This window comes from Streptomyces sp. NPDC041968, assembly GCF_055589025.1.
Window position 1 is genome coordinate 114279 of the sequence record NZ_JBVJCB010000014.1, and the last position, 56307, is coordinate 170585.

Annotated in this window: 47 protein-coding genes and 7 pseudogenes (1 of these 54 cut by a window edge); 28 read left to right on the plus strand and 26 right to left on the minus strand. The window is 70.0% G+C overall.

Annotated elements, in window-relative coordinates:
- Both ACZ6EG_RS29525 and ACZ6EG_RS29530 read left to right on the plus strand, forming a co-directional pair.
- Positions 1-81: the 3' portion of a hypothetical protein gene (locus ACZ6EG_RS29525; protein WP_469609052.1), read on the plus strand. Its footprint begins 966 nt before the window's first position; only the last 81 of its 1047 coding nucleotides appear in the window; its start codon lies beyond the left edge, outside the window; it ends in the stop codon at positions 79-81.
- 75 nt (positions 82-156) lie between these two features.
- Positions 157-381: a hypothetical protein gene (locus ACZ6EG_RS29530; protein WP_391971513.1), complete on the plus strand. Its 225-nt coding sequence runs from the start codon at positions 157-159 to the stop codon at positions 379-381.
- A 7-nt stretch (positions 382-388) separates the two neighbouring features.
- On the opposite strand, the pseudogene ACZ6EG_RS29535 reads toward ACZ6EG_RS29530, so the two are convergent.
- Positions 389-628, minus strand: a pseudogene (locus ACZ6EG_RS29535) (transposase); the annotation flags it as partial.
- 392 nt (positions 629-1020) lie between these two features.
- Between ACZ6EG_RS29535 and ACZ6EG_RS29540 the strand changes: the two are divergent.
- From ACZ6EG_RS29540 to ACZ6EG_RS29550, 3 genes are all read left to right on the plus strand, one after another.
- Positions 1021-1959 (plus strand): aldo/keto reductase, encoded by a 939-nt coding sequence (locus ACZ6EG_RS29540; protein WP_469609055.1) that lies wholly within the window; start codon positions 1021-1023, stop codon positions 1957-1959.
- A gap of 22 nt (positions 1960-1981) precedes the next feature.
- On the plus strand, positions 1982-2329 hold the full coding sequence (locus ACZ6EG_RS29545) for a MerR family transcriptional regulator (RefSeq protein ID WP_391971511.1): 348 nt from the start codon (positions 1982-1984) through the stop codon (positions 2327-2329).
- Between the two features lie 85 nt (positions 2330-2414).
- Entirely contained in the window at positions 2415-2546 is a 132-nt protein-coding gene (locus ACZ6EG_RS29550; RefSeq protein WP_469609058.1) for a hypothetical protein, read from the plus strand.
- On the opposite strand, the pseudogene ACZ6EG_RS29555 reads toward ACZ6EG_RS29550, so the two are convergent.
- Positions 2501-2899, minus strand: a pseudogene (locus tag ACZ6EG_RS29555) (transposase family protein); the annotation flags it as partial. The gene ACZ6EG_RS29550 and the pseudogene ACZ6EG_RS29555 overlap by 46 nt on opposite strands.
- Here ACZ6EG_RS29555 and ACZ6EG_RS29560 point away from each other — a divergent pair.
- The gene (locus tag ACZ6EG_RS29560) at positions 2882-3316 is read left to right on the plus strand and encodes a DUF6892 domain-containing protein (RefSeq protein ID WP_469609060.1); all 435 of its coding nucleotides are present in this window, start codon (positions 2882-2884) and stop codon (positions 3314-3316) included. The pseudogene ACZ6EG_RS29555 and the gene ACZ6EG_RS29560 sit on opposite strands and share 18 nt — an antisense overlap.
- Positions 3317-4000: 684 nt before the next feature.
- On the plus strand, positions 4001-4300 hold the full coding sequence (locus ACZ6EG_RS29565) for a hypothetical protein (protein WP_469609063.1): 300 nt from the start codon (positions 4001-4003) through the stop codon (positions 4298-4300).
- 264 nt (positions 4301-4564) lie between these two features.
- Here the strand turns inward: ACZ6EG_RS29565 and ACZ6EG_RS29570 are convergent, their stop codons facing one another.
- Genes ACZ6EG_RS29570 through ACZ6EG_RS29585 form a run of 4 tightly spaced genes read right to left on the minus strand, consistent with a single transcriptional unit; the run spans position 4565 to position 9171 of the window.
- Positions 4565-5920 (minus strand): GH1 family beta-glucosidase, encoded by a 1356-nt coding sequence (locus ACZ6EG_RS29570; protein ID WP_469609065.1) that lies wholly within the window; start codon positions 5918-5920, stop codon positions 4565-4567.
- A gap of 56 nt (positions 5921-5976) precedes the next feature.
- The gene (locus ACZ6EG_RS29575) at positions 5977-6816 is read right to left on the minus strand and encodes a carbohydrate ABC transporter permease (RefSeq protein WP_391971608.1); all 840 of its coding nucleotides are present in this window, start codon (positions 6814-6816) and stop codon (positions 5977-5979) included.
- Positions 6817-6844: 28 nt separating this feature from the next.
- The gene (locus ACZ6EG_RS29580; protein WP_469609068.1) at positions 6845-7840 is read right to left on the minus strand and encodes a carbohydrate ABC transporter permease; all 996 of its coding nucleotides are present in this window, start codon (positions 7838-7840) and stop codon (positions 6845-6847) included.
- 14 nt (positions 7841-7854) lie between these two features.
- A complete protein-coding gene (locus tag ACZ6EG_RS29585) occupies positions 7855-9171 on the minus strand; it encodes an ABC transporter substrate-binding protein (protein WP_391971505.1) in 1317 nt (438 codons plus the stop codon).
- Positions 9172-9353: 182 nt separating this feature from the next.
- On the opposite strand from ACZ6EG_RS29585, the gene ACZ6EG_RS29590 reads away from it, so the two are divergent.
- Positions 9354-10676 (plus strand): ROK family protein, encoded by a 1323-nt coding sequence (locus tag ACZ6EG_RS29590; protein WP_469609070.1) that lies wholly within the window; start codon positions 9354-9356, stop codon positions 10674-10676.
- Positions 10677-10966: 290 nt separating this feature from the next.
- On the opposite strand, the gene ACZ6EG_RS29595 is transcribed toward ACZ6EG_RS29590, so the two are convergent.
- The 4 genes from ACZ6EG_RS29595 to ACZ6EG_RS29610 all read right to left on the minus strand — a co-directional run bounded on the left by ACZ6EG_RS29595 (position 10967) and on the right by ACZ6EG_RS29610 (position 19257).
- Positions 10967-13399 (minus strand): beta-glucosidase, encoded by a 2433-nt coding sequence (locus ACZ6EG_RS29595; RefSeq protein WP_391971503.1) that lies wholly within the window; start codon positions 13397-13399, stop codon positions 10967-10969.
- 177 nt (positions 13400-13576) lie between these two features.
- A complete protein-coding gene (locus ACZ6EG_RS29600; protein WP_391971502.1) occupies positions 13577-14656 on the minus strand; it encodes a DUF1996 domain-containing protein in 1080 nt (359 codons plus the stop codon).
- Positions 14657-14728: 72 nt separating this feature from the next.
- Positions 14729-16897 carry a discoidin domain-containing protein gene (locus ACZ6EG_RS29605; RefSeq protein WP_469609074.1) on the minus strand — a complete coding sequence of 723 codons (2169 nt, stop codon included), beginning with the start codon at positions 16895-16897 and terminating at the stop codon, positions 14729-14731.
- Between the two features lie 128 nt (positions 16898-17025).
- On the minus strand, positions 17026-19257 hold the full coding sequence (locus ACZ6EG_RS29610) for a discoidin domain-containing protein (protein WP_391971500.1): 2232 nt from the start codon (positions 19255-19257) through the stop codon (positions 17026-17028).
- Between the two features lie 461 nt (positions 19258-19718).
- Between ACZ6EG_RS29610 and ACZ6EG_RS29615 the strand changes: the two genes are divergently transcribed.
- Positions 19719-20780 carry a pentapeptide repeat-containing protein gene (locus ACZ6EG_RS29615; protein ID WP_469609165.1) on the plus strand — a complete coding sequence of 354 codons (1062 nt, stop codon included), beginning with the start codon at positions 19719-19721 and terminating at the stop codon, positions 20778-20780.
- Between the two features lie 173 nt (positions 20781-20953).
- Here the strand turns inward: ACZ6EG_RS29615 and ACZ6EG_RS29620 are convergent, their stop codons facing one another.
- Both ACZ6EG_RS29620 and ACZ6EG_RS29625 read right to left on the minus strand, forming a co-directional pair.
- A complete protein-coding gene (locus ACZ6EG_RS29620) occupies positions 20954-23290 on the minus strand; it encodes a ricin-type beta-trefoil lectin domain protein (protein WP_469609168.1) in 2337 nt (778 codons plus the stop codon).
- 835 nt (positions 23291-24125) lie between these two features.
- Positions 24126-24809, minus strand: a complete 684-nt coding sequence (locus tag ACZ6EG_RS29625; protein WP_469609078.1) for an NAD(P)H oxidoreductase — start codon at positions 24807-24809, stop codon at positions 24126-24128.
- A 110-nt stretch (positions 24810-24919) separates the two neighbouring features.
- Here ACZ6EG_RS29625 and ACZ6EG_RS29630 point away from each other — a divergent pair, with 110 nt between their 5' ends.
- Positions 24920-25849, plus strand: a complete 930-nt coding sequence (locus tag ACZ6EG_RS29630; protein ID WP_391971497.1) for an AraC family transcriptional regulator — start codon at positions 24920-24922, stop codon at positions 25847-25849.
- A 210-nt stretch (positions 25850-26059) separates the two neighbouring features.
- Here the strand turns inward: ACZ6EG_RS29630 and ACZ6EG_RS29635 are convergent, their stop codons facing one another.
- Complete coding sequence (locus ACZ6EG_RS29635) at positions 26060-26911, minus strand: SCO6745 family protein (RefSeq protein WP_469609081.1); 852 nt, start codon at positions 26909-26911, stop codon at positions 26060-26062.
- 68 nt (positions 26912-26979) lie between these two features.
- Here ACZ6EG_RS29635 and ACZ6EG_RS29640 point away from each other — a divergent pair.
- A pseudogene (locus ACZ6EG_RS29640) lies at positions 26980-27312 on the plus strand (hypothetical protein); the annotation flags it as partial.
- Positions 27313-27511: 199 nt separating this feature from the next.
- Here the strand turns inward: ACZ6EG_RS29640 and ACZ6EG_RS29645 are convergent.
- Together ACZ6EG_RS29645 and ACZ6EG_RS29650 are read right to left on the minus strand one after the other, a co-directional pair.
- Positions 27512-28129 carry a hypothetical protein gene (locus ACZ6EG_RS29645; protein WP_391971495.1) on the minus strand — a complete coding sequence of 206 codons (618 nt, stop codon included), beginning with the start codon at positions 28127-28129 and terminating at the stop codon, positions 27512-27514.
- A 631-nt stretch (positions 28130-28760) separates the two neighbouring features.
- Complete coding sequence (locus tag ACZ6EG_RS29650; protein ID WP_391971494.1) at positions 28761-29411, minus strand: TetR/AcrR family transcriptional regulator; 651 nt, start codon at positions 29409-29411, stop codon at positions 28761-28763.
- A 182-nt stretch (positions 29412-29593) separates the two neighbouring features.
- On the opposite strand from ACZ6EG_RS29650, the gene ACZ6EG_RS29655 reads away from it, so the two are divergent.
- The 3 genes and pseudogenes from ACZ6EG_RS29655 to ACZ6EG_RS29665 form a co-directional block, all read left to right on the plus strand.
- On the plus strand, positions 29594-30298 hold the full coding sequence (locus tag ACZ6EG_RS29655) for an SDR family oxidoreductase (RefSeq protein WP_469609085.1): 705 nt from the start codon (positions 29594-29596) through the stop codon (positions 30296-30298).
- Between the two features lie 30 nt (positions 30299-30328).
- A complete protein-coding gene (locus tag ACZ6EG_RS29660; protein WP_391971492.1) occupies positions 30329-30754 on the plus strand; it encodes a tautomerase family protein in 426 nt (141 codons plus the stop codon).
- A gap of 752 nt (positions 30755-31506) precedes the next feature.
- Positions 31507-32979: pseudogene (locus ACZ6EG_RS29665) on the plus strand (alpha-amylase family glycosyl hydrolase); the annotation flags it as partial.
- A gap of 95 nt (positions 32980-33074) precedes the next feature.
- Here the strand turns inward: ACZ6EG_RS29665 and ACZ6EG_RS29670 are convergent.
- Together ACZ6EG_RS29670 and ACZ6EG_RS29675 are read right to left on the minus strand one after the other, a co-directional pair.
- Positions 33075-33419 carry an SRPBCC family protein gene (locus ACZ6EG_RS29670; protein ID WP_469609088.1) on the minus strand — a complete coding sequence of 115 codons (345 nt, stop codon included), beginning with the start codon at positions 33417-33419 and terminating at the stop codon, positions 33075-33077.
- A gap of 89 nt (positions 33420-33508) precedes the next feature.
- Entirely contained in the window at positions 33509-34300 is a 792-nt protein-coding gene (locus tag ACZ6EG_RS29675; protein WP_391971489.1) for an MBL fold metallo-hydrolase, read from the minus strand.
- A 92-nt stretch (positions 34301-34392) separates the two neighbouring features.
- On the opposite strand from ACZ6EG_RS29675, the gene ACZ6EG_RS29680 reads away from it, so the two are divergent.
- Positions 34393-35001: an ABATE domain-containing protein gene (locus tag ACZ6EG_RS29680; protein WP_391971488.1), complete on the plus strand. Its 609-nt coding sequence runs from the start codon at positions 34393-34395 to the stop codon at positions 34999-35001.
- Between the two features lie 188 nt (positions 35002-35189).
- On the opposite strand, the gene ACZ6EG_RS29685 is transcribed toward ACZ6EG_RS29680, so the two are convergent.
- Complete coding sequence (locus tag ACZ6EG_RS29685; protein ID WP_356610432.1) at positions 35190-35501, minus strand: NIPSNAP family protein; 312 nt, start codon at positions 35499-35501, stop codon at positions 35190-35192.
- Positions 35502-35827: 326 nt separating this feature from the next.
- Between ACZ6EG_RS29685 and ACZ6EG_RS29690 the strand changes: the two genes are divergently transcribed.
- Together ACZ6EG_RS29690 and ACZ6EG_RS29695 are read left to right on the plus strand one after the other, a co-directional pair.
- The gene (locus ACZ6EG_RS29690) at positions 35828-36082 is read left to right on the plus strand and encodes an EF-hand domain-containing protein (protein WP_356610433.1); all 255 of its coding nucleotides are present in this window, start codon (positions 35828-35830) and stop codon (positions 36080-36082) included.
- Between the two features lie 321 nt (positions 36083-36403).
- A pseudogene (locus tag ACZ6EG_RS29695) lies at positions 36404-36622 on the plus strand (response regulator transcription factor); the annotation flags it as partial.
- Between the two features lie 39 nt (positions 36623-36661).
- On the opposite strand, the gene ACZ6EG_RS29700 reads toward ACZ6EG_RS29695, so the two are convergent.
- The gene (locus ACZ6EG_RS29700; RefSeq protein ID WP_391971487.1) at positions 36662-37027 is read right to left on the minus strand and encodes a hypothetical protein; all 366 of its coding nucleotides are present in this window, start codon (positions 37025-37027) and stop codon (positions 36662-36664) included.
- A gap of 199 nt (positions 37028-37226) precedes the next feature.
- Here ACZ6EG_RS29700 and ACZ6EG_RS29705 point away from each other — a divergent pair.
- Positions 37227-37292: pseudogene (locus ACZ6EG_RS29705) on the plus strand (MerR family DNA-binding transcriptional regulator); the annotation flags it as partial.
- Between the two features lie 129 nt (positions 37293-37421).
- Here ACZ6EG_RS29705 and ACZ6EG_RS29710 read toward each other — a convergent pair.
- Positions 37422-40292, minus strand: a complete 2871-nt coding sequence (locus ACZ6EG_RS29710; RefSeq protein WP_469609093.1) for an eCIS core domain-containing protein — start codon at positions 40290-40292, stop codon at positions 37422-37424.
- 268 nt (positions 40293-40560) lie between these two features.
- On the opposite strand from ACZ6EG_RS29710, the gene ACZ6EG_RS29715 reads away from it, so the two are divergent.
- Positions 40561-41217, plus strand: a complete 657-nt coding sequence (locus ACZ6EG_RS29715; RefSeq protein ID WP_391971485.1) for a class I SAM-dependent methyltransferase — start codon at positions 40561-40563, stop codon at positions 41215-41217.
- 265 nt (positions 41218-41482) lie between these two features.
- Here the strand turns inward: ACZ6EG_RS29715 and ACZ6EG_RS29720 are convergent, their stop codons facing one another.
- The 3 genes from ACZ6EG_RS29720 to ACZ6EG_RS29730 form a co-directional block, all read right to left on the minus strand.
- Positions 41483-42241 carry an SDR family NAD(P)-dependent oxidoreductase gene (locus ACZ6EG_RS29720; RefSeq protein WP_469609097.1) on the minus strand — a complete coding sequence of 253 codons (759 nt, stop codon included), beginning with the start codon at positions 42239-42241 and terminating at the stop codon, positions 41483-41485.
- 25 nt (positions 42242-42266) lie between these two features.
- Positions 42267-43613 carry an MFS transporter gene (locus ACZ6EG_RS29725; RefSeq protein WP_469609099.1) on the minus strand — a complete coding sequence of 449 codons (1347 nt, stop codon included), beginning with the start codon at positions 43611-43613 and terminating at the stop codon, positions 42267-42269.
- A gap of 78 nt (positions 43614-43691) precedes the next feature.
- Positions 43692-44276 carry a TetR/AcrR family transcriptional regulator gene (locus ACZ6EG_RS29730; protein WP_391971482.1) on the minus strand — a complete coding sequence of 195 codons (585 nt, stop codon included), beginning with the start codon at positions 44274-44276 and terminating at the stop codon, positions 43692-43694.
- Between the two features lie 732 nt (positions 44277-45008).
- On the opposite strand from ACZ6EG_RS29730, the gene ACZ6EG_RS29735 reads away from it, so the two are divergent.
- The 3 genes from ACZ6EG_RS29735 (at position 45009) to ACZ6EG_RS29745 (ending at position 47533) form a co-directional block, all read left to right on the plus strand.
- Positions 45009-45773 carry a GNAT family N-acetyltransferase gene (locus ACZ6EG_RS29735; protein ID WP_469609171.1) on the plus strand — a complete coding sequence of 255 codons (765 nt, stop codon included), beginning with the start codon at positions 45009-45011 and terminating at the stop codon, positions 45771-45773.
- A gap of 137 nt (positions 45774-45910) precedes the next feature.
- Entirely contained in the window at positions 45911-46897 is a 987-nt protein-coding gene (bla, locus tag ACZ6EG_RS29740; protein ID WP_469609102.1) for a class A beta-lactamase, read from the plus strand.
- A 243-nt stretch (positions 46898-47140) separates the two neighbouring features.
- Entirely contained in the window at positions 47141-47533 is a 393-nt protein-coding gene (locus ACZ6EG_RS29745; protein WP_391971480.1) for a DUF6355 family natural product biosynthesis protein, read from the plus strand.
- Between the two features lie 161 nt (positions 47534-47694).
- On the opposite strand, the gene ACZ6EG_RS29750 is transcribed toward ACZ6EG_RS29745, so the two are convergent.
- The gene (locus ACZ6EG_RS29750; RefSeq protein WP_469609105.1) at positions 47695-48684 is read right to left on the minus strand and encodes an alpha/beta hydrolase; all 990 of its coding nucleotides are present in this window, start codon (positions 48682-48684) and stop codon (positions 47695-47697) included.
- Between the two features lie 267 nt (positions 48685-48951).
- On the opposite strand from ACZ6EG_RS29750, the gene ACZ6EG_RS29755 reads away from it, so the two are divergent.
- From ACZ6EG_RS29755 to ACZ6EG_RS29780, 6 genes and pseudogenes are all read left to right on the plus strand, one after another.
- Positions 48952-49782 carry an alpha/beta fold hydrolase gene (locus ACZ6EG_RS29755; RefSeq protein WP_469609107.1) on the plus strand — a complete coding sequence of 277 codons (831 nt, stop codon included), beginning with the start codon at positions 48952-48954 and terminating at the stop codon, positions 49780-49782.
- Between the two features lie 478 nt (positions 49783-50260).
- Positions 50261-50458, plus strand: a complete 198-nt coding sequence (locus ACZ6EG_RS29760; RefSeq protein ID WP_391971477.1) for a hypothetical protein — start codon at positions 50261-50263, stop codon at positions 50456-50458.
- A gap of 700 nt (positions 50459-51158) precedes the next feature.
- Positions 51159-51704 carry an MOSC domain-containing protein gene (locus ACZ6EG_RS29765; protein ID WP_469609110.1) on the plus strand — a complete coding sequence of 182 codons (546 nt, stop codon included), beginning with the start codon at positions 51159-51161 and terminating at the stop codon, positions 51702-51704.
- 706 nt (positions 51705-52410) lie between these two features.
- The gene (locus ACZ6EG_RS29770; protein WP_391971475.1) at positions 52411-52650 is read left to right on the plus strand and encodes a hypothetical protein; all 240 of its coding nucleotides are present in this window, start codon (positions 52411-52413) and stop codon (positions 52648-52650) included.
- On the plus strand, positions 52650-53027 hold the full coding sequence (locus tag ACZ6EG_RS29775) for a fic family toxin-antitoxin system, toxin component (RefSeq protein WP_469609113.1): 378 nt from the start codon (positions 52650-52652) through the stop codon (positions 53025-53027). The genes ACZ6EG_RS29770 and ACZ6EG_RS29775 overlap by 1 nt, the downstream gene beginning before the upstream one ends.
- A 345-nt stretch (positions 53028-53372) precedes the next feature.
- Positions 53373-53994 (plus strand): annotated as a pseudogene (locus ACZ6EG_RS29780) (transposase).
- A gap of 142 nt (positions 53995-54136) precedes the next feature.
- Here the strand turns inward: ACZ6EG_RS29780 and ACZ6EG_RS29785 are convergent.
- Positions 54137-55087 carry an alpha/beta fold hydrolase gene (locus ACZ6EG_RS29785; protein ID WP_391971472.1) on the minus strand — a complete coding sequence of 317 codons (951 nt, stop codon included), beginning with the start codon at positions 55085-55087 and terminating at the stop codon, positions 54137-54139.
- 399 nt (positions 55088-55486) lie between these two features.
- Complete coding sequence (locus tag ACZ6EG_RS29790) at positions 55487-55837, minus strand: hypothetical protein (RefSeq protein WP_469609116.1); 351 nt, start codon at positions 55835-55837, stop codon at positions 55487-55489.
- Positions 55838-56307: the final 470 nt, after the last annotated feature.

Here is a 56307-nt window from a genome sequence, read left to right on the forward strand (position 1 = left end):
CGCCGCGCCAACGACAACGAGCCCGGCGCCCCGCGACCCACGGGGCGCCGCCGCGCCGAGAAGCGCGACGAGCCGCCGTGAAGGGACTCGCCGCCGCGCCCGGCCGCAGAGGCCTCCACCGGAGACTCCGGACCCGACGTCTCCTTCGACGCGGTCGTGAGCGGCGAGCGCCTCCGCTTCGAGGAGGCGCCGCGCACCCGGGTCTCCTTCCCCGGCACCGGAGCGCGCGAGTCGGTGTCCCGCAGTGCGCGGACCAACCTGCCCCGAAGGGTCAACCCCGGGTCCGAGTACCAGGACGTGACCGTGGGCTACCACCTCGCCAGCCGTCTGACCGGGGAGCCGGAGAACGGACGGGCGCAGCCGCCAGGGCAGGCACCGTAGGTCGGCCGTGCGGCCAGCCGGGGACAGGGATGTGCGGGTCCTTGCCGCGACCGTAGGTGGGGCACGGAATCCGCTGCGGCGAGGTGTGGGCGGCCGGTCGCAGCCAGCAGGTGCTGTCGATGGCCAGGACCAGCCGGCCGTCGGCAGCCCGCGGCAGGGGCACTGCGGCCAGGGCCCGCCGCAGCCGGTCGGCATCGACTCGGCCGCGGGCTACCGCGGCGTAGAGCCCTCCATGACCACGGCGGTGAGCAACCCGGCGCCCCTGCGGGTCAGCTCCATGCAACCGAGTTCGTCCGTGCATGGGAGAGCGACGCGTCCGTGGCGGGCGACGGTCCAGGTGAGGAGCTTCTCGTTCGAGCCTCGACCAACTCGTCGACCAGTGTGGTGGCGTGTGTACCGGGCCGGAAACCGACCGTAGCGGCCTGGGCGTCGAGCGGGTCAGCAGGGCGGCGTGCCGGTGCCGGTGCCGGTGTCGAGGCAGAGCGCAAATCCTCTCTGGGACCCATGCGCAAACGGCCAGGGTGTGGACGACGGCTGAGTGATGTCCGGGTCGGTACCGAGGGCGAACGGCCACAGCTGCTTCTCTCGCGCGGACCGTCTCTTGACCTGGAGCGCGCTCCAGATCCGAGGATGGGCGGCATGAAGAGCACTGACCCTCACATCGTCCTCGGAACAATGGACTTCGGCACCCGCGTCGACCCCGACCGGGCCTTCGCGATCCTTGATTCCTTCGTCGCGGGCGGCGGTGTCTGGCTCGACACCGCGAACTGTTACTCCTTCTGGGCCGACCCCAGCGGCGTCGGCGGGGCCAGTGAGCGCCTCATCGGCGCGTGGCTCCAGGCCCGTCCGGGCGTGCGCGACTCGGTGCGGATCGCGACGAAGGTCCGGCACAACCCGCTCGTTCCGCACTCCTGGCCGGAAAGCGCCGAAGGGCTCTCGGCCCGCGCCGTCCACGTCGGCGTGCAGGAGAGCCTGGGACGCCTGGGAGTCGACCACGTCGATCTGCTCTGGGCCCATGCCGAGGACCGCACCGTGCCGCTGGAGGAGACGGTCGGCGCTTTCGGTGAACTGGTCGCGAAGGGAGTGGCCCTGCGGGTCGGAGCGGCGAACCACGCCGCCTGGCGCGTCGAGCGCGCCCGGTCACTCGCGCGGGAGCAGCGCGTGGAACCGTGGACGGCCCTGCAACTGCGCCACTCACTCGTCCAACCGCGGCCGCTCACTCCCCTCGCTGAGGCCGGCCACCGCATGCTCGCCGCCGAGGACCTGGATCTCGCGCGCTCGGAAGGGCTCGCCGTGTGGTCGTACACCTCGTTGATGTGGGGTTCCTACGAGCGCGCGGACAAGCCACTTCCGCGAACCTATGATCACCCTGGGACCACCCGGGTGCTCGCGGTACTGGACGACATCGCCGACGAACTCTCGACCACGAGGAACCAGGTCGTCCTGGCGTGGCTGCTGCGGCAGGGAATCGATCCCATCGTCGGCGTGAGCAGGGTGGAGCAGATCGAACAGGCACTCGCCGCACGCCGTGTGCGACTCAGCGACGATCACCTGGCGCGCTTCGTCGAAGCACGTTAGGGACAAGGACCCAAGGAGCCCCATGACCGCCCTGGCCCCAGCAGCGGCTGCCGACCGCACCGGTGTCTCCATCGACACGCTGCGCTACTACGAGCGCGAAGGGCTCATCGGCCCGATCCGGCGTTCCGTCGGCGGGCGCAGAGAGTACACCGAGGACGACCTCTTCTGGATCGGCCTGGTCACCTGTTTCCGAGAGGCGGGACTCGGCATCGCGGACCTGCGGGGGTTCGTCTCCCTCCTGCGCGCCGAGCACCCTGCGCAGGAGCGGGTGGCCTTCCTCCGCGAGCGCCGTGCGACCCTGGAGCAACGGGTGGCAGCCCTGCGCCGGGCGATGGAGGTCCTCGACGAGAAGATCGCCTACTACAGCTGAGCGGGAGCTCCGTCGACGTACTCGACGGCGCTGGGTCCTCAAGCGCAGCGTCTGGTGGCTCTTCGACGTACCGCAGGCTCAGCCGTTGCTTCGAGCGCAGCCGGGCGCGCTGTTCGCCAAGGGGCGTAGGCGGCTGGTCAAGCCGGGCGGACTAGGGATCGTCTTCAAAGATCAGAGCCAGAGCAGGATCGAGGTGGTGGTGACGGTGGCCTGGTAGGACTCCCGAGTCTTGTCGTAGCGGGTGGCCAGGCCCCGCCACTGCTTGAGCCGGTTGAAGCAGCGTTCGACGACGTTGCGGAGATGGTGGGTCTGTCGGTCGAATCCGATGGGTCGGCCGCAACGTGAGAAGAGCGAAGCCGAGGGGGCGGCCCCGGCCGTCACAGGCGAGGTGGATCTTGGTGCTCAGTCCTCCACGGGATCGGCCGAGGGAGTGATCACCCGCTTCGTCCGGATCGATCGCCCCCTTTGGCCGCCCACAGCGTGCTGGTGAGCGCGAACCACTGTCGAGTCCACCGACACCAGCCAGTCGGAGCCGCGTGATAGATCTGTCGCGTGGCCACATTCCAAGACTTCAACTTCAAGCTTGTCGTGATCGACGTGCTCATGTACGAGAAGGCTCTCCTCACGCCTGCCTTCGATCCCGGTGCCCGCATGCGGGAGCGGGGCATCGACTTACCCGCGGTGTACGTGTTGGAGAACGACATCGACGACGAGGTCCTCGACGAGTCGCGCACCTTCTTCGAGGAACTGGAGATCGGCGACGAGCTCCTGGCCGAAGTCGAGACGCTCTGCTTCGACGCCGGGCAGGAGATCTACCGGCACTGCGCCCCGGCCTGGGGCGGCGAGGACGACCTCTTCGACATCCGCTCTCTCGACGACCTCGCGTTGCTGCCGAATCTGAAGCGCGTCACTGCCGTGGACGACGGCACGCTGGTCGCACGGGGCAAGTGGGAGATTTTCGCGGCCCGCGGCGTCGAGGCGAGCTGAGAGGTGGGTGGGGGAGTGACCAGGGGACGAGGGGAAGGCATGAGGTGTGCGTACTGCCGGCGTGAGGTCGTGTGCCGGCAGTCGGCGCTCGGCGGTCCCCCCTGCCTGGGGCAGATCCACGTGCACAGCAACGACGAGGTTTGCTTCCCCGAGCAGGGGGCGGCGAGCTCACGCGCCTGGCCGCCCGGCGGGTGCGGCTGCAAGGCCCCGGAGTTGAAGGCATTCACGACGGACCCGCCTCCTCCGCCTCCTCCGCCCCCGCCGCCTAGGGCCGGCACGGGACAACTGGCCGAGGCCGGCAGGGCGTTCCTCGGCCTCGCACCGGGCGCGGGGGCGAACGTCGTCGAGCTGGCGGGCGGCGCGGGCGTGTGCGTAGTACAGGCTGGACGTGGTGGCGGCAAGGTGTACGTCGCACCGGACCGGACCGTCCTGTTCGTCCCGTCCTCCATGGACTTCGACACGGGGCTCGCGGCCTTCCTCGGCGGCGCACGCAGCCCCGCGAGGGGGGTTTGACGACAGGCCCTAACTTGATCTTTAACCTACTGTGCTGTGCGCCAGGACAGTAGGTCGGTTGCTGGTGATATCTGTAAGGCGTGGAAGACGGGATCCCACGTGCGAGAGCCCTGCTGGGTGCCGCCTTCGCGGCAGAGTCCCGTCGTCGGCCGCTGGGCTGGCATCTGTTGGATGAGTCCTCAGCTGTTCGACGGCACCACCGTACGCAAGCCCGGCCGACCCTTCCCGCTTGTGGAGGATTGGCAGTGGGAGTACGACTACGACGACAACGCCCCCCACTCGTCGCCACTACATGAGACCTACCAGCACGGCTCGGTGCTACTGGGCAGTGATCAACTCGGCGATTACTGGACGTTGGTGGTGACTGGCCCGCAACGCCGCCAGGTGTGGTTGCTCAGAGACGGATGCGCCGCACCCTATTCTTCGTCCGGAAAACCTGGAGTCGGCTTCCTGGGCTGGGTGAGGGACTGACACCTCGGGCAGGGCTGGTGGCGCTCCGAGTAACCCCAGCGTCTCCATCGGACCCTCGTAGGTCTTGGCCAAGCTCCGTAGCGCGGGCGCCCTCACCTGCTCCCGGGCGGCAGCGGAAGCGGCTGAAGGGGCAGGTCGCGTCCGGGGTGCCAGCGCGCGACGACGCGCTCACCGGCCACGGGCGCCGCGCGGCGACGTGGGGCCCTGCCGGCGGGCTTCCCCTTTAGGTGACCGACGACAGGGCCCTTCCCGGTACCGGCGCGGTCAGGAGTGGGACTCCCGGTGGGCGCGGACGAGGTCGGCGTACCGCCTGCCACTGGTCTTGATGGTGCGGGCCTGGGTCGCGTAGTCGACGTGGACGAGGCCGAAACGCTTGTCGTAGCCGTAGGCCCACTCGAAGTTGTCGAGCAGGGACCAGGCGTAGTAGCCGGCCAGGGGTGCGCCCTTGCGGACCGCCCGGGCGCAGGCGGCCACGTGCTGTTCCAGGTAGCGGGCCCGGTCGGGGTCATGGACCTCGCCGTCGGGGCGGACGGTGTCCGCGAACGCGGAGCCGTTCTCGGTGACGTACAGCTTGCGTACCCCGTAGTCGTCGGTCAGGCGCAGCAGCAGGGCCTCCAGGCCGCCGGCGTCGATCTGCCAGTCCATGTCGGTGCGCGGTACGTCGGGCAGCCGGACCTCACGCGCGTACGGGACGGGTCCCTGCGGGTCGTCGGTGACGGTGGCCGGGAAGTAGTAGTTGAGGCCGTGCCAGTCGAGGGGCGCGGCGATCGTGTCCAGGTCGCCGGGGCGTTCGGGCAGTTCCACGCCGTACAGCTCGCGCATGTCGGTGGGGAAGCCGCGGCCGTAGACCGGGTCGAGCCACCAGCGGTTGGTGTGACCGTCCATGCGGGTGGCCGCCGCGAGGTCCTCCGGACGGGTCGAGGCGGCCTCGATGGTGGAGTGGTTGGTGACCAGGCCCACCTGCGCGCCCGGTGCCGCCGCCCGGACCGCCTGGGTGGCGAGGCCGTGTGCGAGGAGCAGGTGGTAAGAGGCGTGTACGGCGGCGGTCAGGTCGGTCAGGCCGGGTGCCATCCGGCCCTCCAGGTGGCCGATCCAGCCGGAGCACAGGGGTTCGTTCAGCGTGGCCCACTGGGTGACGCGGTCGCCGAGGCGGCCGGCCACGACGGAGGCGTATGCGGCGAGGTGTTCCGCGGTCTCGCGCACGGTCCAGCCGCCGCGGTCCTGCAGCGTCTGCGGGAGGTCCCAGTGGTAGAGGGTGACGTTGGGGGTGATCCCCGCGTCGAGGAGGCCGTCGACGAGCCGGTCGTAGAAGTCGAGTCCGGCCCCGTTGACCGGCCCGTCACCGCCGGGCACGACCCGGGGCCAGGCGATGGACAGGCGGTAGGCGTCGGCGCCGAGCCGCTTCATCAGGGCGATGTCCTCGGGCCACCGGTGGTAGTGGTCGCAGGCCACGTCGCCGTGGTCGTTGTTGTCGATCTTCCCCGGGGTGTGGGAGAAGGTGTCCCAGATCGACGGTGCCCGGCCGTCCTCGGCGACGGCGCCCTCGATCTGGTAGGCGGAGGTGGCCGTGCCCCAGGTGAAGTCGGCGGGGAAGGCGGCGAGGTCAGGCGAATCGGACACAGAGGGCCTCTCTGAGGTGGGCGGGTGGTGTGCGGCGGGGGTCGTGGTCCGGGCGGCTATTTGACGGCGCCGGCGGTGAGGCCGGTGACGAGGTAGCGCTGGAGGAGCAGGAAGCCGGCGACGACGGGCAGGCTGACGACGAGTGAGGCGGCCATGACCTGGTTCCAGTACACGTCGTTCTGGGTGGAGTAGCCCTGGAGACCTACCGCGAGCGTGCGGGTGGTTTCGTTGGTCATGACCGAGGCGAAGAGCACCTCGCCCCAGGCCGTCATGAAGGCGTAGACGGCGACGGCGACGATGCCGGGGATCGCGGCGGGCACGATGACCCGGAAGAGGGCGCCGAGCGGTCCGCAGCCGTCCACCTTGGCCGCCTCGTCGAGGTCCCTGGGCACGGAGTCGAAGTAGCCGATCAGCATCCAGATGGAGAACGGCAGCGAGAAGGTGAGGTAGGTGAGGATGAGGCCGCCGCGGGAACCGAAGAGGGCGATGCCGGTGGCGTTGCCGATGTTGACGTAGATGAGGAACAGCGGCAGCAGGAACAGGATGCCGGGGAACATCTGGGTCGACAGCACGGTCACCGTGAAGACGCGCTTGCCGCGGAAGGAGTACCGGCTGACCGCGTAGGCCGCGAACACGGCGATGGTGACGGAGCAGACCGTGGCCGCGCCCGCCACGATCAGCGAGTTCATGAAGTAGTCGGCGAGCGGGACCGTCTCCCAGATGTCGAAGTACGGGCGGACGGTGAGGCCCGAGGGGAACCACTCGAACTTGCCCGACACGTCCTCCAGCGGCTTCAGCGAGCTGGAGATCATCACGTAGACCGGCAGCAGGACGAAGACCGTGAGGAGGGTCAGGAAGACACGGCGGCTCCACAGGAAGGACCGCGGGGCCGCCATCGGGGAGCGGGGCCGGCGGGCGGTGGGGCTAGACATCGGAGGCCTTCCTTCCTCGGGAGGTGAACCAGAGGTACGCACCCGTCACCACGAGCAGGAACAGGAGCAGCAGGACCGACATCGCGGAGCCCGTTCCGAAGTTCCAGGTCTGGAACGAGGACTGGTAGATGTGGATGGAGATCAGGTCCGCGGCTTCCGGTGCGGCCTTGCCGAACAGGACGAAGGGGGTGTTGAAGTCGTTGAAGGTCCACAGGAACAGCACCAGGACCAGGACCTGGTTGACGGGGCGCAGGGCCGGCAGGGTGATGCGGCGGATCTGCTGCCAGACTCCCGCGCCGTCCAGTGCCGCGGCCTCGTAGATGTCCTTAGGGATGTTCTGCAGGCCGGCCATGATGATGAGGAAGGCGAAGGGCCAGCCCTTCCACACCGAGACGACCAGCAGCGCGATGAAGCTGTTGTCACCGATCAGCCAGAACGGGGCGCTGTCGGTGAGTCCGAGCTGGTCGTGCAGTACGTGGTTCACCAGTCCGTTGTCCCGCTGGAACATGAACGACCAGGTGATGACGGCGGCGTAGACGGGCAGCGCGTACGGGACGAGGAAGACCGTGCGCAGGAAGCCCCGGCCGCGGAACGACTCCTGCAGGAAGATCGCGGCGGCGACACCCAGCAGCCAGCACAGGCCGACGGAGAGAACCGTGAACAGGCAGGTGGTGAAGAAGGAGTTGAGCAGCGCCTCGCCCACGGGGGCGTCGAAGTCGACCGACAGCTTGTAGTTGTCGAGACCGGCCCAGGGCGCGGTGCCCCAGTCGCGGATGTAGAACTGGGTCAGCTCCTTGAAGCTGACGACGATGCCGATCACCATCGGCACCAGGTGGACCAGTAGTTCGAGGAGGATCGCGGGGAACAGGAGCAGATACGGCAGTCCGATGCGGCGCAGCCGCCCGGAGCGGCGCTTGCGCGGCGCCGCTCCGGGGTCGTCCTTGCGTGCCGTCCGCTCGCCTGCGTCGAGGTCAGCGGTCGTAGTCATGTGGGTGTCCGCACTCACTTCTTGGGCATCTGCTGCTGGGCCTTCTCGAGCTTGGCCCGCACTGACTCGGTGGTCACCGCACGGCCGGCGGCGGCGTCGGCGAAGAGTTCCTTGACGGCGGTGCCGACGACGGTCTCGAACTGCGACTCCTCGGGGACCTGCGGCAGCGCGGCGGCACTGGTGGCGAGGGTCTCCCGGAGCACGGTGAGGGCCGGACCGTTGAAGGCCTCGTCCTGCTGGGCCGCCTTGACCGGCGGGATGGAGCCGTAGGCCTTGTTGAGGACGACCTGCTCCTCGTCGCTGGTCATGAACTTCACGAACTTCTTGGCGCCGTCGATGTTCTTGGTGTTCTTGAAGACGGCCATGTTGATGCCCGCGACCATGGAGTTGGTGGCCTTGCCCGGGCCGGGCTCGCCGGACTGCACGGGAGCGGGCGCGACGCCCCACTCGTCGTCGTTCATACCCTGCGCCTTGAAGGTGGCCGACGCGGTCTGCCACAGCACCATGGCCGTCTTGTCCTTGGCGAAGTCGCTCAGGGACTGGTTCTGCGCGTACTCGGCGTTGCCGGGCGCGACGATCTTGTCCTTGGCCATCAGGTCGACGTACTGCTTGACCGCCGCCACGGCCCCGTCGGACGTGAAGTCGGCCTTGCCGTCGGCGGTGAAGAAGTCCGCGCCGTGCTGCTTGCCGAGCACGAAGACCTGGTGGATGTTGTTCGACAGGTTGGAGCCCTCGGCGCCGAGGCCCCACTTGCCGTCCTTGGAGAGCTTGCGGCCGGTCTCGGCCAGCTCGTCCCAGGTCGCCGGCGGCTTCTCGATGCCCGCGTCGGCGAACATCTTCTTGTTGTAGTAGAGCGCGTAGGCCATGGAGTAGAGCGGGACGGCGGCCGGGTCCTGGCCCTGTACGCCGGTGGAACCGAGCGCGGACTCCACGAAGCGGTCCCTGCCGCCGATCGCCTCGAAGTTCTTCGCGTCCCAGGACAGGAGGGCGCCGCTGGACTGGAGTGAGGCGCTCCAGGTGTTGCCGATGTTCAGGACGTCGGGGCCCTGGCCGGAGGTGGTGGCGGTGAGGATGCGGTTGAGGAGGTCCGCCCAGGGCACGACCTCCAGCTTCACCTTGATGCCGGTCTCCTTCTCGAACTTGTCGAGTTCCGGCTGGAGGACCTTCTTGTCGACCTCGAGGTTGGCGCCCTGGTTGGAGGCCCAGTAGGTGAGGGTCTTCGGCTGCTCGTTGGAGCCCTCCGAACCGGACGATCCCCCGCCGCAGGCAGCCAGGGTGAGGGCGAACGAGAGGGTGACGGCGCCGACGGCTGCGGCTCTGATTCTGCGCATGACTCCAGAGGCCTTCCGGAAAGTGACGGGGTCGCCCGCGGAGGGGTGCGGAGCGTCGCCCCACGGTCCCTGAAATCCCCCACGGCTTAATTTAGGATGTGAGTTAAACCTCATGTGAAGGTCGCGTCAAGGGCCTTACCGCATGTAAGTTGCGGTGAGGAGTATCGGACGAGGGGGCGAGGTTGAGAGTGCGCAGCGGCCGTACAGTGCGTGACCTGCGGCGGGAGAATCGCACCGCGGTATTGCAACGGTTGTATTTCGACGGGCCGCTCAGCAGGTTCTCCCTGGGACCGGCCACCGGGCTCAGTTCCGGCTCGGTGAGCAACGTGGTCTCCGAGCTGGTCGCCGAGGGACTGGTGGAGGAGGCCGGAAGCATCGACTCCGCCGGCGGCCGTCCCCGCACGCTGCTGCGCATCAGCGCGCGCAGCGGCTACATGATCGGCGTGGACATCGGCGAGACCCGGGTGCGGATCGAACTCTTCGACCTCGCCCTGACCGAGTTGGCCCGGGTCGAGAGGCCGTTGGAGGCCACGGGCCCGCGCCGCGTCGACCGCTACGACATCGGCCTCGTCATGACGCACCTTCGCGACGGCATCCCCGAGGTCCTGGCCGAGGCCGGCATCGCGACGGAGCGGCTGCTCGGCGTCGGGATCGGGGTGCCGGGAATCGTCGCCAGGACCGCCGAGGACGGTGCGGTGGTGCACGGCCAGACGATCGGCTGGGACGCCGTCCCGCTGGAGCGGTTGCTGCGCGAGTCCCGGATCCTGCCCGACACCGTGCCGTACTACATCGACAACGGGGCCAAGACGCTCGGCCAGGCGGAGATGTGGTTCGGCGCCGGCCGCGGCGCGCAGAGCGCGGCGGTGGTGCTCTTCGGCTCCGGAGTCGGCGCCTGCGTCGTCGGGGACGACATGCGACCGGGCCGAGCCGTGGAATGGGGGCACCTGACGGTGCGCGTACGCGGGCGCCGGTGCCGCTGCGGCGCCCAGGGCTGCCTGGAGGCGTACGCGGGTGCGGAGGCCCTGCTCCAGCGCTGGGCGGAGGCGGGCGGGCGGCCGCCCGCGGGCGTGGACGAGGAGACCGCGCTCACCGCGATGCTCGCGGCCGCCTACCCGGAACCCTGCGCGTCCGGGACCGGCCCGGAACCCGACGCCACGGCGCTGGCCGTCCTGGAGGAGACCGCCGAATACCTCGGTGCGGGGTTCTCCGACCTGATCAACCTCTTCCAGCCCGAACGCATCCTGGTCGGCGGCTGGGCCGGACTGCAGCTCGGCCGGCGCTTCCTGGACGCGGTGACGGCCCACGCCACCTCCTACGCCCTGACGTATCCCGCCGCCCGTGTCCGCATCGACCTCGGCACCCTGGGGCCGGACGCCGTCACCGTGGGAGCCGCCATCCTGCCGCTCGCCGACTTCTTCGCCCGGGGTGGCCGGCCGGAGCAGGCCGAGCCGGTGGAACAGGACCCGGCGTGGCGGACCGCGCTGAGGGAGCGGTCGGTGCAGTGAGCGGCGCCGTGTCGCCGGCTGCCTCCCGCCGGCCGCGACCCGACCGCCGACCGCCACCACTCGCCGCCCACAGGCACCCGCCGCCCGCCATCCGCAACCACCCACCGCCCGCCCACAAGCACCCGCGCAAGCAGAAGCCGTCTGCGCGTGTCACAGCCTCCGCGCGCGAGCAGCGACCGTGTTCGTGCGTCACGGCCTCCGTCGCACCCCTCGCTCCAGGCGCCGCAGCGCCGGGCGCCGCACGGCCCCGACCCCGCGCCGCAACCCCGGGCGAGGCGGGGCCCCGCCCGTCACGGGCCGCTGACCGTGACCGTCCCCTCCCACCGCACGTCCCCCACCGACCTGCCCACCATCAGACGGTAGGGACCGGGCTCCGTCACCCAGCCCTGGTCCGCCTCCGACCAGTGCCGTAGCGCTCTCGGGCCCACCACCACCTCGGTGCTCGCGGTCCCGCCCGCTTCCGCGCGCACCGCCGCGTGACCGGCGAACCAGCGCACGGGACGCTCCACCGCCGATCCGGGGCGAGCCAGGTAGACCTGTACGACCTCGCGCCCGGCGCGCTCACCGGAGTTGCGAACCTCCACCCGCACCGTGAACGGCTCGTCGGCCAGGACGCGCGCCGGAGCCTCCACGCCCGCGTACTCCCACGTCGTGTAGCCGAGCCCGTGGCCGAACCAGTAGGCGGGCTCGCGACCGGACCGCAGCCACGCCCGGTGGCCGATGTGCAGGCCCTCGGTGTACTCCAGTCGGCCGTCGACCGGCCGGGTACGCGTGACGGGGGCGTCCGCCAGGGACGCCGCCCAGGTCGTGGGCAGCCGGCCGCCGGGCTCTGCGAAGCCGAACAGGACGTCGGCCAGGCCGCCACCGGCCTCCTGTCCCGGGAACCAGATGAGCAGCACGGCGCCCACCTCGTCGCGCCAGGGCAGCTCGACCGGTCCGCCGCTGTTGACCACCACCACCGTGCGGCGATTCGCGGCGGCCACCGCGCGGACCAGCCCGTCCTGGACCTCGCCCAGCGACAGCCCGGCCCGGTCGTACCCTTCGGTCTCGCTGTGCTCGGTGGTGCCGACGACCACGATCGCGGCATCGGCGTCGCCGGCCGCCCGCACGGCGTCCTCCAGCGCGGTCGCCGGGTCCGGCTCCGGCGGCGCGGCGGTGACGACGGTGGCGCGCCCTCGGCCGGGCACCAGTTCGCGCCGCGCCACCACGTGCACGGGCCGTTTGGTGGCGAGTACCGTGCGCGCCGTGTGCACGGGCGGGTTGACGTGGACGACGGCCGGGTCGTCCGTGTCACCGGGGAACTCCCCGTCCACCAGCACGCGGTCGTCGACGGTGAGCGTCATGCGCCCGAATCCCGCGACGCCGAAGGTCCATTTCCCGGCCTGCCGGGGACGCAGCACCGCCGCGATCTCCACCGTGTGGGCGCCCGGCGGCAGGGCCGGCTCCAGTTGCCGGCCCGAGAGCCGGTGCTCGGCGAAGAGTTCCCGCCCCGCCGCGTCCAGCACCCGCAGGAGCACGCCGGGGGTGCCCGAGCGCGGGTCGCCGCAGTCGTCGGTGCCGAGGGGAGCGGGCGGGGATCCCGGCGCGGGGCCGGGTGCGTACACCACCTCGGCCCGGCCCCGCAGTCGCGCTCGGATGCCCGCCAGCGGAGTGACCACGTCGGAGCAGAACACACCCGCGCTGCCCCCGCCCTGGACGCGCGGCAACGCGGCGTGCACGCCGACGACGGCGACGGTGGACACCTCGGCGGGGTCGAGCGGGAGGACGGCGTCGTTGCGCAGCAGCACACAACCGGCACTGACGGCGCGGCGCAGTAGCGCCCGGGTGTCGCGGGACGTCACTGCGGGCGCCCTGCGCGGGCGACGTGGTTCCAGCGCGCCCACGCGGGCGGCGAGCCGGAGCAGCCGACGTACCTTCTCGTCGACCGCCTCCTCGGCGACCTGCCCGTCCTTCACCGCTCGTACCAGGGCGACACCCCAGGGGCTCTCCGGCCCCGGCATCGCCAGGTCGAGGGCGGCACGGCCGGTCTCCTCGGTGGTGCGTACGGCGGCCCAGTCGGAGACGGCGACACCGTCGAACCCCCACTCCTCCTTGAGGGGTTCCGCCAGGAGCGGGCTGGCCGTCATCGTGGTGCCGCCGACGGCGTTGTAGCCCGCCATGACCAGCCACACCCCGGCCTCGACGGCCGCCTCGAAGGGCGCGAGGTACACCTCCCGCAGGGTGCGGTCACCGGCCCGGACGTCGACGGTGAGCCGGTCGGTCTCGGAGTCGTTGCCGACGTAGTGCTTGGCGGTGGCCGCCACACCGTGCGCCTGGATGCCCCGGATGAGTGCGGCCCCGGTACGGCCGGTCAGTTCCGGGTCCTCCGAGAAGCACTCGAAGTGCCGGCCGCCCAGCGGACTGCGGTGCAGGTTGAGCGTGGGGGCGAGGACCACGTCGACGCCCTTGCGGCGGGCCTCGGCGGCGAGCAGGCCGCCGAGCCGCTCGACCAGTCCCTCGTCCCACATCGCGCCCAGGGCGGAGGCGGAGGGCAGCAGGGCCGAGGTGCGCCGCTCGTCCCATGCCTCGCCGCGCACCCCGGCGGGTCCGTCCGAGGTCACCATCTCCCGCAGACCGACGGCGTCCTCGCCTGCGGTGCGCCAGGTCGTCGCGCCGGTGAGCAGGCGCACCTTCTGTTCGAGGCTCAGCCTGCCGATGAGCCGATCCAGTGCCCCGTCGTCCATGTCCGCCCCGCTTCCTGCCCTTCCCTCACTGGGAGAGCGCTCTCCCAACCGTCCGACGTGCACCTCACCCCCGTCAAGTCCTCCCGTGCCGAGGGGGGCGGAGGCGTTCGGGCAGGCGGAAGGGGCCCGGCGGCACCCGCACCGTGGGGTGTCGCCGGGCCCTGGAGGCCGGACGGGTCAGGGCAGCCGGTGGTCCGCGTTCAGCACGGCACCGCGCTCCGGGTGGTTCTGGTCGTAGCCGCGGGTGTCGCACTGGAGACCGCCCACGATGCAGTGGTCGACCAGCGCCTTGAGGGTCCTCTCCTCCCACGCGTTGAAGAAGTCGTAGTGGAAGGAGTAGCCCCGTCCACTGGCCAGTCGGACGTCGCTCATGTCGCCGTTGACCGGGAAGGCCATCTTGAACTCGATCATCGGCAGGGCGACGGGATGGGACGCCGGGCACATGTTGTCGTTGGTGCCGGGTTTGACGACCGGGTAGGCCATGTGGCTCTGGTGGTCGGGGGTGTCGAGGTACTTGCCGTCCCAGCAACTGGGGGCCTGGAAGCGGATGTTGAGCTGGACGTCGGGCCGGCTCGGACAGCTCGCCGGGATGTCGACGTTGAAGAAGCTGTCACCGCACTCCCAGCCCTCGACGAACCCCTTGTGGGCGCGGAACTGCTGGGCGCTCTGCATGGGGTTGCCGACGACGTACCGCAGTCCCCTGGGGAAGGGCCGCACGCTGGTGTAGTCGGTGACACCGGACTTGTAGTAGATGACCTGGGGTCCGACGGGGAGGATCTTCCTGTCCCCCTTGTACAGGGACGGCATCCAGTACGCGGAGGCGTCGGCCGGTGCGAGGCAGGTGGTGGCGCCGCCGTAGAGGCTCGCCGTGGTACTGCCCGCGTTCGTCGTCCTGTTGCCCATGAAGGTGTGGTCGTGGGACTTGCCCGGCTGCCCCGGGTAGACGATCGGGTCGTCCGGCGCGGTGTGCGTGACCGAGCAGTTGGCCTGGAACTCCTTGTGGTAGCGCGGCGGCGGGGTGGCTTGGGAGGGGGTCACGCCGGTGACCTGGGGGACGGCCGGTATGTAGCCGTCGCCGTCGGGATCGTCGGCGGACGCCCCGGTCGACACCGCCATGGCGTGTCCGGTGTGGGCGCCGGCCGAGACGGCCGGAGCGCTGTCCGGACCGGCCGCCGCGGCGACGGTGCCGACGCCCAGCACACTGGCCAGCAGTGCGGTGCCGAGCAGCAGCGCGGGGAGTTTCGAACGTGGTCTCATGGGGCCTCCTGCCCGCCGAGGTACCGAGTGGGGGTGGTGCGTAGGGCGCCGACGGGCGCCCTACGCCGTCGGTCAGCTGTAGATGCCGAACTCGTGCAGCGAGTAGCCCCAGCCGGTGCCACGCGCCGCCAGGTGCAGTCGCACGTACCGCGCGGTCGCCGTGACGTCGATGGTGTCGATGTCACCGTTGCCGGCGGTGGTGGTGTGGACCGTGCGCCAGGAGGTGCCGTTGTCCGAGACCTGCACCTCGTAGGACTTGGCGTAGGCGGGGTCCCAGACGAGTTGGAGCCTGCGGACGGGAGTGGCGGCGCCGAGGTCCACCTGGATCCACTGCGGGTCGCTCCAGTCACTGGCCCAGCGGGTGTCCGTCCTCCCGTCGGTCGCCTTGGTCGGCTCGCACGGGCAGTCGCCGTAGGACTGCTGGTAGGAGGACGCGGTCGTGGGCCTGTTCAGCGCCACGTTCGTGCCGGGGACGGGTGGGGCGACGACCTTGACCGACTTGGTCTCGATGCCGGCGTTGCCGCGGCCGTCCTCGGCCTGGATGTACACCTTCCACACGCCGAGCTTCTCCGGGGCCGTCACCGCGAAGGTGCCGTTGCCGGTGGCGCGCCACTGGGCCTCGACCAGGCGCTTGTCGCCGTTGGCGTAGTTCCCGCTGAGGAAGATCTTGTACTCGACCGCGTCGCCGTCGGGGTCCCGGACGTCGGCGCGGACGGTGAACTCACCGCCCGCCGGCGCGGACGAGGCGGGGCTCACGGCCATGTTCGAGATGACCGGCGGGGTGTTGTCGCCGGTGGTCGAGCCGGTGTAGGCCCGCTTGACCGCGTAGTAGGACAGCCGCTTCAGCCCGTCGGGCAGGAGGTTGAACCAGACGCCGCCGAAGTCGTGCTCGACGCCGTAGTGGAAGAGGGTGGCTCCGAGGGCGACGCCCCGATGGCCGGTGACGCAGTCCCAGGCCTTGGAGTACCCCTCGGCCTTCTGCACGTCGGTCGGCTCGTCGGGGATGCCGTTGGCGTCGTCAGGCACCTCCCACTCGCCGGCGGGTCCGCCCTCGGTGATGATGTACGGCTTGGTGTAGCCGCCTTCCTCCCAGTCCTCCTGGACACCGCAGATGTCGCCGTAGGAGTTCATCGAGTACAGGTCGAGGTCGGGCGCGTTGCGCTTGTAGTAGGGCCAGGCTCCGGTCCAGGCGTCGGTGGAGGTGACGGGGTGGTCGGGGTCGATGCTGTGGATCTTCTTGGCCACGTCGTTGACGAAGCCGGTGTAGGCGTTGCGCTGTGCCTCCAGCTCCGCGCCGCTGTAGCAGTTCTGCAGACCGAGCACCGACTCGTTGCCGACGTTCCACATGAGGGTCGCCGGGTGGCTCTTGTACGCCTCCACCCACTTGGCGAACTCGGTGAGCATGTTGTTCTTGTACGTGGTGTCGGTCACGTAGTTGACGCAGCCGCCGGAGCCGGGGCCGCCGCCCGGTTGCAGCCAGAAGCCGTTGACGACACGGACGCCGTTGGCCGCGGCGCTGTCGAGCAGCGGCTTGGTGCCGCCGTCGGTTCCCCAGGTGCGAATCGTGTTGACGCCCATGGACTTCACGTCGGGCATGTACTTCGGGGCGTCGCCGATGGCGGGGCCCCAGGTGAGACCCTTGACCGTGTACGGCTGGCCGCCGACGGTCAGTTGCCAGTTCCCCTGGGATCCCGTGACCTCGACCGCCCCTCCGCCGACGGGAGGCGTGCCGTCGGTGCTCCCGTACACCTGGAACTCCCAGAGGGAGTAGCCGTAGCCACCGGACCGTTCGGTGCCCAGCATGCGCACGTACCGGCCGGCCCCGGAGACCGCGATCTCGTCCGTGCCTCCGTCGCCGCCGGTGACGGTCTTCAGGGTCCGCCAGTCCGTGCCGTTGTCGGAAGCCTGGATCTGGTAGCTCTTGCCGTACGCGCCCTCCCAGGTCAGCACGGTCCGGCTGAGGTCGGCGCGCTGCCCGAGGTCGACCTGGAACCACTGCGGATCGCTCCACTGGCTGGCCCAGCGGGTGCCGGTGAGGTTGCCGTCGACAGCCGCCGAGGCGGCGTACCCGCCGCCTTCCTGGGATGACGCGGTGGCCGGCTTGCCCTGGGAGAGCAGGGCTTCCGCGGCCTGGGCGGGCGGGGCTGCCACGGCGAGCGTCGACGCCACCAGCGCGCCGAGGGCGAGCAGGGGTACGCCGGCGCGACCGGCTGGTCTGCGGTACGAGAGGGCTGTGGACACATCTGCTCCTGGCGGGTTGGGGAAGGCCGACGGGGCGGGGCGGCGGGGGCACCGCCCGGAGTCCCTCCGGGCCGGGGCGCGGGGACGAGTTCCGGCCCGGAGGGAAGTGGTGGCCGGGGGACGGCCGGTCAGGGGAAGGAGACGAGGGTGGACGGCACGGTCGTCGTGCCGGCCGGGACCGTGGAGGCACCGGTGTCGTTGATGACGTGGTTGTAGTGGCCCATGCCGCCGAGGGAGACCACGAGGAGGCTGTGGAACTTCACTCCCGGTTTGACGGGGGTCTTGAAGCCGTGGTCCTGGCGGATGTTCGGGTCGACGTTGTAGTTGCAGTAGCTGCCCAGGCCCCAGGCCTCGTGGGTGTCGACGGAGTCGTCGACGCGGTAGGCGGCGTACCCCTTCGTCGCCCCGTTCTGGATGGCGGCCTGGTTCGGGGCGTCGTACGCCTTCTCGTTCTGGTAGAAGATCGTCCGGCCGCGTTCGCCGTACCACTCGACGTCGTACTTGTTGAAGTGCTCGACGAACAGTCCGGTGGCCAGGACGTCGTCACCGTTGACGCGGACGCCGTAGTCGGCCCGGTTGGTCTCCCAGCCGACGCCCTCGCCGTGGTCGGCGCGCCAGACCCAGGTGTGGTCGATGATCGTGTCGTGGCTGTTGACCACCATGCTGGTGGTGGCCTTGCCGGCGCCCGCGCCGCCGATGCGGATGTAGACGTCCTGCACGGTGGTCGGGTTGGCGGCGTGGTCGGTGGTGGCGCCCTGGTGGCCGATCTCCAGGAGGGTCGGGGAGTTGACCGGGCCGGCGTCGATGAGGAAGCCGGCGAGCTTCACGCCGTCCACGTCGGCGACCTTCATCGCGGTCACCCCGTTGTCGGGGATGATCGTGGCGAGCCCGAGGCCCAGCACCACGGTGTTCGCGCGATTGACGTTGATGGTCTGGTCGACGTGGTAGACGCCCGGGGTGAAGAGCAGGTGCAGGCCCTGGGCGAGGGCGGCGTTGATGGTGGCGGCCGTGGCGCCGGGCTTGACGACGTAGAACCTGCTCAGCGGGATCGACTCGCCCTGCGGGGTGCCGTTCGCCCAGGTGGTGCCGCGGGCGTTGGTGCGCTTGGCGGGGGCGAAGACCTTGTACTCGTTGCCGTCGAGGTAGAGGAAGGGCTTCTCGCGGGAGATCGGCGTCGTGGCGAGCGTGGTGTAGCGGGGCTCGGGGAAGCTGGTGGCGGGCGCGCCCTCGACACCGGAGAAGACCTGGTTCCAGACGCTGTTGGACCAGCCTCCGATGGAACTGTCGCGGGTGTACCACTGCTGCTGCGAGTAGTTGCCGATCTGGCCGTCGATCTTGCTGTCGGCGATGTAGCCGCCGCTGGCCCAGCCGTAGCCGTTGGGGGCGAGGTTGAGGCCACCCTTGACGTGCATCCGGCGGAAGGACGCCGCCTGGGAGACCGCCCACCGGTTGGTGCCGTTGACCGGGCTCACGGCGAGGTTCTCCGCGCCTCGCCAGAAGTTCTGGGTGGCGTTGCCGTTGAACCAGCCGGCGTCGACGGTGATGTCACCGTTGATCGTCGTGTCGTCGGGGCGCAGGCCGAGGCCGGCGATCTGGGTGTAGAAGCCGATCTGGGCGTTGAGGTTGTTGTAGGTGCCGGGCTTGAACAGGAAGGCGTGCCGGCCGGAGCCGAACTGCGCGGACTCCTGCTCCCGGAAGACCTGGTCCAGCTTGGCCTGGATGCCGGGTGTGGACGGGTCGAAGACGTGCACGTTCGGGCCCAGGTCGCCGCCGCCCGGGATGACCGGTCCCGGGTCGTCGCCGGTCGTGCCGTAGACCTTGAACTCCCAGAGGGAGTAGCCGTATCCGGTGGCCCGGGCGGTGCCGAGCATGCGGACGTAGCGGGCCGTGCCGGAGACGTTGACGGTCTCCACGCCGCCGGCGCCGGTGGTGGTGGAGTAGGCCGTCGACCAGTCGGTGCCGTTCTGGGACGTCTCGATCCGGTAGGACTTGGCGTAGGCGGCCTCCCAGCGCAGCTCGACCTGGCTGAGGGCGGCGGGGGCGCCGAGGTCGACGCGGAGCCACTGCGGGTCGGCGGCCGCGCTGGACCAGCGGGTCCCGTTGTCCCCGTCGACGGCCGCGGTCGCCGGGGTGCCGTAGTGCTCCTGGCTGGAGGCGGTGACGGGTTTGCCCTGGGAGAGCAGCACGGGCGCGGCCTGGGCCTGGGTGGCGGGGACGAAGGCGAGAAGTGTGGCGGCCAGTGCGGTGACCAGCACTCCGACGAGACCGCGGCGGCCGGGTCTGCGGGACATCAGGGCCGCGGGGCGGCGACCGGGTCTGCGTGGCTCCGGCGCGGCTGGGGGTATGCCGACTGCGGGCATGTGGGGCTCCTCGAAATGGGCAACATGGGAGAGCGCTCTCCGGCACCTTGCCCGCCGTGTCAGATTCGGTCAAGGAGTCTGACACGACTTTTCTTTAGGCTTGCATTAAGCACGGTTCACTTGTCGGGGCAGAGGGAGGAGCGGGCGCGGCAGGTCGAGGTGGCCAGGGCCTGTCCGCCGGATCAGGGACGGACCGGGACCCGGTGGGCCGGGGAGTGCCATCGGCGGGCACGTCGAGGCTGATGACGAGGGCCTCTCCCTGTGTCGGCGCACTCCCAGCGGGTTGGAGTCGTTCCGGCCGCAGCGGGCCGTTCGGTCTTGATCACTTTTTGAGTCGGGCCTAGGCTCCCATGCTCATGGAGACGGGGGAGCCGGACCGCGGCCGCAGGCCGTGGCGTGACCGGCTGGTCAGGCATCGTGCGGTGGGGGCACTGCTGGCCGGGGCAGCGGGGGTGACCGTGATGGGCGCCGTGCTCGTCCTCTTGCCGAGTGCGGTGGTCGACCATGATCTAGCCGGGGCGAGCGTCGCCGCGCAGGACCGGTTGAAAGCGGTGAACGACGTCCGTACGACACTGCTGCAGGCCGTGGGCGGCATGGTCGTACTGTTCGGCGCATACGCCACCTGGCGGCAACTACGCGTCAGCCAGGAGGGTTTGCGAGCCACCCAGGAAGGACATGTCACCGACCGGTTCAGCACGGCCGTCGATCAGCTCGGCAGTGACAAGCTGCAGACACGCATCGGCGGGCTCCACGCGCTGTGGCGGATCGCCGAGCACTCCGCCCGCGACCGCGAGGCCGTCATCTCCATCCAGGCCGCCTACCTGCGCACACACCTGCCCTGGCCGCCCGCCGGGCCACAAGCTCCGGCGAGTGACGTGCCGATCAATGACGTCGTGCCGCTGGAAGTCCGTGCGGCCGACGCCCAGGTGGCGCTGACCGGACTCGGCGTGTTGCTGCTGCAGCCGCGGGAGCACTCATGGGTCAACCTCAGCGTCACGGATTTGCGCCGGGCCGACTGCGACGGGCTGTGGCTGCACGAGGTCAACCTCGACCGGTCCTGCATGGAGGCGGCGGGCCTGTACCACGCCAACCTGACCCAGGCGTCTCTCGTCTCGGTCAACCTGCGGCACGCCGACCTCAAGACGGCGATCCTGCGCCGGGCACGCTGCGTCCTGGCCGACATGAGAGGCGCCCGGCTGGTCGAGGCGGACCTGCGCGACGCGGACTTCACCGAGTCCGACCTGCGTGAAGCGAACCTGCGCAAGGCCGACGCAGGCGGTGCTGTCTTCCGCCGCGCCGACCTGCGCCTGGCCGACCTGCGTGGTTCCGACCTGAGCACCGCCGACCTCGCCCAGGCACGTCTGACCGGTGCGCTGGCCAGTGAGCAGACCCGCTGGCCGGCCGGATTCGACCACGCGACCGCCGGCGTCGTTGTCACCGAGGATCCAGGCCCCGAACCTCCGCCACTGCTCCAGCCCCCGGGAATCACGACACAGCATCCGCCCTTGCGATCCATGCCGTGACCGCGAGGCCAGGAGGCTGACTCCTGAGCGCCGGCGGGCTGGGGCAGAGCGCAGGTTTACGCCTGTTCGTCACGAAGCGGTCGCGTACGTCGACCAGGCGTGCCCCGGGTTCCCGTAGGAGATGCCGGAGTCCGCCTCGCCGCTGTCGGCTGAGTGTGATGCCGGCTTGGGTGTTAGGGCAGTGTCCACTTCTGGTTGGACCCGGTGTGGCAGGTCCACAGGTGGACCGGGGTGCCGTCGTTCCAGGTGCCGCCGGAGGCGTCGAGGCACTTGCCGGACTGCGGGTTGCGTACCGTGCCGTCGGCCTGCGGCTGCCAGGTCTGTGCGCCGCTGCCGTTGCAGGTCCACAACTGGATCTTCGTGCCGTCGGCGCTGCCGCCGTCCGACACGTCCAGGCACTTGTTCAGGGCGCGTATCGTCCCGTCGCCGGGCAGCGTCCACTGCTGGGCGCCGGTGCCGTTGCAGGTCCAGATCTGGATCTCGGTGCCGTCGGCCGTCTGGGAGTTGTCGACGTCCAGGCACTTGCCGTTGACGCCTGTCACCTCACCGGTCCCGGAGGCGCCCCCCGGCATTTTGTTGAGAGTGTACCAGGCTTCGGTGCTCCAGAGCGTTTCGCCGCCGGCCGAGCTGAAGGGACGGGGCGAGCGGACGTGCACGACGCGGTCGGTCTTGAGGCCGGGGATCGTGAGGGTGACGGTCTTGCGGTCGGCGGACAGCGTGGCCGACTGCGCGGTGAGTGTCTCCTCGTCGACCTTGGGGCCGCCGTAGGCGGCGGTCGGCACGTAGCGCCACTGCTTGATCTTGTAGTGGGCGGCCAGTTCGTTCGCCGTGTCCGTCGACAGGGGCTGGGTGTACTCCAGCTGGAAGCCGCCCGGTACGGCGCGCATCGCGCGGATGTCGAAGGTGTTGGCGCCGTTGGGGCTCAGCTTCTGCAGACCGTGGGCGAGCTTGCCCTCCTGGCCCCAGTTGCCGCCCGCGCCCAGGCCACCGGCGTAGAGCGCGCCGTCCGGGCCGACGCTGATCCGGGTGACCCCGGCCTCCAGGCCTTGGGTGAGACGGAAGACCGCCCCTTGGTACTCGCCGCCGACCTTCTCCAGGAACCCGCGCTGGACACCGCCGTAGGTCACGTCCCCGAACAGCATCTGGCCGGCGAACGGTCCGTCCTCCAACAGCAGCGGGGTACTGGGGGAGTTGGCGATCTCGTTCTGCGGAAGCCACAGCACCGGCTTGGTCACCGGCCGGGAGTCGAAGGGCCCGTCCGGATTGGTGTAGTGGTTGAAGAAGCGGTCCTGCTTGATGTGCACGAGCTTGGACGAGGGCAGCCAGCCGCCCTGGTTGTCGGTGACGAAGATGCCGCCCTCAGGGCCCCAGCCGATGCCGTTCGGGGTGCGGAGTCCGCCGGCGACGTAGGAGACCTGGCCCGTCGCCTTGTTCACCTTGATGGTGGTGCCGCGGTTGGCGGCGGGCTGCGGGTCGGTGGTGGCGCCGCCGTAGTTGATGGAGACCGACAGGTTCAGGTAGAAGAACCCGTCCTGGTAGAGCAGGCCGAAGGCGAACTCGTGGAAGTTCCCGCCGAAGGGCCAGGTCGCCACTCGGCGGTACTGGTCGGTGATCTCGTCGCCGTTGGTGTCGTTGAGCTCGGTCAGCTCGTGCTTCTGGGAGACGTAGAGTTTGCCGTCGACGTGCTTGATGCCCATCGGCTCCTTCAAGCCGGAGGCCACCTTCTTGGCGGTCACCCTGTCGGGCCCGGTGTCGCCGGTGACGTTGCTCAGCAGGTAGACCTCGCCCGCGGTGTTGTTGCTGCCTCCCCAGGTGGCCACCGCAAGGCGTCCGTCCGGGAGCCAGTCCATCGCGGAAACCTGCGGCTCGAAGCCGTTCGGCCGGAGGTCGGTGAGGGTGTAGTTGGGGTGCACACCGGTCAGCGGCAGACCGTCTCCCGGCGAGTCGGCACCCCCCTCGCACTCCTTGCGGCCCGGCGCCGTCACGCGTACGACATCGGCGTCCGTGCTGAGGGCCGAGTTCGGTACCACGCTGAAGGCAGAGGCGCCCGGCGGTTTCCAGGCCAGCGTGAGCTGCTGTCCGCCGTCACGCTCGAAGTGCTCGACGCGCAGCGCGTGGGAGCCGGCCGTCAGGTCGACCGTGGCGTCCTTGGGGGCGTCCGGTCCGTGCAGACCGTCGTGGTTGATGACCAGGCGGTCGTCGATCCAGAGCCGGGACCCGTCGTCGCTGGTGAGCCGGAAGGCGTAGCTGCCCGCCTGCGCGGCGTGGAGGTTGCCGAGGACGTGGGTGACGAAGCGGGTCTCCAGGCCGAAGTCGTCGGCCGAGGACCAGTCGATCACGGGCATCAGCTTGTCGACGTTCGGGGTCTGGCCCGCCTTCAGCGTGCAGATCTCGTTCAGCGGGACTTGCACGTCGAAGACGCGCAGGGTGACGCCCGGTTCCTGCGGCGGGAGAGTCGCAGCGGCCGGGTCGTCCGCCGTGGACGGGGACGACGACAGGCCGACGGCCAGTAGGGAAGCGATGATCGTTCCGGCCAGGCGTCTGCCCAGCCGGCGGGAGTACAGCCGTGGATACACGTTACCTCCTGACGGTTCCTCGGACATGAGGAACTCGATCGGGTAAGTGGGAGATCCACCGCTGCCGGGACGCGCCGTCGTCCCGGAGACGGAGGGGGGTGTGCGTGGGCCCTGAGGGCGCACAGCGTCGCACCGGACACAGTAGGGACTTGTGACGGGGCCGTCCACGCTTTGTCATCAGCGAGGGAAAAGTTCTGGCCGGACGAGTGGGCGGGGACCGTCCTTGTGACGCGTGGTTCGCAAGGGGCGTCTCCGGGGCGCCGGGCGCCGACCGACCTCCGTTCCGAGCCGTCCGTCGTGGGCGGCCGTGCTGCCGACCGTTCGAAGAGGATGGCGTGCGTGCCATTCACCACACGACAGGCTCCGGGGGACGGTCGCACCACTCGCCGCACTGCTGGAGCGCGCGGCTGCCGTCCGACGGAGCGCGGATGTCGGTGGTCGGTTCCAGCCAGGCCTCGAACTCCGTCCTGGCGCGGTCGCGGCCCTCCCCGCGGGCAGGCTACGAGTCGGCTGGCGTTCGGTGGCCTCGCGGCACAGCCGCGCGGTCCAGCCCTGCGGTCGTGTCGTGTCCTGCGGTCGTGTCCCGCGCCCGGACGTTGCGCGGCCTGCGCCGTGCACGGCGGCATCCCGGCGGCGGAGCGCTCGGGCGGCAGGTGGCCGGACCGGGCGGCCCCAGCTCAGGCGTCGCCGGCTCGAGCTGGGGTCACCCGGTCCCGCACGTAGTGCCGCAGTGCCGGCGCAGGGGATGGGGATGGGGATGCGGAGACCGTCAGACCGCCACGAGTTCGTCCGCCAGGAACTCCTCCACGAACTTCCCTGCCCTACGGTCGAAATCGGCGTACTGCGCCTCCCGCTCGGCGCCGGCGACCGCTGCGCCGATCAGCAGGTTGCCCTCGGCGTCGATGCGCTGCGGTCGCTCCTCCGCGTCCAGGAGCAGGCCCACGGTGGAGCGGGAGAAGCCGCAGTAGTAGGCGATGCCGTCGTTCAGGTTGACCTCGAGGACGGACTGCATCGACTCCGCGACGGGGTCGTCGGCGGTGGCGCCGGCCAGGGCCAGCCACAGCATGCGCTTGCCCGCCAGGCGGGGCTTGCTGCGGCCGTAGGCGAACCCGTAGTTCCATACGCGGTCGATCCACCCCTTGAGGACGGCGGGCACACTCTGCCAGTACACCGGGAAGACGGCGACGACGACATCGGCGGCGAGGATCCGCCGCATGTGGGCGTGCGTCTCGTCCGAGTACGGCTTCTCGCGGTCGCCCCAGTCCGGCTGGTCCTCGACGTTCATCCGCGGGTCGAACCCCTCGGCGTGCAGGTCGAGCAGGTCGATGCGGTACCCGGCGGCCTCGAGCTGGGCGGCCGCGCGCCGGGCGGTGTGGGCGGTGAGGGAATCGCTGCGGTGGTGCGCGACGACCACGAGGGCCGTCCTGGTGACGTCACTGCTGTGCTGCGGCACGGTCTCTCCCGAAGGCTCGTTCTGTGCGGTGAATCCAGTACAGCCGCAGCGCCGTAGATGATCCATGGCAGAAACTCTCCAGAACATAGGAGATCGTCTACGATTGCCGTGTGGATCCTCTTAGTTCACTGCTGAGCGGCATCCGGGCCGAGGGCTCGGTCGTCAGTCATGCCGTCCTGACAGCGCCCTGGAGCATCACCTTCGCCGACGCCGCTCCGCTCACCATGGTCAGCGTGCTGCGCGGTGGCGGCACGCTGCTGCTGTCCGACGGCACCGAGCGGGCCGTCGGCGCGGGTGACACGGCCATCGTCCGGGGCCCCGCGCGGTTCCGCCTCGCGGACGAGCCCGCCACTGTCCATCGCCCCCACAGCGCGTACGAGATCAACTGCTTCACCGCGGACGCCGCGTGCACCGGCCAGGAACTCGACGGGATCCACTGGGGCACCGGCCCGGAGGAAGCGACCGCGCTGATCGTGGGCGCGTACCGTGCCTCGGGGCACCGCCACGAGCGACTCCTGCGCGCCTTGCCGCCCGTCCTGGTCGTCGCCGAGGACGCCGAGGTCTGCGCCTGGCTGGAGAACTCCGCCGCCGACGCCGCGCGCCTCTCCGCAGGCTCGCAGGCGCTGATGGACCGGCTCCTCGACTGGGCTCTGGTCTGCACGCTGCGCACCTGGTTCGACCGCGCGGGCGCCGACGCGCCCGGCTGGTACCGCGGCCTCGCCGACCCGGTCCTCGCCCCCGCCCTGCACGCCTTCCACGGGCGGCCCGCCGAGGGCTGGACGGTCGCCTCGCTGGCCGCTCAAGCCGGCGTCTCCCGGGCGCTGTTCGCCCGGCGCTTCACCGAGCTGATGGGCCGTCCGCCCCTCACCTACCTCACCGAGTGCCGCATGGACGACGCCGAGGCACTTCTGGCCGATACCGACCTGAGCATCGCCCAGATCGCCAGGACCGTCGGCTATGCCGACGCCTTCGGTTTCAGTACCGCCTTCAAGCGCCACAAGGGCGTCAGCCCCAGCACGTTCCGCACCACGGCGGCGTGAGCCACGGCACGTGGCCGGGCCGAGGGCTGACGTCGTGCTCGGTGTCGTCGCTCAGGCCCACCCTGCGTCCTTGGGTAGCACCGCAGACCTTCTCGTGTCGGTGAGCGGTGAGCGCAGTCACGCTGCGAGGTCCAGCGGCTCCCGCGCTCGCCTTCGGGACGACATCCCGTGCCTTCTCTGATCACGAGGGTCTGTAGCGGTCTCCACGTGTCACTGCGAGCCGGCTGCCACCAGGGTCGCGGTGATGGGCTCGAGTTCGGTGATCAGTTCGTCGAGTTCCGCGGGTGGCAGGGCGTCGTACGGCGGGGTGGCGAGCTCGTCGGTGAGGGTTTCGATGCGTTGCTTGGTCGCGCGGCCGGTGTCGGTGAAATGGCCGTCGGTGTCGATGAGGCCGCGTCCGCACATGCCGTCCAGGACTGCGGCCAGGCGCCTCTTCTCCAGGTGGTGGATGCGCCCGAAGGACTCCGGAGGGTGGATGCCCTGTTCCAGAGCGGAGAGCACGTGGGCCTCCGTGCCGCCGATGCGCGCGCCGACGAGAGCGGCGATGTGCCCGTCGCCGCGGTGCTCGCGCAGCATGGTCGCGGAATGCCACAGTCGGGCGACGGGGTCGCTGGGTACCGCAAGGGTGCGCATTCCCGCGTACATCACCCGACCTTCCGTGGGCGCGTTCGTCGCGGCTTTGGTGGTGAGGTCGGCGGCGCGCACCAGGCCCGGGGAGCCGGCCAGTTCGTCGCCGAGGATGCGCCGTAGGGAAGCCGTGCTGCCCCTTTCCCGCGCGGCGACGGAGGCCTCGGGCGGGATCGTCTCCCAGGCGCTGGGGATGTGCCGGGCGGCTTCCCCGTCGGCGAAGTTGTAGAACGCTGCGTGCACGACTTGGGCCTCCACCCGGCCCAGTGGTGCGGCGCGGCTGGCGAAGTAGCCGTCCCAGTAGGTGCGGTGGCCGAGTGCTGCCAGTTCCTCGTTGCACTCGTCGGCGAGGAACGTGACCAGGCAGATCGGCTCCAGGAGCTCGAACATGCGGCGAGCGATGTGAGTCAGCGGATGGCGGTGCGTCGTACCCATCGAGTTCTCCCTGTGTCAGCTGTACCGATGTGGACCGTCCGGCACAACGAACTCATCGGCGACCGAAGGGGCTGACCCGCGTGGACGTGCGGGCCGACGGCAGCGGCTGCGACCTCACGTGGGACACCGCCGTCCGCTCCTCGGCCGTGCCCCGGCTCTCGACGGCGGACGGGCTGATCCACACCGTTCTGCGCGGTTCCCTCCTGCCCGGGAGCGACGCCACCTCGCTCCTGGACCCCTACTCCTACGCCCGGATCGACCCCGAAACGGGCTCCGTCGTCCGCAGGCAGCACCTGGGAGCGTCCTCGCTGTACGACACCCTCCAGATGGGCGGCTCCATAGCGCCCGGCGTCGTCTACCAGGGCACCATCACGGGCGTCGTGCGCATCGCGGCCGAGTGACCGGCGGCCGGCGGGTGCGCCGGCTCAGAGAGGCGGGGACCTCCGCCGACCGGGCACGGCCGGGCGGTCGGCGATCGCGTCGACGACGGCGCCACTTCCGCGCGGTCGGTGGCCGGGTGCCGGGGTCGAGCAACCCGGCGCCCCGGTGGCCGCCGTCGCCGCGACGCTCCCACTGATCAGGGATCTGTGCCGGGGCCCTTCAGCCGTACCGGCGGAAGACCATCCGGATGGTGGTCAGATCGGCTTCCTTCTCCCGTTCGTCCTCGTACTGACCGTCGTCGTCCCGGTCCGCGACGAGGGCCTCGGGGGTGAAGTCCTGGCCGAAGCGGTAGGGCGCGAGGCAGTAGTCGAAGCCGGACTCACCGAAGAGGTCCAGACCCTCGCTGCGACAGTGATCTGACAAACCGTCGGTTACGTGCCAGCGCGTGCCGTCGTACCAGAAGACACCGCCCGCGTAGTGAATCGTCCGCCCCGTCGCCGAGTCCGTGAGGTTGAGGGACTCGTAGTTCTCGGGACGGTCGCGGACCAGGGCGACGAGGGAATCGGGAACACCGTTGTAGAACGACTCCTGGAGGACGTAGTCGTCCTCGGCGTAGAGATTCAGTGCCGACTCGTGGTCGAAGGTCAGCAGCAGCACGCGGCTGTCTTCCGCGAAGTACCAGACCGCGGACTGGCCGCCGCCGTCGTTCCACGCCAGACGCCGTGCGCCGGGCACCGTGACCGGTTCGACCTCTGCCAGATGGTTCAGTATGGACGCGCGGCGCCGCACTTCGGAAAGGGGCGTCGCCGTCAGGGCGTCCCATGTCGCGTTACTCATCCCCGAAGGCTATCCACCACCTGAGAACAGGGGCGAGAACAGGGGCGATCCAGAGACATCGCCATCGTCACCGGGCAGGCACCGCGGGGCGCACTCGGCGGGACCTTCTTGCCTAGGAGCGTACGAGGCGCCAGAGCGAGGCGCGGGAGGGGAGCGTAGGCGGCCAGCACGAGCATGCGGCCCCGCATGGTCAGTAAGGTCTCGGACCCGTGCTCCCGTGCTCGCACGCGATGGTGCAGCCGTACCCGCACCGGGCCCGGCCGGACCTGCCAGGACCAGGTGCGAAGGGCCTCGTCGGCCACCTCGACGCGGGACGGCACGCGGATCCGGGCGAAGGACTCGACGGTGCCGGTCAGGCCGGGCCGCAACATCGCGCCGACGGGAGGTACCGCGACGATCTGCGGCGACCACGACGCCCACCGGTCCACCGGCACGTACCGGTCCCACACCGTGTCGGCTCCCGCTGGTCCCGCAGCGCGGAGCGCCCGCCGTGGCGAACGGGCTGACGGCGTCGGCGAAGCCGAACCCCGCGACCCCTGCGGTGCGCAGCCGGTGAGCCCGTCGCGGGTTCACCGGGTCCGGACCCTGCGCCGCGGGGCGTGGAGATCGCGGAGGACTCAGGCGTCAGGCATCAGATGCCGGGCGTGGAGGTGGCGGAGGACTCGGACGTCTGCGTGCCGTGCGTGCCCTGGGTACTCTGCGGGTCCAGACGGTCGCGAGCAGCCTCGAGGAAGGCGCGGGACAGCTCCTGGTCGTCGCTGGCGCGCGCCAGCAGGACGGTGCCGACCAGGAGGGCGAGGTCGGCGAGAGCGGCGTCGGTGCCGCCCTCGCGTTCCGGCTCGTCCCATTGCCGCAGGCCGTCCGCGAGGTCGCGGAGGCCCGCCGTGAAGGCCGTGCGCAGGGGAGTGCCGGGCTCGGTACGGGCCGCGTCGGCAGCCACGGCGGCCGCGGGGCAGCCGTCGGCGGGATGGTCGCGGTGCGGTTCGGAGAGGTACATCGCCAGGAACGAGGCCCTGGCCGACGGACCGTCCGGGGAGTCGTGGTCTTCGCTGATCCGGTCCATGGCGGAGCGGCGCTCGACGAAGGCCGCGGTGAGCGCCTGGGCCAGCAGGTCGTCCTTCGAGGCGAAGTGACGGTAGAAGCCGCCGTGTGTCAGCCCGGCGGAGTCCATCGCCTCGGGCACGGTCACGCCGTCGGCGCCCTTCTCGCGGATCAGTCGCGAGGTGTTCCGGATCACCTGCTGTCGGTGCTGTGCGGCCACCTCGCGCGACATGCGGGGCATACCGGCATTCCCTTCCTCCCGGCGCGCGGGGCCTTCTGACCCCTGGTGCTCATCCTACGGCAGCAGCCGCTTTTTTAGATGATGATAAACATCTATAGTGAAGGCACTGCATGCGTCGCCGAGGTCCGACCTGCGGATCGGCGGCCTACGCCCGGACGCACCATCACGCCAAGGAAGTGCGCATGACCGCGATCAAAGACTCCGTCGCCCTCGTCACGGGCGGTCAGCGGGGCATCGGCAAGGCATTCGTCGAAGAGCTGCTGGCCCGCGGCGCCCGCAAGGTGTACGCCACCGCACGCGCCCCCCTCGCCGACGACGACCCCCGTGTCGAACCCGTCCCGCTCGACGTCACCGACGACGACTCGGTGACCGGCCTGGCCGAGCGAGCACGCGACGTCGACCTCGTCATCAACAACGCGGGCGTCCTGCACCACGCTCCGCTGCTCACCGGCGAGCTCGCACAGGTCCTCGCCACCTTCGACACCAACGTCTACGGACCCTTGCGCGTCGCCCGGGCGTTCGCCCCGATCCTGGCCGGCAACGGCGGGGGCGCGCTGGTCAACATCCATTCCATCCTGTCCTGGATGGCGGGAAGCGGCGCGTACGGAGCCTCGAAGGCGGCCTTCTGGTCGCTGACGAACTCCCTGCGCCTCGAACTGGCCGCACAGCACACACAGGTGGTCGGTGTGCATCTCGGCTTCGCCGACACCGACATGGTCGCCGCCGTCACCGCCGAGAAGATCGCACCTGCCGAGGTCGCCCGTACCGTCCTGGACGGTGTCGAGAACGGCGACAACGAAGTCCTCGTCGACGAGGCCACCCGCACGGTCAAGGCGGTCCTCTCCGGCCCGGTCGAGAACCTCGTACTCCCCTCCCTGCGCAGCTGACACCCAGGCCCCCGACCCGGAGGAGTCCCCGTGCCGCTCTGGACCGTTTACCATCCGCCCGGCATCTACACGCCGCAGCAGAAGCAGCAGTTCTCCGCAGACATCACAGGTTTCTACACCCGCTTCGGGAAACTGCCGGCCTTCTACGTCGTCACCGTCTTCCAGGAGGTCGCCGCCGACTCCCTCTACGTCGGCGGCGAACCCACGGCGGCAGCCGTGAGAATCATGGCTGATCACATCGCCGTCCATACCGAAGACCCCGACACCCGGAGGAGAACCCGGGAGATCCTCGCGCGCGTCCTGGCCCCGCACACCACCGACCGCGGCCTGTACTGCGAGTTCCACATCGACGAAACACCAAGAGAGCTGTGGATGCTCGACGGCCTCGCCCCACCCCCGCTCAACAGCGAAGCCCACCGACTCTGGGTCCAGGAGAACCGCCCCGTTCCCTACTGAACACCCTCTGTGTATGCCGCCGGCCGGACCGTACGGGCTGCTGGATCAGTCCGGCCTGGAGGGACTGTCGCCGCCGTGCGCGGAACGCGGGTGGCCGTCCCGGCAGCCGGTGTTCACCACTTCGGTCTCCTCGGCGAGCCGGGCCCCGGCGCGCTGTACGGGCACACCTGGGCGAGGTGTGCCCGCCGCGCCCGAGGGATGATCTCGGGATGGACTCGACGGGCGCCCGGAGGCATCGTCGGCGTAAGGCGAGGGCAGGCGCCGCGATCGCCCCGGGCTACGCGGCGGTTCCGTGTCCGGCCTCTCGCGGATCCCCGATCGGCCGCGTGACCCCCTCCTCCACGGCCGCACGCCGACTCCGCTCGGTCTCGTCCAGTTCCCAGTAATGCCGGCATTCCTCGCACCGGACACCGTCGACCAGGTTCTCGTCCTCTCTGTTCGGGCAGTCGCTTCCGTCTCCACGACCCTCACACACCTGCTCTGTTGTACCTGCCATGCAGTCGACCGTGACCCGCAGCGGCCCTGGCCGGGAGTGGGCTTGCGGGGGCGCACCGGCGCGTGGTCCGTGCAGGTCACCCCGCCGGTCACCAACCGCCCCACCCAGCACGGGATCGACCGGGCCATTCGCATGCATGCCGTTCGACGTGATGGCTCCCCGAACCGCTCCCGACCCGTGCCCGTCGACATGGAGCCATCCCCGTGAGTCCGTGGCCGAAGAGACGGTCGCGCGAGGCCCCCGGCATCGTCGCGGGTGGCACTACGACGAGAGGCAGCCCGGCTTCGAGTACGACGGCCTCACCGTCGAGCCGAAGAGCGGCAAGTCCTACTACAACGGCGACCTGTGGTCCACCGCGGAACCGTCCGGCAACACCTGCGTCAACTGGGGAAGACCCACGGGCGCCAAGAGCCCCGAGGGCTACACCATCTACAACTGCCAGTGGCCCAGCCCGACCTCCGGGATGTTCCCCAAGGCGCTCTACCACAACTGCTGGATCGGCAACTGGGAGGGCGAGGACTCCCGCTCCTGCTGGCTGCACGACGACCTCGCCGACTTCAACACCGAGAACGCCCAGGTCCAGAACTACCTGATCGGCGCCTACGACAAGTACATAGACATGGGCGTCGACGGTTTCCGCGTCGACACGGCCGTGCACATCCCGCGCACCACCTGGAACCGCCGTTTCCTGCCCGCGATCCAGGAGCGCGTCGCCCAGCAGCACGGCGTCGAGGCCGCGAAGAACTTCTTCGTCTTCGGCGAGGTGGCCGCTTTCGTCAACGACAAGTGGAACCGCGGCTCGGTCAACCACTCGGCGCAGTTCTACACCTGGAAGGAGCGCAAGGAGTACAGCGCCGACGACGAGAAGGCGGCCCTGGAGATGTACGAGTACGAGCAGCAGCAGGGCACCGGCAACCAGCCCACGTCCGCCAACGCCTTCCTGGACGGCAACAGCTACCATGCCCCGGACCACAGCCGCTTCTCCGGCATGCACGTCATCGACATGCGCATGCACATGAACTTCGGGCACGCGTCGAACGCCTTCCACAACGGCAAGGACTCCGACGACAGCTACAACGACGCCACCTACAACGTCGTCTACGTGGACAGTCACGACTACGGCCCGAACAAGGGCAGTGAGCGCTATGCGGGCGGCACGGACGCCTGGGCGGAGAACATGTCGCTGATGTGGACCTTCCGCGGCATCCCCACCCTCTACTACGGGTCCGAGATCGAGTTCCAGAAGGGCAGGAAGATCGACTGCGGTCCGTCCTGTCCGCTGGCGACCACCGGTCGCGCCTACTACGGCGACCACGTCGCCGGTGAGGTGACGGCGAACGACTTCTCCAAGGTGCAGTCGGCCACCGGTGCGGTCGCCGGCACCTTGCAGCAGCCCCTGGTCAAGCACGTGCAGCGGCTGAACGAGATCCGCCGCGCGATCCCCGCGCTCCAGACGGGTCAGTACTCCACCGAGGGCGTCAGCGGCGACATGGCCTTCAAACGCCGCTACACCAGTGGGCCCACGGACAGCTTCGCCCTGGTCACCGTCACCCACGCGGCCACCTACACCGGCATTCCCAACGGCACGTACACCGACGCGGTGACCGGCGACGTCCGCACCGTCAGCGACGGACGGCTCGCCATCACCGCCCCCGGCAAGGGCAACCTGCGGGTCTACGTCCTGAACGGGAAGGGGAAGACCGGGTCCACGGGACCGTACCTGAAGTGAGGGAGAGCTAGCGGGAGGGCTGGCGCAAGGGGCCGACGGCGATTGCGCCGTGCAGTCCGAGGCGGGCTGGCCAACGGCCGCTCCGGACGACCTGTCTATCGCCCCACTGCGACCCCGGAGGTGGTACCCAGGTCGATACGTTCACGGGTACCGCCTCCTCGCTCTCCTGCACGGCCTCCGGAAACGTGGTGGCGGCTCCCGTGCCGTGGTCGGGCCAGGGACTCGAAGTAGGCCTTCTGCGCAGGGCAGTAGTCCTGGCAGTCGGGCTGTGGTCCGCGGTTGCGTGCGGCGGTGAGCATGTCCAGGTAGTACTCCCAACCGGGTCCGGTCTCGGCGAGCTGGTCGGGAGAGGTGAGGTGGTGGACGAGCCGGAGTTCGGTGGTGCTGTCGGTCTCGGTCAGCGGCAGTTCCAGCTCCCAGGATCCGGCCTCGTCCTCCATCGAGACGGCGATCCCAGGGTCGGGGCTCGACGTGTGGGGAGCCCCGACCCTGGCACGAGGTCTCGGTTCCTGAGCTGCGGTCCCCGGGCTCAGGCGCGCTGCGCCCAGTCCTGGTCCAGGCGATCGGTCAGGCCCGCGGAGGCGAAGGCTGCCTCCAGCTCGTCGCGGCCCTCGGTGAAGTGGGCCCAGCTGTCGTGGTGGACCGGGACGACACGGCGGGCGTCAAGAATCCGGGTGGCCTCGGCCGCCTGGGCACTGTCCAGGACGATCAGGTTGCCATCGAAGACCATGGGGAAACGGGGGGCGCCGGTGAACAGGAGGGCCGTGTCGATCGGGGCGAAGCGCCCGGCGACTTCCCTGACCGCGTCGAGCGAGGCGTTGTCGCCGCTGACGTAGACCGTCGGCAGTCCCTCCCCCGTCAGGACGAAGCCGACGACCTGGCCGGTGACAGGCTCGACCTCCTCACGCGGGCCGGGGCCGTGGATGGCAGGGACCCCGGTCACAGTGATGGTGCCGCCGGCCGGACACTCCAGCTCGATCGCCTCCCAGTCGGCCAGACCCCTGGCCTTCGCCCCGAGGCGCTCGCCGCCGCCGGGGGTGGTGAGGGTGAGGGGGACGTCGGTGAGCAGTGCGCGGCCGGAGGTGTCGAGGTTGTCGGCGTGCTCGTCGTGGGAGAGCAGGACCACGTCGACGGGGCCGAGCTCGGCGGGTGTGGTGATGGAGGGGGCGGTCTTGGACAGGGTCGGGCCACCGGGCGAGGCGTAGTCGCCGGGGCCGTCGAAGGTCGGGTCGGTCAGGAAGCGCAGGCCGCCGTACTCGAACAGGGCGGTCGGACCGCCGAACGTGCGGACCGGGAACTGGCCGGCGTTGAGCTGGGACATCACGTCTCCATTTCTCACGAAAAAAACCTGCGATTAACGTGAGTCCAGGCTAGGCGGGCATCACGGAAAAACGCAAGCGCTACCATGAGGGGATGGACGACGCCCTGGCCACCGACGTGGCACCGACCGTTCTGCCCCCGGCACCGGGTGCCGACCGGTACCGCTCCCTGGACTTCGCCGACACCGCCGCCACCCTGCCCGCCGGCCAGAGCTACGACCTGCTCGCCGCCCCGGAATCCGCCATGCGCTGGCTCGCCGCCCACGACCTGACCACCCCGGACGTGCAGCTGTACGAGGTGTGCGCGCAGCGGATGCGCACGCTGCGCGCGCACATCCGCGCCCTGTTCGCCGCCCGCGTCGACACCACCACCCCGCCCGAGGAATCCCTGCGCGCGGTGAACGAGGCCCTCACGGCCGTGCCCACCGCCCCCCTCCTCGCCTGGGACGGAGCCCAAGGTCTGCGCCGCATCCAGGCGCACCCCACCGACCAGGCCGTCAACCACGCACTGGCGACCCTCGCCGCCGACGCCGCCGACCTGCTCACCGGTCCCGACGCCGACATCCTCGCCGCCTGCGGCTCAGCCCCCTGCGACCGGTTCCTCCTGCGCACCCACGGCCGACGCCACTGGTGCTCCACACGCTGCGGCGACCGTGCCCGCGCCGCCCGCGCCTACGCCCGGCGCAGCGGCGCCTCGGGCTGACGCACCACCCCCAGGGCCCTCCTGTGGACCGCCCGGCGGCCACGCGAAGCGCCTTCAGCGGGCGGCTTCCGGTTGTCAACCGACAGCCGGGCGCTGGATCACTGAAGATCGTTACTTCGACTCGCCGCCGCGTGGGCGGCGAGTCCGTCGAACGTCCGTAGCTCCAAGATCCACTTTGGCCACACCGCCTAGGACAGGCCGTCGAGCGGTCGCAGGAAGCGGCGCTCGTACCGCTTGATGCAGCGGGTGTCACGAGCCAGCTGGAACGCTTCCTGGCACTCCGGGTCGGACATGCTGTCCGTGCGGTACTGCTCGTAGGCGGCCAGGCTGGGAAAGGAGAAGAGGGCGTAGGCGATGTCGCTGTCACCCTCACTCGGCAGGAAGTAGCCGTGGTGCGTCCCGCCGAAACGGGGGACGAGCCGGACCCAGCGGCGACCGTATTCTTCGAAAGCGTCAAGCTTGTCGACGTCGACCTCGTACTTCAGATGAATGGTGACCATGCCTGCATGATGCCGTGTGACGGTTCGGAGTCCTTGAGCAGGACCAAGAGGTCACGCGGCGGGGGAGAGACCGAACCGGGCGAGGTGGCTGACGCGGACGCGGCCCCAAGGACGCCCGCTCCACCGGGCGCCGAATCCGCCTTCCCTGGCGCACGGCGTGCCTCACGACTACTTTCGTCGTGAAGCTCAGCTCGCAGGCGGTCCCGTGGCCGCGGGCGATCAGGTGGGCCGCTGGTGAGGGCGGGGGAACCCGGACCATTCGGCTTGCGTCTATCCACCTGAGCGGGATGGCTCGCCCGCCGGCCACACACAACCGGGGACACGTGATGAGTGACAAGGCCCGCAGCCTCTTCGAGGCTCTCGACCTGGACGGCGACGGGCTGCTGACCCGTGAGGAGGTGATCGTCGCCCTGCGCAGGAAGGGACCGTCGCTGGCCGCCATGGGCGTCATCCCGTCCTGGGGGGTACAGGACGCCGACGCGTCCTCCGCTCTGTTCGACGCCGCCGACCAGAACGGCGACTCGGCACTCACCTTCGAGGAGTTCACCGCGGTGGTGGACCGCCGGTTCGGCTGGAGCTGATCCGCGCTCGAGGCTGCTGAGCGCGGTGGCCAGATCGGCCGCTGAGGACTTGATCGTCCATCCGGCTCGGTTGTCCTGGTAAGGAAGCGGGTCAGCCCGCTCCGCCGTCGAGCAGCCGTTGTAGCGCAGCCGCAGCGCCCGCTCAGTGCTGGCTGCCACCGGAGCGAGCCCGACCACGATGTTGCCCCATGCCGACGAGCGCGATCGAGGAGAGGACACCGATCCAGCGGCTCAGTGCGGGGTGTGCGCGGTCGTCACCCGGGCGCCGGAGGGCGTCGCCGAGGCCGTCGGGACCTTCACCTCGCCCCTTGGCCCATCGGCTCATCCCGCGAAGCCGCACGGAGACAGCTGTCCGCACTGACCGGACGAGAACGCGAGACCGCTCGGGCCGTCGCGGACGGACAGGGCAACCCAGAGATCGTCCAGCGGCTGCGCATCAGCGTCGCGACCGTGAAGACGCACACAGGCAACCTGCTCGCCAAGCTGGAGGTCGAGAACCGGGTGCAAATCGCTCTCCTGGTCCGCGACGCGGAAGAATGACCAGCCTCCCCCCCCCCGAGGTGCGGCGCGGTGCCGCGATCACCCGAATGCCTCCCCTCCGGCCTTCCGCTCCTCTGTACGCCTGTCCGCGTCTTCGAGCGCGGCCTGCCACCGTCTGTTGACCTCTTCAGGCCTCTGGTGCCCGCACTCGACAAGACTGCCCGCCCTGTCGGTGACTTCCGCGTAGCAGTCACCCTTCTCGATCCAGACGGCGACGTTCTCGATCCCCGCCGACCGGTCGTCGTCATCCACCCAGAAGGTCAGGGAGAAGGCCAGCTCATCGCCGTGGTAGTCGGATCGGACCCGGAACGTCTCGTCCGGCCTGAGCCATCGATCCTCGCCAAGTGGCTCCAGCCACATGACGAGCCATCCTTGGGAACCGTTGCGGACCTCCATGACAGCCATGTCCGCACCCTAGCCGCGGCGATGATCAGACAGGCCGTGTTCTGGAAGTGCTGGTGTGCTGAGTGGGCCGTCGGTGAAGTCGCGGGCGGCCATCCAGATCGTGCGGGTGCGGGCTTGCGGTTGCCGCTGTGGCAGCTTCTACCGTCCTCAACAGGGACGGAGAAACCGGCCCGGTGACGCGATCGTGAGGGAGACAGCGATGGACTGGCCCATCGCGGAGGTCGCTCGGATGTCGGGCGTGACCGCCCGGACCCTGCGGCACTATGCCGGCGTACGTCCTCGACGCTCAGTGATCCTCGGACCGGCGCAAGGCGACGACAACCTTTTCAGGTGCGTCAGCCCACCACGGGACCGGCCGATGGCGTGATCGGCCGGTTCGCCGACCGGAGCCCTTTCAGTAGCTCCAGTCCATGCCGCTGTCCTGGACCGGTTCCCTGATCACGACCATGCGCTGGGTGGTCTCGTCCCAGATGCTGACGGAGCCGGTTTCGTCGTCGACGTAGGTCACCTGCCCGATGCGGTCGACCTGCCGGGTGTAGCCCGGGAAGTCGCGGTACTGGGTGGTTCCGGTGGACGTTCCCACGTCCGCGATCGCATACGCGTAAGCACCGCCCGTGGCGGACAGGGTCCTGGAGTAGCCGGCCCCCGGAGCGTCCCCGCTGCCCGTTCCGGACATCGGCACGTCCTCGTCGTACGTCGGCCCGGATGCCCGGCCGTCCGGCACGTTGGCCGCTTCCACGGTGTTGACGAGACGGGTGAGGGACCGTTCTGCCATGTGCAGCATCCGCGCCATCGACGACACGGTGTACTCGTTGCTGAGCGCGGCCACCGTCTGGGCCAGGGCGTCCGGCATGCTCCTGGGCTCGATGTGCGACTTCTCCTTGCCTTTCTCCCTGCGGCGCCACTCGGAGTAGAAGTCGTCGTCGGCCGCCATCACCGACTTGATCGTGGCCCAGCCGGAGGACTCCTTGTTCATCGACTTGCGGCTGGGCTTGGACGACTTCTTCTTGCCCGAGTCCGACTTCTTCTCGGCGTACTTGCCCTTGTCCGGCCTGCGGGTCACGGGCGCTCCGGCCTCACGGCCGTCGCGGGCCTCATGGCCGGTCCGGTCCTTCACGTACCGGTAGATGGCGGACTTGATGGCCTCCATGGTTCGCTCGCCGTCCACCTCGCTGATGATCTCGGCAAGCTCCGGACGGCTCGCTCTCGCCGTTTCCTCCCAGTACTTGAAGAGGGTCTTCTTCTCCTCCGACGATCCGGTGAGCCAGGTGTTCTGGATCTGCCGCCGGTGTTCGGGGTTGGTGATGATCCGATCGGCGCGCAGCCTCGACTTGATCTGATCCGACCCCCGGCCGACACGGGCGGTGCCCGCCTCGGTCCCCGCGATGTCCTGCTTACGGTCGTGGGAGGAGTAGACCGGCTGACCACTCTCGTCGTGGTCCATCTCGATGTCGCTGAGCGACGGGGTCCGGTAGTTCCGCCGTGCGGCGAGCCCGGCGTCCACGACGCTCTCCGGGCCGTTGTTGTCGTAGGCGTCCTGGGGCGGCTGCATGCGCGACAGGGCGGGCGTGGCCGGCATCTGCGACGCCAGGTGCAGCATGTAGTCCTTGAAATCGGGGTCGCTGACGACGTGCGCCTGGTGCCGGTAGAGGTTCTCGAGCGATTCCCAGTAGTAGAAGCCGGGGTTCGGATCGAAGTCGAGGTTCCCGAACCCGGCCTTGTTCCGGTAGTACATCAAAGCCGCGGTGCAGCAGAGGCAGCCTCGGTATCGGCCCATGATGGCGTGTTCGCCGCGGACCTCCTTGGGTTTGATCCCGGACCGGCGCAGGGCCAGCAGCAGCTTCTGTTCGGCGTGCAGCAGCCCCTTCTCCTCCTTGAAGGTGAGCAGGAAGACCGAGCCCTCGAACTGCTCGCTGGTGAGCAGCGTGTGCAGCTGCGGATGGCTGACGTCCACGAGGGCCACGGGCCTGCCGTGGCGTTTGCGCAGCGCCTCGGCCGTGGCGTCGTCCTCTCCGCCTCGCTGCCCCGCCATGACCGCTTGAGTCTTGAGGTCGGCCCGGTTCACCCGGTCCGAATACTCCTGGGCGTCCGGTCCCGCCATCCCGCGCTCCCGGCCGGCCGTGCTCTGGTGCGTGGCCACCATACTCGCGTAGCCGTCTTCGGTGCCGTTGGTCGTGAAGCCCTTGAGAGCATCCATCGACTCGTTGTAGTTCGAGGCGAAGAGCAGCCGGTTGTTGATCAGCATGCCCTGGACCTCGCGCTCCCGGTCGTCCCGGGCGCCCTGCTCCTCCTGGGCCCCCGCGACGGCGTCGTATACCAGGAAGGCCTGGTGAGACAGGGTCTGGGAGGTCGCGTCGTCCTCCATGGAACGCGCGTACCGTCGCCGGACCTGGTCGGGGCCCTGACCGTGCCGTCCGCCGCCGTAGGCCTTGTTCCACTTGTCCTTGACGGCCTCGTCGATCTCCTTCGCCGTCTGCCGGGGAGTCTTCTTCTTGTCGCCCTTGCCCGCGCGCTGTACCGGAGCCGTACCCGGACCGAGAAGGCGTGCGACGGCGTTGTTGCCTGCCGTGCCCTGCAGCAAGCGCGTCCGAGCTAGGGCGGCCCCGTCGGCCGATCGCTGGACCGCCCCCGCCGGTGCGGTTTCGAGGGGAGCTGCGCCGGCCGACGGAGCCGTGCGGGCGCCCGCCGCGAACGCCGCGCCGTCGGCCGCCGCCGTCCGCTCGGAGTCCTGCCCGGGGTCGGTCACGCTGACGCCGGCACCGTTGTCGTTGCCGGTCTCCCGGATGCCCCTCAGGTTCTTGTCGACGTGGCCCAGTTCGTGACCCATGACCTCCTTGTTGCCGGCCATGCCCGGCCCCAGGAAGACATGCGCCCCCACCGTCATCGCCTGTGCGCCCAGAGCCTCGGTCGCGCGCTGCGCCACGTGGTTGTCGTGGATACGGGCGCTGGAGAAGTCGTTGCCGTAGAAGGAGTCCGCCTCGGCGCGCAGCGCACCGGGCAGCGGCCGGCTCGGCGAGGAGATGGCGGACGCCAGCAGCGCGCTCTGGGTGGTGGGGTCGACGCCCTCGGCACCGTCGTGACCGCAGCCGGAGCCGTGGACATGCTGGTCCGGCCCGGCGTCACGGGCGACGACGCCGGGATCCGCCAGGCGCTGGAGCGAGGTCACTTCCGCGGAGGTGAGCGGACGGGGTGCGGGGGCCGGGGTGGAGGCCTTCTGCCGAGCGCCGAGCGTTTCCCCGTCCGACTGCTCCGACCGCGACCGCATCTGGTTCGCCTCCGCGTGTGTGGGGTCAGGTTTCCTTCACCCTTGCGCCCGTGCCGCGGCGGCACCAGGGTCCGCCGTGCACGATCCCGGGCAAAGACCGTTGCCCTCATGAACCCCGGAGGTGCCGAGCGCCGTGGCCGGCACCGTCCGGTCGGTACGCGCCCGGGTGGCTCCGGTGACCGGGCTCGCGCTCACCGCGAACGACTGCCGCGAGCATCCTTGATGCCGGGGCCCACCGACGAGGAGACGATCCTGATGGACTCAAGACATGACGACGCTGCCGCACCGTTTCCTCCATGCCCTCGACCGGTTCAACGCCGCCCACCCCTGGGACCACAACGCCCACTACCACCGGTGGATCATGCGGCAGCTCCCCAGGAGGTTCCGCACGGCTCTGGACGTCGGCTCCGGCACCGGCGACCTGGCCCGGCTCATGGCCACGCGCGCAGCGGCCGTGGACGCGATCGACTCCGATGCGGCAAGCGTCGCCCGTGCCCAACGGATGACCCCTCCGGACGCTCCGGTGACCTTCACCACCGCGGACGCGCTCACCGGTGTCCCTGCCGCCTCCTACGACGTCATCACGTGCGTCGCGGCCCTTCACCATCTGCCGTTCACCGACGCCCTCGCCCATTTCCGGCGGCACCTGGCCCCGGGAGGGACGTTGGTGGTCGTCGGGCTCTGGCACGCGCAGACCCCTGGCGATCATCTGCTCAACGCTGCCGCCCTTCCCCTGAACGCCGCCACGGGCTGGATCAAGAACAAGGGCCGCACGGCATTGCCGCCGGCTTCGATGACGGCGCCAGTTCGGCCGGCGACCATGGGCTTCGCCGATATCGACCGTGAAGCCCGGCACGTACTGCCCGGTGCACGACTGCGCCGCCGGCTGTTCTGGCGCTACACGCTGGTGTGGCGCCAGCACTGAGCCCAGAGGCCAAACAGGCGGTCCGTCGAACCTGTCCTCCGACAGGTTCCGCACCGGGCAGCCACAGGTCCCAGCCGTCGCTGGTCCGGGTCAGGCGGGCGGGGGGCGTAGGTGGCGGGGTGCCTGCCCTACCAGGAACTCGGCGGCGCCCACTTCACCCCGCGCGATCTGACACGTGCCGCTCACCCCGCCGTGTCCCGCCCGTTCAGCTCGTCCGCCCCGTCACTCCCGGCCTGTGGGAGTCGGCACCCCGGCCTACGAGCCGTCAGGCGGACGCTCCGCTGTCGATGACCAGGTCGGTGCCGACGACCGCGCCGGCCGCGGGTGAGGCGAGGTAGAGCACCGCGGCCGCCACTTCGTCGGCCTCCGCGACCCGGCCGAGCGGGTTTTCTGTCTTCACCCGCTCCGCCCGGTCGGCCTCGGTCTCGCCGGGCCGCAGCGACATGGGAGCGGCGGAGGCGCCGGGGCTGACCGCGTTGATGCGGATGCCCTGGTGGATGTGGTCGAGAGCGGCGGCACGGGTCAGCGCGGAGACCGCCGCCTTCGAGGTGATGTACGCGGCGGCGTTCGGGATCCGCAGGTGTGCGCCGAGGTTGGAGGAGACGTTGACGATGGCGCCGCCGCCGTTCTCCTTCATGTGGGCGATCTCGTGCTTCATGGCCAGCCAGACGCCGGTGACGTTGGTCCGCAGCACCATGTCCCAGTCCTCCTCGCTCACCTCGCCGACGGGTACGGTGGCGCGGAGTATCCCGGCGTTGTTGACCGCGATGTCCAGTCCGCCGAAGCGGTCGACGCTCTCGCGTACGAGGTTCTGGAGCCGGTCGGAGTCGGTGACATCGGCGGTGACGGCGGTGGCCTTGCCGCCGGTGGACTCGATGAGACCGACCGTCTCGTCCAGGGAGGCCGCGGTGCGTCCCGCGGTGACCACGGACGCGCCCTCGGCGGCGAAGGCGAGCGCGATGGCGCGGCCGAGGCCGGAGCCCGCGCCGGTGACGAGGACCGTCTTACCGGTGAAGCGGTTCATTCTGATGACTCCCTTGAGTGGTGGACTACGTGGTGCGGTGGTTCAGGAGGGCCAGTAAGGCGAGGGCGGCCCCCGCCGCGGCCAGGGACGAGGTGTCGCCGCCGAGCGTGAGCAGGCCGGCGAAGAGGGCGGTCGGACCGAGTTCCATCGCGGTGTTCAGCACGCCACCCGCCAGGCCGGTCTGCTGCCGCGGTACGCCTTCGGTGGCGAGCACGGCGGCTCCCGCGAAGGCGGACGCGGCGCCGGCCGGCAGCAGCACCAGGCCCGGCAGCAGTCCGTACGCGTACCAGAGGTGCGCGTCGAGCCCGGTGCAGGCGAGGAGGGCGAGCCCGGCCGCGCCCGTGCCCAGCCCGGCGGTCGTGACGGCTCCGGCCCCGTACCGGCTGATGAGCGGTCCTGCCGCGCGGCCCGAGGCGATCAGTGCGACGGCGAACGGCACGAAGGCGGCCGAGGTCTGCAGCGGTGACCAGTCGCGGGCCTGTTGCAGGTGAAGCGAGAGCACCACGAAGGTCATCGCGGTTCCGCAGGCACTCAGCGCGATGGCCGCAAGGGCGAGGGCACGCCGCCGGTCGAGCAGGAAACGGGGCGGCAGCAGGGGGTCGCGGGCCCGGCGCTCGGTGTGCCAGAACGAGGCCAGCAGCGCGATCCCGCCGAGCAGCGGCGCGAGCACGCCGGCCGACGACCAGGGGCGGGAGTCGGTGATGACGAGCCCGTAACTGGTCAGAGCGATTCCGGCGGTGGCGAGCAGGGCGCCCGGCAGGTCGAGGGCCCTACCCCGGTCCGGCGCGGTACCCGGCAGCAGCCGGGGCGTGAGGGCGAGGGCTGCGATCGCCACCGCGAGCGGTACCGCGAAGGTCCAACGCCACGACAGCAGCGCCGAGATGACGCCGGAGAGCAGGTTGCCGGCAGTCGCGCCGAGCACGGACAACCCGCCCCAGGTGGCCATCGCCCTGCCGTACGCGGTGGGGGAGGGGGAGACGGCGCGCAGCACGGCCAGGGCGGCCGGCGCGGCGAGGGCCGCGCCCGCGCCCTGTGCGAAGCGCGCCGCGAGCAGGAGTGCGAAGCCGGGGGCGAGCGGGGCGGCCGCCGAGGCGGCGGCGAAGAGGACGAGGCCCGCGGTGAGGGCACGCCGCCCGCCGTAGCGGTCGGCGAGCCGTCCGCCGAGGAGCAGCAGCCCGGCGAAGGTCAGTCCGTAGGCGGCGCTGAGCAGGATCAGGTCGGCGCGCTCAAGGCCGAGTTCGCGAGCGATGCGGGGCAGCGGTACGGCGATCGCGGCGAGCGTGAAGATCAGCGTGGTCTGGATGCTGCCGAGGAGGACGAATGCGCGTCGGTGCTGCATGGCGGTGACGCGGTCGGTGCCCGTGGCGGTCATGCTTCCCCCCGATATTTGACCGATCGGTTCATTATTTGGGTACGCGGAAGTGGACCCGGTGACTGCGCTGAGCGCGGGTCAGTCCAGCAGGGCCAGCGCCTGTTCGACCGCGTCCCGCACCCGGGCGGGATCGTTCGACGCCTTGCCGACGACGCGTACGCCCTGCAGCAGGACGAGCAGCATGCGGGCCAGCGCGCGCGGATCGCGGTCCCCGGGAAGCTCGCCCTGGGCCTGGGCCCGTACGAGCGCGGAGTGCAGCGGGGTCTCGACGTGCTCCCAGCTGATCTCGACCCGGCGGGCCGCCGCAGGGTCGTGGGGTGCCAGTTCGGCCGCGGTATTGGTGACGAAACAGCCGTTCAACCGCCCTTGCGGGGAGGCGGCTTCCATGGCGGCGCGGCGCACCATCGCCCGCACCGCGGGCAGTGCGGGGCCCGGCTGGGACAGCTCGGCCAGGAGGAGCGGGTCGCGCGTCTCGGTGTACCGGTCCATGGCCTTCAGGTACAGCTCATGCTTGTTGCCGAAGGTCGCGTAGATGCTGGCGCGGCCGATGCCGAGGTGCTCGACGAGATCCGCCATCGACGTCGCTTCGTAGCCACGCCGCCAGAACAGCTCGAGGGCCGACTGCAGCGCGGCGTCCGGATCGAATTCCTTGGTCCTGGCCACGTCGAAGACCCTAGTCTTATCTAGACCGGTCGGTCAACAATTATGTGCCGTGGTCGGCTCTGCGAGGGAGGGATCCGTGGGCGCGGCACTGCCGACTCGGGGTCCGGCCTGGGATGCCATTCGGGCGCAGCGCGCGTGCAGGGTGACCAGCGCCTTGGTGGCAGGAGCCTCGGCACATCGGCTGGCACTCACCGGGCGGCTCCCAGGAACGGGCCCTACGGGCCCTCACCGCAGGAACCAGTCGCCTCCGGCTTCGGCACAACTGTCTGACGCGACAGATCATCGGCCCTGGCCACGGCATCTTCGCGGGCCCGGTCAAGGCGACGCTTGGCCAGGGGCAACACCGCGGCTCCTTGGGCGGGGACGGGGCCCGGGCCCGCATCGTCACAGGGTGGGTAGCTCTTGCGGCCCGTTCGCTCGGCCGCCTACGCGACGACATCCATGAAGCCTTCCTCGGCCTCGCCACCTGCCTGATCACCCACCGCCACGTCCAACGACTTCGTTAGGACCTCTTGGACAGCTCCACCACGCCGGAGGTCGTCGCCAAGATCGAGCCCCGCCTGCCTTGGCAACGCTCGTGGTCAATACAACTAGGGCGGGAATGAACGTGCCGGTCGGCGGCGCGACACCGCCGACGAACGCCTCAAATTCGCATGCGACCTTCGCCCGGGCATGCTGGGATCACTCGCTATGAATGTTGATTCCCTCAATGAAGCCGACTTGCTGGACAGGATGGAACGGAACCTGGCGGAACATGCCTGTCACCTGCACCGGAGTATGGCCGGTGCGACCGTCACAGATGCCGGTGACCTCCTGGTCGCGGACAGCGGCCTGGACGACGACACGTTCAACATCATTGCTGCGGCCCGTCTCACCGCCGCCGACACTGCGGCGCGTATCACCGAGACTGCTGGGACACTGGCTCGCACCGGCCGTCGCTTCTCCTGGTGGGTGGGGCCCGCCTCGACACCAGGGGACCTCGCCATCCGCCTGACGGCGGCCGGTCTGCCGCCTTCCGAACGCGAGACGGCGATGTGGGCCGAACTCGACGACACCCTGCCACCGCCTGCCGTCCAGGGACTGGACATCCAGAGGGTGGTCACGCCCGGACAGCTCGCCGACTACGCCATGGTTCTTGCCGCGAACTGGGACCCGCCCGCCGAAACCGTGCGCCGCTTCTTCGCCCAGGCCACCCCGCAGGCACTGGCCGCACAGTGCCCGGCCCAGTACCTGGTCGGCTACGTGGAGAACCGTCCGGTCTGCTCCGCCGAGGTGTTTCACCACGCGGGAGTCGCCGGCATCTACAACATCTCCACTCTGGCCGCCCACCGCCGACGCGGCTACGGCGGCGCCATCACGCTCGCGGCCCTCCGCACGGCCCGCGACCGAGACCACCGCATCGCGGTCCTGCAGGCATCAGCCGACGGCGAGCCCGTCTACCGCCAGCTGGGGTTCCGCTCCTGCGGCCAGTTCACGGAACACGCCATCAACCCGTGAACCGCCGCACCTCAGTGCCCCTCCGCCGCCCTTCCTGAAGGTGCGGGTCACAACCACTCGTTGACAACCCGGGCTGGGGGGATCGGCGTTCCAGCGATACTGGACATCGCTGAGTGCTCCTTGGTTGTCTTTCCGGTATGACGCGACATCTCCGACTGCGCTTATCACTCGCCACGTTGACCGCGTTGGTGCTGCTGGGTGGCCTCGCCTGTGCGGTAGGTGCGCTCACCGACGACACGCACGCCGTCGATGGGGCGAAGGCCTCGGGAGGTGCCACCCGGGTGCAGGGCAGCGCCTCCTCCGCTTCCGGTCTGTCCCAGAAGCTGAGAGCACTCGAGAAGGCCTACGACGGGCGGATCGGTGCGGTGGGTGTCGACCTGGGGGACGGCCGGAGGGTCGCGTACCGCGCCGACGAACGCTTCCCGTTCAACTCCTCGTTCAAGGTGTTCGCGTGCGCCGCGGTGCTGGACGAGGCACGCACCAGCGCCCCGGGGCTGATGGAGCGGGTGGTGCGTTGGAAGCCCGCCGACATGGCCGGGCTGACCGCGAACTCCCCGGAGACCACCGAGTACACCGACACCGGAATGACACCCGCGCAGCTGTGCCGCGCCGGGATCACCAAGTCCGACGGGTTCGCGGGCAACCTGCTCTTGGAGCAGATCGGCGGGCCGCGCGGGTTGACCGCCTTCTTCCGCGCCGTCGGCGACCGGTCGAGCCGCCTGGACCGCCCGGAACCGTGGCTGACCGAGTGGGGGCCCGGCGAAAGCAGGGACACCACCACCCCCGCAGCGGCCGCACGGACCTTCACCGAACTCACCACCGGTGACACCCTTCAGGCCGGTGACCGGGCGCGGTTGGTCGGCTGGCTGAAGGCCAGCGTCACCGGCGCCGACCGGATCAAGGCGGGGCTGCCGAAGGACTGGACGGTCGGAAACAAGACCGGCACCGGTGGCGCGAGCAACTACGGCACCGCCAGCGACCTGGCAATCGTCTGGCCACCCGGATCGGACGCGCCGCTCATTCTGTCGGTGTACACCAACCGCGGCCACGACAACACCGCACACGACGACAAGGTGATCGCATCCACCGCCACCGCGCTGGCTACGGCCCTCGGCAGAGTCTGACCAGCCGTCGGCCTGCGCAGGGCGACAGGCACGCACACCCGAAGCCGCCACGGACAACACCTGACGCCGCTCCAGTCTCTCCGCTTGATGCCTCTTCGTCACTCGATACCGTGACACACGGTAACAGGGACGACGCGTGAAGTTACGATCGCTGCACCAGTGCGACGCGCTAGAGGTGTCGTGGTGTCAGACAGAGCCGATCAGCTGGTCGTCCATCGTCATGGCTCACCTCAAGGAGTGTTCGTGAAGCTTTCCCTCCGTCCTCGCCGTGCCGTTCTGGCGGCAGCGTCCGGCGCCCTCACCGCGCTGGCCGCGGTGGCGCTTCCGGGCCCGGCCCACGCCGAGTCCGTGCGCGGTCCAGAAGTGCGTCAGGCGGTTGCCGGCTCCCTCGCCCCGTGCGGATTCTTCCGGTACAGCGTCCGCGAGTCCCAGTTCGCCGGCTACCGCCACTGTGGGGAGACGACGGTGCTGGTCCACGTCGACGTCAGGGGCGGTGGCAGCACGAACGACTACCACCTCTGCGTCGGCCCCGGCGCCACGCAACTCCCCGGCGCCGGTCCGAACTATCTCAACGCGTACTACATCGGGGGAGCGGGCTGCGCTCTCGGGTCACGTACGGGGCACACGGCCCACTGAGCCGTGGCCGCGGGTTGAACGGGCCGTCCGCACCGCGGCCCGCGCGAGTGTCGGTGACGTTGCTCGACTTGCGGGAGTGCGCCCGAGTACTCGGCGCCGACAGCAGCGTCCACATGCCCTGAACGAAGATCAGGGTCGGGGCGACGCCACTGAGGAAGGTCTCAGGACGCGCGGACGGGGCGTCGTGCGCGCAGGACGAGGGTCGTGCCGCCCGCGACGGCGAGCACCGCGACCCCCGCCATGGCGGAGAGCGCCGGGGCGGAGGTGCCGGTGCTGGCGAGGCTGGGTCGGGTGCCTTCGGCCGCCCGCAGAATCAGCCGGGTGACGTCACCGGGGTTGGTCTCCATGACTGCGTGCGGCGCGTCGACCTCGACGGTGGTGGAGTTGGCGCGCTCGGCCATGAAGCGCAGGTTCTCGGTGCCGATGGTGCGGTCGTCCGTGGGCACCAGGTACCAGGAGGGGATCGACTTCCAGGCCGCCGCCTCGGTCGGCTCCGATCCGGTGACGACCGCCGCAGGGCGCTGGGCTGCGGCCAGGACGTCGGCCTCGCTCGGGTCGAGCCGGTCACTCAGGAACACGTCGCTGAACTTGTCGGGCTTGATGTACAGGTCCACGTCCGTCGGCCCGTCGCCGAGGGGGACTGCGTCCAGGGCGGTGGGCACGGGAGCCTCGGGGTCGTCCGTGAGGCGGCTGCCGGGGTGTTTGGCCGCCAGTTCCAGCGTGGTCTCACCCCTGTCCGGCGCGAAGCCCGCGACGTAGACGAGCGAGGTGATGTTCGGGTTCCCGGCCGCGGCGTTGGTGATCACGGCGCCGCCGTAGGAGTGGCCCACCAGGACGATGGGTCCTTTGATCGACTGGAGCCGGGCCGAGAGGTAGGCGGCGTCGCCCGACAGGCTTCGCAGAGGATTGGCCGTGGCGACGACCGGATAGCCCTGGGACTGCAAGCTCTCGGAGATCTCGTCCCAGCCGGAGGCGTCCGCCCAGGCTCCGTGCACGAGCACGACCGTCGGCTTGGTGCTCGCGTGGGACCCGGTCTGACCGCCGCTCTCGGAGGCCGCGGTGGGCATGGCCGCGAGGAGGACGGTCGCGGGAACGGCCAGCGCGAGGGGGAGGGTGCGCCCGACGCGGGGGTGCTGCGCTATTCGCTTCATGTTCACTTCCGTGTGGAGGGGGTTGCTCGCCGTCGACATTGCGCCCGGGCCGGTCAGGCGCACAGCCGGGAAGGTCCAGGCGAGTGACTCCTCTGGTCACCCGATCGAACGAAGTGAAGAAAGTGGGACATACCAGTAAATTGGATTCCTGGGGCCGCGACCGACCGCGCGTCAACAGCGCCACTCCGGTTCCGGCGGCCGCCTCACCGCGTGGACATCGCCACACGGACACCGCACCGCATCGACAGATCTGAGCGGAGGAACGCCGTGGGAACGGTCACTACACAGGACGGCACCGACCTCTTCTACAAGGATTGGGGACCACGCGACGCCCAGCCGATCGTGTTCCATCACGGCTGGCCCCTGAGCGGCGACGACTGGGACAACCAGATGCTCTACTTCCTGGGGCACGGCTACCGCGTCATCGCGCACGACCGGCGCGGCCACGGGCGTTCCAGTCAGAGCGCGTCCGGCCACGAGATGGACACCTACGCGGCCGACGTAGCGGCGATGACCGACGCGCTCGACCTGCACGAAGCCGTCCACATCGGCCACTCCACCGGAGGTGGCGAAGTCGCGCGGTACGTGGCACGGGCCAAGCCGGGCAGGGTGGCGAAGGCCGTGCTCGTCGGCGCCGTGCCGCCCATCATGGTCAAGTCCGAGGCCAACCCCGGCGGCCTCCCCATCGAGGTCTTCGACGGTTTCCGGGCCTCGCTCGCGGCCAACCGCGCCCAGTTCTACATCGACGTGCCGGCCGGACCGTTCTACGGCTTCAACCGTCCCGGCGCCGAGGTGTCACAGGGCGTGATCGACAACTGGTGGCGGCAGGGCATGCGCGGCGCGGCCAACGCTCACTACCTCTGCATCAAGGCATTCTCCGAGACGGACTTCACCGAGGACCTGAAGCAGATCGACGTACCCGTCCTGGTGGCGCACGGCACCGACGACCAGATCGTCCCGTACGACGACTCGGCACCGCTGTCGGTGAAGCTGCTGCGCAACGGCAGGTTGAAGAGCTACGACGGTTACCCGCACGGAATGCTGACCACGCACCCCGAGGTCCTGAACCCCGACCTCCTCGCGTTCGTCAACGAATAGAGCGGGACGCGCTCCCGGTCACTTCTTCGTTCCGGGGCTTTCGGCAGGCCGCGGTCGCAGAGGTGGCGATGCGGGCGAACACCTCCTGGGTGCCGGTGTGGCGCTACGCGGCGATCGACGTGATCCTTCAGCGCCGCATCGCTCTGGGGGCCGACCTCCACACCTACCCCTCGCCGCAAACCCCCGGGCGTTGCCAAGCTCAAAGACGCCGCTCTTCGGCGAAGACCGGCGTCCCCCCGGCCTGAGCGTCCCCCCGGCCTGAGCGACAAGTGCTGTCGGCTCTCACGTTCAGAACCAGATGGCGCAGGGCCGAGACGATGGTCCGCTGTGCATGTTCCTGAACCGCGACCGTCATCGAGCGGGCTCCCGACACCCCGGGGGCGGAGGTCACTCGTGTCCGCAGCCGTTCCCCGTGGATGTGCGCCTTCAGAGAAGGGAAGGAAACTGACGGGCTTCCGGAGAGGGGGAGGGTGCGGTCTTGAGCCAGATGGACATGTTCCTGGTCGCGCTGGCGTCGGTCTGCGCGGCGTTTCCCGTGCTCGGAGTGCTGTGGTGGGTCCGGGACCGGGCGGATCGGTCGGCGGCAGCGGGGCTGGACACGGTGGGCATCGACCCCTACCACGCGGTGGCCACGGCCCGCAGACCGTCCCACGTGGACAAGGCCGCAGCCGCCTAACTGCTACTCGCCGGCCTCATCAGGATCCGCGACGACGGAATGACGGAGGTCACCGACAGGGCAGAGAAGTCTGCCGCGGCACCCGGGCATCCCGTGCCGGCCGCCCTGCTGGCCACACTGCGACGACAGGACGCACCGTTTCCGCTGAGCCGTCTGCACTGGGAATCCGGCTACAAGCGACAGCGTGACGCCTTCCTGCGGGCCGAGGATCCCAAGGTGCCGCGCTGGTCGCTGCGCACGAGGCACTCACATCCACCCCCTCCTCGACCGCCGCCGCCTGTCCGCGTCCGGCCTCGCCTGTGCACGCGACGCTACGGCGAGGTCAGGCGTGTAGCCGCCGAGCACGGGAACGACGACGTTCTCCGCCAGGCGGACCGCCTCGGCGGTACCTGCGCGGGAGCAGCGACCGCGAGGTGGGACACACCGAGCATCTTGCTCTGGGCTGCCTATTTCGATCACGAAGGGAGCTAGGCCCGTGGCCTTTGGGACACGGGGCAGGCAGCTCACTGCATAGTCCCGTCGCGGTTCTGCTCGCGAAGATCCATCCGAGACGAGGTAGCGCTGTGCCGGCGGAACTGGCAGTTCTCGGAAGGACGGACGCACCGTCGCCGAACACCCTCACTGGACGCCTCCATCACAAGGCTGCTTGCACCACCTCTATGATCGACCGGCCGCAGAACGACGACAGGTGGAGAGCGTGATGCCTGGTCAGGTGACCGCAGTGAGCCGTAACGAGGGGTACTCGTTCAGCAAGCCCAATCGCGATTCCATCAGGCTGCTCGCGGGCCTCGGAGTGGAAGGAGACGTTCACGCAGGTGAGACGATCCGCCACCAGTTCCGCATGACCTACGAGCCGAACCTGCCCAACCTGCGCCAGGTCCACCTGATGCACGAGGAACTCTTCGACGAACTCGCCCTCAAGGGCTTCAAGGTCTCTGCGGGCCAGCTCGGTGAGAACATCACCACGCGCGGGACGGACCTGTTGGGCCTGCCCACCGGCGCCCTGCTCCATCTCGGGGAGCACGCGGTGCTCGAGGTGACCGGACTGCGCAACCCGTGCTCGAAGATCAACGACTTCCGCAAGGGGCTGCTCGGGGAAGTTTTCGCCATGGACCCCTTGTCCGGCGAGTTCACGTTCAAATGTGGCGTCATGGCTGTGGTCCGCAGTGGAGGGACCGTCCGCCCGGAGGACCCCATCCAGGTCGAGCCCCCGCCACCCCCTCACCGCCCGCTGGAACGGGTCTAGGTTCTTGTGCCGCGGTCATCGGCGTGCCCAGATGAGGATGGCGGCGAGGCGGAGTGCGGCCGTCGATCCTGTTCCACATCACATCACTGATCACTCCCGCCCCGTCGCGGAGAGCATGCACATGGCACGGGGCGTCCGCCCCGCCAACAGGAACTGACCCGGGAGGGCTGGCCCGCTCCGCGACCCGCGGGTCGGCCCTCCGCCATTCACGGTCCTCTCCGCCCGCGGCCTGGAGCAGACCCTCCCGATGACCGGCCACGCCCGCGCAGTCGCCTTCGCCGAATGCCGCTGCGCCGTAGGCAGGCTCCGTCGGGGCGCCGGCCTGGCCGCGTCACCTGCGGCACCCTTCCGGCCGGTAGTCAGGGGCGACTTCCGACCGCACCGCCAGCTCACGGCCGGACGCGCTGTCCACCCCCGCCAGCAGCGCCTGATGACCTCTCTCTGATTCGGCTCCCGAGGGTGATCTGCTCACCCCGCCCGCCACACGCGCCGAACCTTCGAGCACCATGAGGGCTGAGCGTTCCCGACGCTCGTGCGACCACCCGGTGACACGGCCAGTACCGAGGGCCCGCCCCGAGCGGTGGGCCCGCCGACTGGACGCTGGTCATGAGGGCCTGGTCACCCGCCCTCTGCGACGGAGACCGGACGGAGGGGATCTCGGGCCAGCGGCAGCCCTCATATGGGTAACACCTGTTACCATGCCGGTATGGCGAAGACACAGCTGGGCGCGCGCGTGGACGAGGACGTCGCGGAACTCGCGAAAAAGCGCGCCGCCGACCTGGGACTGAGTATCGGCGACTACCTCGCCCGGCTGGTACAGGACGACGCCAGCGGCCTGCGCGCCCGCGCGGTCGACGCCGCCGCCCGCTTCCTGGCCGACCACCAGACGATCTTCGACGAAGCCGAAGACATCCAGCACACGCCCCGGGGAGCGCGCGCCGCCTGATGGACCTGCACATCGACGTCCCGTGGATCCTCCAGGTGGCAGAAGCCGCAGGGGTCAACGACCCGGCCCCCGACGACTACGGCGTCCCGGTCTCAGCGGTTGCTCGCCACCGAGCCGAACTCTTCGAGCAGCCCGTCTACGACGGCCCCTACGCCAAGGCCGCCGCCATGGTGCACACACTGGGACGTTGCCGCTGGCTGGAGCGCTCCAACCTGGCCGTCGCCGCCGCCACCGGCGTCATGTACCTCGAGGCCGCCGGGATCACCGTCAAACCAGCCCGTGAGGACGCCATCGCCCTCAAGGACCTGCTCCTGGACCCGGCCTGCACCGCCGGGAAGATCGCCGTCCTGCTGCGTAGCTGGCCCACCGCGACCTGATGCCCGCAGGCCCGGTGCCGCCTCTCGGGGCGCCGGGCGCGGCACCGCCAGCGCAAAGTGGTCTCGTCCTTGTACCGAGGCGCCCGCTCTGGGACGGGGCGTCCGCCGGAGGAACCGTGCAGTTTCACCGTCCTGCCCGGCCATGTCAGCGTCGCGGCCCGGGACCGACGCGTTGCAGCGCTTGGTGGCCGGGTTCAGAACGGCGACTTTCAGCGGGCTCCGGGCGGCCGCCCCGAGGGGGAGCCAGGCCCAGCCGGGGACCAGGATCGTCAGATCCGCAGAACACCGGGCGAGCACCGAGGGGGCAGGGCACACCACACTGGCCGGCTGGAACGCGCCTAAAGGGTGTTGCCGAAGGGGACGAGGGCGGGGCGGCCGCCCGTCTGGCCTCGGCGGCGGCTGATCGACGGCATACGATTCCGGGTCCATACCGGTGTTCCATGGCGGGACGTGCCCGTTGAGTACGGACCGTGGGGCCGGGATCTATGACCTGTTCCGCCGGTGGCAGCGAGTCGGCATGTGGCACAGGATCTTCACGCGGCTCCAGGGCCAGAAGCCCATGTCGGTCGTGCTCACGGCGGGACAGCGCGGCGACTCGCCGCAATTCGAACCCGTGCTGGAGAAGGTCCGCGTGCCTCGCATCGGGCCGGGCCGACCCCGCGTGCGCCCCAGCCGGGTCCGGGCGGACAAGGCATACGCCTCCCGGAAGAACCGCGCCTGCCTGCGCCGCCGGGGAATCCGCTGCACCATCCCGGACAAGACGGACCAAGCACGTAACCGCCAGAAGCTCGGCTCGCGTGGCGGCCGGCCGCCACGTTTTGACGCGGTCGACTACCGCGAGCGCCGCGCGGTCGAGTGCGGAATCAACCGACTCGAGCGTCATCGGGCCGTGGCCACCCGCTACGACAAGCTCGCGGTCCGCTATGAAGCCACTGTCCTCGTAGCAGCCATCAACGAGTGGCTGTGATCAGCACGTGGCGATACCGCGGCGAGGCAGGGACAGGCTGGCGGGGCGAAGCTGGGGCAGTCTTCCTCGAAGACGACGACCGTGGTGTGATCGCGCTGCGTCGTACGGGCGCGCTCAGCGGTGTATTCCGTATTGCGACTGCTCACCCGGTGATGCCTGGTGACACTCGCTCAACGCTGCGGCAGTACGGCAGTCCGTGTAGCGGCTCCCCGGCAAGGAACCGGGTGATCAAGTCGGCGACTTCCGCTGTCCGTTCCAGGATGACCATGTGATCGGCGTCGCGGACCTCCGCGTGCCAACTGTCGGCACACGCCGCCGCCATCTGGCGGCACAGCTCCGGCGTGGTGAACGAGTCGTACTCGCCGGCCACGGTCAGAACCGGCGCACGAGGCGGCTGGCGGGTATCGAGAGCCTGATGGGTGAGCAGGCGCAGGGTGTTGGCACGCATCTGGTGTGCCTCCGCCTCGGAGATGTTGGTGATGCGGCGCAGCAGCAGTCTGCGGATGCGGTCGCCGTCGGGGATATCTGCGAGGCGTTCGGGCGTCATGAGCAGGTCGAGCGTGACGTGCGCGTAAGTCTCCATGTCTCCGGCGGCCAGGTGTTCCAGAGTGCGGCGCATCGCGGCCTGTGCGTGGTCTGGGATGGCGATCATCGTGCCGACCAGGACCATGCGCCCCACCCGGTCCGGATACCTTCGGGCGATCTCGTAGGCGATGGCGCTTCCGTAGGAGCCGGCGAGGACGTTGACCTGACCGGCATCCCATTCATCGAGCATGTGGCAGACCGCGTCGGCGAGGAAGTCGACGCCGTAGGTTTCGGGCAGCAAGTCGGCTGCCCCCCAGCCCGGGGGGTCGACGGTGAACACGTCCATGCTCCCGAGGAACACCTCCTCACAGCGCCCCCAGGACTCCTTGCGCTGGAACGCACCGCCGATAATCAGCACAGGCGGGAATCGAGGGGTGGATGCGCGGATCACACGTGATTCGCAGGAGAAGCCCTGCCAACGATGTGCTCGCACAAGTGGCTCGCCCGGTGGCGGAGCAGTCTCGGCGGGGAGATGCGGCGTCTTGAGCGGCGTGCCGGAGTAGATCACGCACGGTAAACGATCTTCGAGGTCTCGCGTCACGGCGGCACCCCGGACCGTGCTGAGTTTCCGTCAGGTCTCTACATGCCCACAGAACGAGATCAACCAGGAGCAGTCCGTTGCCGGGGGTGGGGCTCTGGTCGCCGCAGGTGAGGGCGGCCTTGACGTACGACGTACGCCGAGAAAGGGCAGGCCTCCTGCAGGAGAGGATTGGGCGAAGCGCGGCACAGCCGGAAAGCGGGCCGGTCTGCCAGTGGTCATGGGTCGATCTTGCGGAGGATGTGATCGCCCACGCAACGCCCCCGGCCCGACGACGGAGCCTATACAGAGCGTTGTGCGTTGGAGACGGCCCGCAGCGCGCGAACACCGAGCGCCCAGGGAACGGGTAAACGCGACTCTATGGCGGGATCAGCAGGCCGTGCTGCTCGGCCCACTGGGCGACGGCCCCGCAAGTGCGCTGAGAGAAGCCGGCGGGGTTGGCATCCCGGCGCGGGTGATGAGGCCGGTCTCGGGATAGCCGTACGCCTGCGGGAGTTCGTCGGAGAGGGCAGCGGTGGCTTGCAGGAGGCCGCGTCCTCGATGGGCAAGGCGGTCCAGGAGGGTGCCGGCGACTGCCGTGGCGTGCGGGTAGGACTGGAGTGTCAGCGGCCGCGGCCGGCCTGTCGCCGGATCGATCCGGTCGACACGGACAGGCACGATGTCCGGCCGACCGAGCTCGAGAACCCGATCCTGGGACGGGTGCGCTGCCATGTCGGTCACCAGGGTGACGCTGGCCTGTGCGAGACCGCTTGCGGCTGCCCGGTCGCGTGCGTGGCAGCCAGGAAGGGCAGTGCGCACAGTAGCGGGTACACGACATCACCGGGCTCCGCGGTGTGGAGGCGGGTCTCCTCGTAGTCGTTTTCATGGATGCGCCCCTTCAGGGACAGGGCAATGGTGGCGCTGCCATCGCGGTGCAGTCCGGCGCGTGCGGCGAATCGGCCTGCGCCTTCTGTGACGATCAGGCGCCGCGGCCCGAAGGTCACCCGCCCGAAGTTGCTGACCTGCCGCCCGAGGCCCCGTCCGGGGCGGTATCGGCCCCTCAATCACGGTTGCAGCGACGGCCTCCGCACAGGTCTCCCTGCCCGGCGGAGCCATGACCGTCGCCCCTGACCACGTGACCCACTGGCTGGCCCCGCTGCCGGTCGAGGCGCTGCACGGCGTCGGTCCCCGATTGGAGGGGGCGTTGTCAG

What these genes read in the sequence shown, in the direction of transcription:
- ACZ6EG_RS29540 (WP_469609055.1), top strand. Translation starts at nt 1,021, where the DNA reads ATGAAGAGCACTGACCCTCACATCGTCCTCGGAACAATGGACTTCGGC.
- ACZ6EG_RS29545 (WP_391971511.1), top strand. Translation starts at nt 1,982, where the DNA reads ATGACCGCCCTGGCCCCAGCAGCGGCTGCCGACCGCACCGGTGTCTCC.
- ACZ6EG_RS29565 (WP_469609063.1), top strand. Translation starts at nt 4,001, where the DNA reads ATGAGTCCTCAGCTGTTCGACGGCACCACCGTACGCAAGCCCGGCCGA.
- ACZ6EG_RS29575 (WP_391971608.1), bottom strand. Translation starts at nt 6,816, where the DNA reads ATGGCGGCCCCGCGGTCCTTCCTGTGGAGCCGCCGTGTCTTCCTGACC.
- ACZ6EG_RS29580 (WP_469609068.1), bottom strand. Translation starts at nt 7,840, where the DNA reads ATGACTACGACCGCTGACCTCGACGCAGGCGAGCGGACGGCACGCAAG.
- ACZ6EG_RS29585 (WP_391971505.1), bottom strand. Translation starts at nt 9,171, where the DNA reads ATGCGCAGAATCAGAGCCGCAGCCGTCGGCGCCGTCACCCTCTCGTTC.
- ACZ6EG_RS29595 (WP_391971503.1), bottom strand. Translation starts at nt 13,399, where the DNA reads ATGGACGACGGGGCACTGGATCGGCTCATCGGCAGGCTGAGCCTCGAA.
- ACZ6EG_RS29600 (WP_391971502.1), bottom strand. Translation starts at nt 14,656, where the DNA reads ATGAGACCACGTTCGAAACTCCCCGCGCTGCTGCTCGGCACCGCACTG.
- ACZ6EG_RS29610 (WP_391971500.1), bottom strand. Translation starts at nt 19,257, where the DNA reads ATGCCCGCAGTCGGCATACCCCCAGCCGCGCCGGAGCCACGCAGACCC.
- ACZ6EG_RS29615 (WP_469609165.1), top strand. Translation starts at nt 19,719, where the DNA reads ATGGGCGCCGTGCTCGTCCTCTTGCCGAGTGCGGTGGTCGACCATGAT.
- ACZ6EG_RS29635 (WP_469609081.1), bottom strand. Translation starts at nt 26,911, where the DNA reads ATGGGTACGACGCACCGCCATCCGCTGACTCACATCGCTCGCCGCATG.
- ACZ6EG_RS29645 (WP_391971495.1), bottom strand. Translation starts at nt 28,129, where the DNA reads ATGAGTAACGCGACATGGGACGCCCTGACGGCGACGCCCCTTTCCGAA.
- ACZ6EG_RS29650 (WP_391971494.1), bottom strand. Translation starts at nt 29,411, where the DNA reads ATGCCCCGCATGTCGCGCGAGGTGGCCGCACAGCACCGACAGCAGGTG.
- ACZ6EG_RS29655 (WP_469609085.1), top strand. Translation starts at nt 29,594, where the DNA reads ATGACCGCGATCAAAGACTCCGTCGCCCTCGTCACGGGCGGTCAGCGG.
- ACZ6EG_RS29670 (WP_469609088.1), bottom strand. Translation starts at nt 33,419, where the DNA reads ATGGAGGACGAGGCCGGATCCTGGGAGCTGGAACTGCCGCTGACCGAG.
- ACZ6EG_RS29675 (WP_391971489.1), bottom strand. Translation starts at nt 34,300, where the DNA reads ATGTCCCAGCTCAACGCCGGCCAGTTCCCGGTCCGCACGTTCGGCGGT.
- ACZ6EG_RS29680 (WP_391971488.1), top strand. Translation starts at nt 34,393, where the DNA reads ATGGACGACGCCCTGGCCACCGACGTGGCACCGACCGTTCTGCCCCCG.
- ACZ6EG_RS29685 (WP_356610432.1), bottom strand. Translation starts at nt 35,501, where the DNA reads ATGGTCACCATTCATCTGAAGTACGAGGTCGACGTCGACAAGCTTGAC.
- ACZ6EG_RS29690 (WP_356610433.1), top strand. Translation starts at nt 35,828, where the DNA reads ATGAGTGACAAGGCCCGCAGCCTCTTCGAGGCTCTCGACCTGGACGGC.
- ACZ6EG_RS29700 (WP_391971487.1), bottom strand. Translation starts at nt 37,027, where the DNA reads ATGGCTGTCATGGAGGTCCGCAACGGTTCCCAAGGATGGCTCGTCATG.
- ACZ6EG_RS29710 (WP_469609093.1), bottom strand. Translation starts at nt 40,292, where the DNA reads ATGCGGTCGCGGTCGGAGCAGTCGGACGGGGAAACGCTCGGCGCTCGG.
- ACZ6EG_RS29715 (WP_391971485.1), top strand. Translation starts at nt 40,561, where the DNA reads ATGACGACGCTGCCGCACCGTTTCCTCCATGCCCTCGACCGGTTCAAC.
- ACZ6EG_RS29720 (WP_469609097.1), bottom strand. Translation starts at nt 42,241, where the DNA reads ATGAACCGCTTCACCGGTAAGACGGTCCTCGTCACCGGCGCGGGCTCC.
- ACZ6EG_RS29725 (WP_469609099.1), bottom strand. Translation starts at nt 43,613, where the DNA reads ATGACCGCCACGGGCACCGACCGCGTCACCGCCATGCAGCACCGACGC.
- ACZ6EG_RS29735 (WP_469609171.1), top strand. Translation starts at nt 45,009, where the DNA reads ATGGAACGGAACCTGGCGGAACATGCCTGTCACCTGCACCGGAGTATG.
- bla (WP_469609102.1), top strand. Translation starts at nt 45,911, where the DNA reads ATGACGCGACATCTCCGACTGCGCTTATCACTCGCCACGTTGACCGCG.
- ACZ6EG_RS29750 (WP_469609105.1), bottom strand. Translation starts at nt 48,684, where the DNA reads ATGAAGCGAATAGCGCAGCACCCCCGCGTCGGGCGCACCCTCCCCCTC.
- ACZ6EG_RS29765 (WP_469609110.1), top strand. Translation starts at nt 51,159, where the DNA reads ATGCCTGGTCAGGTGACCGCAGTGAGCCGTAACGAGGGGTACTCGTTC.
- ACZ6EG_RS29770 (WP_391971475.1), top strand. Translation starts at nt 52,411, where the DNA reads ATGGCGAAGACACAGCTGGGCGCGCGCGTGGACGAGGACGTCGCGGAA.
- ACZ6EG_RS29775 (WP_469609113.1), top strand. Translation starts at nt 52,650, where the DNA reads ATGGACCTGCACATCGACGTCCCGTGGATCCTCCAGGTGGCAGAAGCC.